The following is a 56628-nucleotide window of genomic DNA, read 5'->3' as shown; positions in this document are numbered from 1 at the left end:
AAGAGACGGCGCCCTCCCAAACGATCCTGCATCTCGTGGCGCGGGACGGCGCGAAAATCGCGCAGGAGACGATCCATGTCGCGCCATCGGGCTCAACGATTATCTGGCCGGATGAAATATTCGGTTCGGAATTGATCGAGAAAGCCGGGGAGGGGGGCTATGTCCTCATCCGCGACATGACATGCCGCCTGTTTGGCTATCACGGCCAGATGAATGGGAAAGCCGGTTTTTCGCTTGATCACATGTTCGGGTTCTGAGATTTTCCCGTAAGTGGCTTGTCACACGGTGCCGAGTTTGATAGTGATCCCGGCATCGCAATTGGGGTGCGTAGCTCAGCGGTAGAGCACTGCCTTCACACGGCAGGGGTCACAGGTTCAATCCCTGTCGCACCCACCAGTTCGATTGATCTCCTAATCTTTGCATTAAGCCGGAATGGCGTCCCGCGCGCGGGTCACGCTTGCATCATGGTTAGACAGGCACCTGCCCGTAAAAGTTTTTAATGGAAACTGATTTGTAAGGCTGAGATGCTTTCCCCTTCGCCAAGTGTGATCGGGAAATCCATGTCATGAGACTATCTCTCAAATTATTTTGCGTCACCATCGCCATGTCCCTCACCGCCAACAACGCCTTGGCAGATGAGTGCCGGGGAGTCGTCATCAAAACCATCCCGGGCAACGATTTCGACGGGAAGAAAGGCACAGTGCTGGAATTGATCCACGCTTATGAGGGCAAGCCGGACGGCACCCCCCCCTGACTTACGGCGGACGCGGGGGCGGGATTTATCCGGCCGATCACGTTAAAATCCTGAATTGCACGCTGCGTAAAATAAACGCGAAGCCCTATTTCGACCTCATCCTCAAAGACACGCCTGAAAATGCACACGGGATTCTGTATCAGTCGATCATGAATAAGCTCGTCGATGCTGGACTGGATTACGCAAATGCGGGCAATGCGGCTTCCAGCTACCTGGATCAGCCCCGCAAAGCATGTAGCCTGATGATCAAAAGAGCCCTCAATGGTGACCCGGCTGCCATCGACGTCATTCGCAAGACCGGAATCTGTCAGCCAAGGTGACGCCCTTGCACCTGAAACAAGCTGGTTCTACGCCTCATCTCCGTCTGCTTTGGCATTCACTGTCGTGGGATGGAAACGGGAATGCTGGCGGGAATAAACCATGTAGATCAAAGCGCCGAGCATGGCATAAGCGAGAAGCAGAATAACGGGAAGCGGATTACCGACAAGCGCGTCCCTCGCAACATCCACCACCAGCGGGACCATCATCACGCCGGACAGCGCGATCCCGAGCATGGGTGTCACGCCCAGCCAATAACCGCGTATCACCACCCCTCCGAGCGGCACTTCAAACGGGCGCGGTGCGTCCGGCGCGTGATTGCGTTGCCAGATGACCGTAAAGCACACCATGGCGAAGGCCAGAGCCGTGCCGATACTCACGATTTCACTGATGACGTCAATCGGCAATGTGGCCGTGCCGACGGCGACGCATATCCCCAGGATGATCGTGCCTGTCCAAGGTGTGCGGAAACGCGGGTGAACATGCGAGAATAACGGCGAAATCAGCCCGTCCCGGCTCATGGCATAGAGAATGCGCGACTGCCCGTAAAGCAGGCCAAGCAGGACGGAACACAGCCCCACCGTGGCGCCAATATTGACGCATAAAGTCAGAAAGGGCGCGTGCATCTTCGGGACGGCAATAGCGAGCGGGTCTGCCACATCGAGTTGACGATAGGGCACGATACCGAGCAGAACCACCGCCACACCCAGATAGATGATGGTGCAGATTGCGAGGCTGCCAATAATGCCGATAGGCACATCGCGCCGCGGATTCCGCGCTTCGCTCGCCGCGGTTGAAACGGCCTCAAACCCGACATAAGCAAAAAAGATCACCGACGCCGCGCGGAACACACCCCCCCAGCCATAGCGAAATCCGCCTTCATTATGCGGCATGAACGGCACCCAGTTATGCGGCGAGATGGCGAACACGCCAAACCCGATAAACAGCAGGAGCACGCCCACTTTTATGCACACCACAATGGCGTTGAGCCGCGCTGTCTCCTGCACCCCGATGACGAGGAAGAAAGTGATAAGGCACACAGCGAGCGCGCCAACGCCATTGATACGCCAGTCAAAACCAATGCGCGTCGCCTCCGCGGTGACATTTGTAATGAGGGTGGAGGTGTAGAACCATGCAGGCACATGAATGTGGAAGGCCCCGGCTAGGCTGGACGCATATCCGGACAGACCCGACGCCACGGCGATACAGGAGATGCCATATTCAAGCAGCAGCAGCCAGCCCGTGACCCAGGCCGCACGTTCCCCCATTGAGACATAGGCGTAGGAATAGGCGGAGCCGGAAACCGGCATACTCGCCGCCAACTCACCATAACAAAGCGCAGTGAAGAGGCACGCCACGGCCGCGACGATGAAGGAGATCAGCACAGCAGGCCCGGCATATTGCGATACCGCCATGCCGGTCATGACATAAATGCCCGCACCCACGGTCGAACCGACACCGAGAAGTGTCAGTTGTGTCGCGGAGAGTGTCTGCTTCAGGGATTGATCCTTGAAGTCACGCTCTATCTGCACAAGTGTTTTGCGGCGGGATGGCATACTCATCACTCAAAGGCAGGAATCGGCGGCACCTTAAGAAAAATTAAATTTTAAATATGACCGAAACGTTTTGATGGCGGAAAAATCGTCATCGTGCCAGTATAAAATAGGCGACACTGCCAAAAATGATACAGTAATAAGCGAAAGGCGCGAGCGCCCAGACATCGTGCTTGCGGAAATAACGTAACAGGAAAAGCGTGCTTAAAAGCGCTGTGATACCTGCCGCAACCGCCGCGATGACCGAAAGTGCGGCCATTTCATGGGTTACTTTAATGTCGCGCAACGCAAAGCCTTCCTTGATCGTTGCCGCGAATACGATGGGTTGTGCCATGAGAAGTGAGAATCGAGTTGCAACCTCATGATTTAATCCGCGCAGAAGGCCGCCAATAATCGTCGACCCTGATCGCGAAAGTCCTGGCAACAAAGCGAGGCACTGCCAGACGCCGATAAAAAGCGCGTCTTTCACCCCGAGGGCTGAAATGACCTCCCTCTTTTGCGGGCGCTGCCGGGCGCGCAGCCCCTCCATCGCTAAAAGGAGGATGCCATTTGCGATCAGTAACAGGGCGACGAGACGCGGATCTGCGAAGATGCGCCAGAAATAATGTTCGAAGAACCCGCCAATGATGACGGCCGGGATCGTCGCCACCACCAGCAGGAAGAGAATGCGCAGCGTCTCAATCTGACGCTGCGCACCATCCCGCCCTGAAGCGCCATGAAGCAGCGACCACCAATCCCGCCAGAAGACGGTAAGCAGCGCAATAAGCGTCCCGAAATGCAGAAAAGTGAGAAAGGGCAGAAAATAGGGGTCATGACGGTCAAACCCCCATCCGAAAAGCGCGGGCACCACCACCACATGCCCCAGGCTGCTCACGGGGAAAAGTTCTGTCACACCTTGGAGGACAGCATAGGCTAACGCGTGGATGACGTTCATGGTCTTCCCAAAACAAATGTTTGCGTGCACAAATTCAATGCCGCAAGCCAGGCATCAAGGCAACCCTGACACCGCGTGCACGTGGGGTTTTATGCCGATATTGCATGAATTTACTGATCATGAGGTCATTATTGTCTCAGAAATCCCGCGGGGGGCGCCGCCCTTGCTAGCCTCGCCGTGCTGATCGTCGCCTTGGGCTTTACCGCTTATATCGGGGCACATCGCCATGTGTTCAGTGGCGCGACGCTTCAATATACTGCGTTGTTCAATTCCGCGAACGGCCTGCGACCGGGTGCGGAGGTGATGGTCTCCGGCGTCACGGTGGGTCAGGTCAATATGATCACCATCGATAAGGATACGGATCTCGCAAAGGTCGTTTTCAGTATCGATAAGAACCTGCCCTTGACCGTCGATGCCTCTGTCGCGATCGTCGCGCCGGACATGACGTCCGATAATGCTTTGATGGTCAATCCCGGTCATGCGTCGGCGCGGTTGAATCCGGCGGAGATGATCACGTCAACCACGGACCAGTTATCACTGGAACAGCAGGTGAGTGACTATATTTTTGGCGGCCATCTGCAGTAAGCGTTGAGAGCCGCCTCAAACGGCGCGCTCCAGGATGATGTGAGCATTGTATGATACGCCCGGCAAAATGAAGGAAATTCAATCCTTAATCGTCGCTTGATGCTTGCCGGAAGCCTCGCTGCCCTGAGCACCCGCGCCCATGCCGCCAGGGTTACGGGACGGGCATCACCCACCTATGGGGCTTTTCTGAATAATGTCAGAAACGCCGCACGCGCGGAGGGCATACGCGATGACGTGATTGATGATGCGTTCTCCGGCCTCAAAACGCCTAATCGCAACGTTATCGCCCGTGACCGTCGTCAGCCGGAGGGCACGCTGACATGGCACGCCTACCAAAAGCTCGTGCTGACGAAAGACACATTCGAGAAAGCGCGCATCAACATGTCCGCGCAGCGCGATGTTCTTAAACCTATTTCCGACAAATATGACGTTGATCCCGAACTCATCATCGCGATCTAGGGGCTTGAGTCTTCCTTCGGCAGGAAGATGGGAAAATTCAATATCTTCGATGCCTTGGCGACATTGGCTTATGAAGGGCGGCGGCACTTTTTCCGCACCGAACTGATCCAGGCCCTGCATATTCTCGACCGGAAGGGGTTTCGCGCCGCCGACATGACAGGCTCCTATGCCGGGGCGATGGGGCAGCCGCAATTCATGCCGAGCGCCTATCTCAGATTTGCCGCGGATGGTGACGAGGATGGCGTCCCTGATATCTGGCACAGCCGGGCGGATGTTTTCGCTTCTATCGCGAATTTTCTGCATCATTATGGCTGGCAGCGTGGCCAACGGTGGGGTTACGCCGTGACGATGACGAAGCCACTGCCGGTGGGCCAGCTGGGGCGACGGCATCGCGCCACTAATCAGCAATGGTCACAAGCTGGCGTCATAGGCGCGAATGGCGCGGCCCTGCCCCCGGATTCGGGTATGGGCGCAATCATTCCGACGGGAGAGGTTACCGTTTCCGGCTTCCCATCCGGTTTTTTGGTCTATAATAATTTCATGACGATCCACCATTATAACCCGGCGGATTTCTATGCGCTTGCAACGGGTCTGAGTGCTGATGAAGCTTCGCGAACATGAGGCTGCGCTGGTCACGCTGGTCATTCTGACGAGCTGTCACGATGCGGAGGCGCCTCCTCAAGCAAGCTTGCATCCGGCACTCGGTAAGGTCTGGAAGGGGCTTGATCGCTGGTTTTACCCCGAAGCCAGAACGGAATATCGCGAGACGGGCATCACCCAAACCTATACGTGGCCGGGAAACACCCGATTGCCGGATGGGGAAATTTGGTCCGCCTCCGCCATGACGGGCGCGCATCAAACATTGCAGCTTCCAGCCTTAGTCTGGGTGGAGAATTTATCCAATGGCCGGGCTGTCAAAATTCGCCTCAATGATCGCGGCCCTGAGGATGGGCGGCGCATCCTTGCCGTCACGCCAGCTGTGGCGCGAATACTGGGCATGGGAAAAGCCCGACGCCCGTGCGGATCACGTTGGTCCGTCAGCAAAATGCCGCTTTGGGTTATGATTCGGCGACCATGCCCGATCTCGGTATTGCGTCACCCGAACGCAGCAAGTCGCAGAAAGCGCTGAGCGTGGCCGAAGCCTTACCGCAGACTTACATTCAGAAACCTGTCTATCCTATTGATTATTATGTTGTTCTTGGATCTTTCTACCAACAGCGTGTCGCTGCGCGCGTCGCGACACGCTGCCAGGCCCTTGTCACGCGGGATGCCGGAGACGGCGTCAATCCCGCATGGCAGGTTGTTTACGGGCCATTCCTCACGGTAGAGAAAACCGACGACGCGCAGAGTCGTGCCCAGAAATGTGGCATCAGTAATCCACGCCTCTTGGTTAGATAGGAAGTCACGTGCCCACTCGACGTTTTCTTCTCGGCAGTTCGGCTGCCGCAGCTGCTCTCATTATCGCGGGCCCCGCAATGGCCCGGAAGGTCCCCTTGCCGGCCAAGGAAACCGTGCCGGACCCGGAGCTCACCACCCCGGCGGAGACTCCGGTCGGGCCAGTCAATGTCAATGCCAGATGGGCCTGCGTGATGGATTTTGAGACGGGCGCGACATTAATGTCCAAATCAGCCGACGCCCATATGCCGCCATCCTCCCTCACGAAAATAATGACGACATACATCGTGTTCGGGATGCTGAAATCCGGCCGCCTGACTCTATCTCAAAATCTCCCGGTCAGTGAAAAAGCCTGGCGTATGCAGGGCTCCAAAATGTTTGTGCCGCTCGGTGAGACGGTTGAGGTGGGCAAACTGATCCAGGGCATGTTGATCCAGTCCGGCAATGATGCGTGCATTGTTCTGGCGGAGGGTATCGCGGCGTCTGAAGAGCAATTTGTCACTCTGATGAATCAGATGGCCAGCCGGATGAAAATGGAGAACACGCATTTCACCAACTGCACCGGATGGCCTGACCCTGACCATTATATGTCAGCGCGTGATACGACGATCCTCGCCATGCATCTCATCCGGGATTACCCGGAATATTATCATTTCTTCTCCGAGAAGGAATTCGCCTTCAATCATATCAAGCAGGGAAACCGGAATACGCTCGTCGATAAGGGCCTTGCGGACGGGCTCAAAACGGGACACACGGATGCAGGCGGCTTCGGCATGTGCGTCAGTTCGGACCGCCACGGGCGGCGCGTCGTCGTCACCCTGAATGGCATGACATCCATGAATGTTCGTGCACGGGAGACGGCGCGCGTGTTGGATTGGACCTTCGCTGAGTTTGAGAATGTGACAATTTTCAGCAAGGGTGACGTGGTGGATCATGCGCCTGTCTGGATGGGGGTTGAGGATAATCTGCCCCTCGTCGCGCCGTCAGATATACACCTGACGCTGCCACGCAATTGGCGCGCGCATGATCACCTCTCCATCACCTATGCGTCACCGCTGATCGCGCCGATATCGGCGGGACAAAGCTGCGGCGCGCTCGTCTTTACAGTCCCGGGCATGAAGGAAATACGCCTGCCCCTGTTGGCTGACCACGCTGTGGCACGCCTTGGCCTGCTTGGGCGTGCCTCGCGGCGCCTTGGCCTTGCAAACGGCACCACGCAGTGAAGAGGCGCGGGGTTTTCATCACCCTGGAAGGCGGGGAGGGGTGCGGTAAATCGACGCAACTCAGCCTCGTCGCGAAATTGCTTGAAAAACAAGGCGTTCCCTTCATCACCACGCGGGAGCCGGGGGGCAGTGCCGGGGGGGAGTTACTACGCAACACCATCTTATTCAGCGATGTCGCCTTTTCCGCGCGGTCGGAAGTCCTCCTCCATATGGCTGCACGGGCCGACCATGTGGATCAGATCATCAGGCCTGCCTGTGAGGCAGGGAAACTCGTCCTCTGTGATCGCTATCATCACTCCACCATCGCCTATCAGGGTTACGGCGCGGATGATGGCGCAGCTGACCTCCTGAAATTCATCGAGGATGCGCGGCGACTCATTGCTTTCGAGCCGGATAAGACGTTCCTTTTCAATGTTCCGCCAAAGGTGGCGGCGCAGCGTCTCGCCAGGCGGAAGGGCCGCACGGATCGTTATGAGGAGAGGGGCGCCGCGTTTCATGACCGCGTTCGGCAAGGCTTCGACAAAATTCAGAAGCAGGAGCCGGAACGGATCGAACCCATTGATGCGGCGGGCGATGCGGATGCGCTAAGCCGTATTTTATTTCGCAAAATCATGGCGTTACGCGAGGGCGCGGCGCAATGATCAAAAACAGGGCGCGCGATATTGTCGGGCATGATGCCGCGATCCAGCAATTTGAGGCCGCCCGACGATCCGGCAGGCTCCATCATGCATGGCTCATCACGGGAACGCCCCAGATCGGCAAAACCACGCTGGCCCTGTTTTTTGCCAGAACCCTGTTAAACGCGACGGACCCCCAAAGCGCGATATCCCGCCGTTTTGAGGCGGGCACGCATGGCGACCTTCTGGTGATTACGCGCTGGGCGAGCACCGGGAAGGGGGGGGAGAGCCAGACCATCGTCGCCGCAGACATCAAGCCCGTGCAACAACTTTTGCATCACACAGCCGCGGAGGGCGGCTGGCGGGTCGTCATCGTCGCGGGGGGTGATCTGCTCAATAATTTCGCGGTCAATGCTTTATTGAAGCTTCTGGAAGAACCTCCTGAAAAAACGGTATTTTTCATCACCGCCGATAATGCGGCGGCCGTCATCCCCACCATCCGGAGTCGCTGCCACAAGCTCTTCCTTCATCCATTACAGGATGCGGACATGCTGGTTTTTCTCGCACGACATCAATTGACGGACCCGGATACGAATCAGCGCCTGATCTCCCAGGCGAAGGGCCGGCCGGGATATGCGCTGGAACTGGCCTCCCGCCATCATGAGGATCTGACGCAGATCGTGGAAGAGCTCGCTTCCGGCGCATCCCACTCCATATCGCCTGCCCAAGCGGAGCGTATCGCGAAAGAGGAGAGGGGTTTTTCCACCTTCTGCGATTTGCTACAGGAGCGCATCCGGGACGCGTCGCTGACTTTCAGTCACAAAGGGGATCAAAGCGCGGCAAACCGGGCAGCGGAAATCTATCAGAAGCTGATATATTTGCGGCATGAGACCGACCGCTTCAATCTCGATAGGACACTGGCAGCTCTCAAAGCCGCTGCGATGATAGGCAGATTATGACGTCGCGATATTATGTTACCACGCCGATTTATTACGTGAATGGCGCGCCTCATATCGGGCACGCTTATACATCTGTTGCGGCCGATATCATCGCGCGCTTTCACCGTCTTGACGGGCGGGAGGTGTTTTTCTTGACCGGCACGGATGAGCACGGTCAGAAAGTTGAACAGGCTGCCGCCCAGGCAGGTCAGTCCACCTTGGAATTTGTCAACGGCATTTCCCGCAATTTCAAGGACATGGCGGATGCCATGGCCATTTCTTATGATCGTTTCATCCGCACGACGGAGGCACGGCATAAAGACGCGGCGCAGGCCCTTTGGCGTCAGGTTGCGGAGAATGACCATATCTACCTTGGCGCCTATGAGGGCTGGTACGCGCTGAGAGATGAATGTTTTTACAGTGAGGATGAGATCACCCTGCTGGAGGATGGCACCCATATCGCCCCCAGCGGTGCGCCTGTCACGTGGGTCAAGGAAGAATCCTATTTTTTCCGCCTTTCTGCCTTTCAGGGCAGATTACTCGCCCTTTATGAGGCGAAACCGCATTTCCTCAGGCCGGCAGGACGCCGGAAGGAAATCATCAGTTTCGTCAAATCGGGCCTGCGGGACCTTTCCATCAGCCGGACAAGCTTCTCCTGGGGTATCCCCGTACCGGATGACCCGAAACATGTCATGTATGTCTGGTTCGACGCGCTGGCAAATTACCTTTCCGCCCTCGGTTATCCCGATATGCAAAGTGAGGGGATGACGTTCTGGCCCGCCAATGCGCATATTGTGGGTAAGGACATCATCCGCTTCCATGCAGTTTTCTGGCCCGCTTTCCTGATGGCCGCGGGGCTGGATCTGCCGGACGCCCTTTTCGCCAATGGCTGGTGGACGATCGAAGGTCAGAAGATGAGTAAATCTCTGGGCAATGTCATTAACCCCCGGGACCTTGCTTCAGAATTTGGCGTCGATGCGGTTCGCTTCTTCATGATGCGGGAAGTGCCTTTCGGGGGTGACTCGGATCTGAGCCGCAAATCCCTGATCAACCGCATCAATGTGGAACTCGCCAACGGGCTCGGCAATCTGGCGCAGCGGACCCTGACGCAGATCAACCGCCATTTCGGTGGGAAATTACCGGAGTGGGGCGAAATGCAGAAAGATGATCGCGATTTATTGGCGCAATCCTCGCTTCTGCCGGACCTCCTGCGGCAGCATGTTGCCCGCTTTGCCCTGACGGATGGGCTGGAGGCCGTCTGGAAAGTGGTGCGCGCCTGTAATGCCTATATTGATCACCAGGCGCCCTGGGTTCTCAAAAAGACAGATCCTGCCCGAATGGGCACGGTTCTGCGCACTCTTTATGAGGCTTTGCGCCACATCGCCATCGTCCTGCAACCGTATATGCCGGGGACAATGGATAAATTACTGACGCAACTCGGCATCTCTCAGAATGCGCGTCAATTATCTGACCTAGCACATGGTGACATTGATGCAGAGCTGCCCGCGCCTCAGGGCCTCTTCCCGAGATTTGTGGAAGAGGGGACGTGACGCCGATGGTTTCCGGGCTTATTGACTCTCATTGCCATCTTGATCGTGTTGACGAACTCACGGAAGTGCTTGACCAGGCTCTGGCCGAACAGCTTTCGGGCATGGTGACAATCGGCACCGAATTTTCAAAGGCGCAAACGCAAATCGACCTGACGCGCCATAGTCAGCCGGACCTTAAAATATGGTGCAGTCTGGGTACTCACCCTGACGCCGTGCAGGACGTGCCCTTTGCTACCGCTGAAGAGATCGCCGAACGCTGCGATCACCCTGCCGTCATCGGGATTGGTGAGACCGGGCTTGATTTTTTCCATGGCGATGAGTCCGCGCGCACGCTTCAGGAAAAGTTTTTTCGCACCCATATTGCCGCCGCCCGCATGACAGGACTGCCGCTGATCATCCACGCGCGCGATGCTGATCATGACGTGACGCGCATTTTGGAAGATGAGACTCGCCGCAATGGGACCTTCCCATTTTTGCTGCATTGCTTCGCGTCGGGCATGAAATTGGCTGAGACAGCGCTCAAGCTGGGTGGGTATATCAGTTTTTCCGGCATCATCACTTTCCGCAAGACTGAAACCTTGCAGGAAATCGCCCGCTCCATCCCGGAAAATCGGCTTTTGGTGGAGACTGACAGCCCCTATCTGGCCCCCGTCCCGAAACGCGGTAAGCCGAACACCCCAGCCTATGTGACCTATACGGCGTCGCGTCTGGCTGAGTTGCGGGGTATCGCGCCGGAGCAACTCGCTGCCCGGACGACCGCGAACTTCTATAGCTTGTTCAAGAAAGCGGCATGAAGATCACCATTCTTGGATGTGGGCCTTCCGGCGGCGTCCCCATGATCGGCGGAGCGAGAGAGGGCGGCATATGGGGCGCATGTAATCCGCAAGATCCGCGAGATACGCGCACGCGCTCCTCTATCGTCATTGAAACGGATGAGGGGACGCGGCTGCTTGTTGATTGCGGCCCGGATTTGCGTGCGCAATTGTTGCGCAACCATATTGCAGATATTGACGCCCTGATCGTCACGCATGAACATGCTGACCATATCGGCGGCTTTGACGATATACGTGGGATCAACCGCGTCATTCAACGCCCATTACCGCTTTATGCGTCCCCAGACGTCCTTAAATCAATGCAAATGCGCTTCTCTTATGCCTTTGAAACATGGTCTGGCGGCGAATTTTTCCGCCCTGTGCCGGCGCCACAACCTGTTTCAGCGCCCGAAACGATTGCCATTAACGGGACTGGCGTCACTTTTTTTGCGCAGCGTCATTATAAGGTGGCGACATTAGGGCTGCGCATCGGAAATTTCGCTTATAGCACGGATGTGGAACATCTGCCTGAAGACGCGATCGAAGCTTTGCGCGGCGTCGAAACCTGGGTTGTCGGGTGCCTCCAGCGTGACCCGCATGTTGCGCATGCCTGTCTTGACGACGTGCTGAGATGGCGTGCGGAAATCAAGCCCTCACGGGTGATCCTGACCCATATGGGCCCGGGCCTGAGTTACGGCTCGCTCGCGCAGGAACTGCCCCCCGGCATGGAACCCGCTTACGATTCAATGACGTTCGACGTCCCCCCCGGGGGGGACGCAAAATGGGGGATCAGGCGAGGGGGCGGAAACTAAGGTTTCTCTAAGCCTCGAAGAGCGGGGGAGAGAAGTTTCGATTTGGAACATTTTAACGGTAGGCGATTTTTGTGATTAGATTTAGATTTTCCTGATCTAGTTGGCATAATATATCTTATCGGGCTGATATCCGCGCGTGTTATGGCGTGGGGCTGGGGCTGGGGCTGGGGCTGGAGACGCGCGAATCATCATGTCGCCCTTCATGCAACAAGGCACGGTGCCTCCTGCCTTCCCTTCCCGAGCGATTCGGTTTAAAAAACGCATAACGTATCCGAAACGACTTCATCAGACACAGGGAAGCCTTCGTGACCGAAAATTTTCCGGACGAGCCCGTCGAAATCTTCTCCCCTTCCCTTCCGGAAAAACGCAGCCCTGCCAAACAGCCCCGCGGCCTGATGGCCATCACATTGTGCGAGGCTTGGGTTGCCTATTGCCTCTATGGTTTCGGCGCCCTCCTTGTGCTTTACGCTGCCGATTACATCTTGCGTCCCGATATCGCGTCAACCGTGATCGGGCTGGGGCCTTTCTCCCAGCTTTTACAATGGATTTTTGGCACAACATCGACGTCGGGGCTCGCGGCTGAGATTTCCAGCGCCTATCTAATGTGCGCCTTTTTATGGCCCATCGCGGCCGGGATCATCATTGACCTGCTCCTCGGCTTTCGAAATGCCTTCATCATCGGCATGGTGCTGATCTGCGCCGGGTTTCTTCTTTTGGCGTCGAGTGCGACTTTTCTCTTCGCGCTGCTGTCTTTGATACTTGGCTTCGGGCTGATCAGGGCCATGCTTCCCGCGCAGCTTGGGCAGCTTTATGATCATGATGATCCACGGCGATCAGATGGCTATCAGATATTCTGCCTCGGCCTGCAATTTACCGGTATTATCGCCCCTCTCGCGGGCGGACTGACGGAGAAATATTACGGATGGGGCCCCGCCTTCCTCGTTTTAAGCCTCGGCGCGCCGCTTGGTGCGCTGTTTTACTGGCTTGGCTGGAAGCACCTCCCAAAAGCCTCGTCCCGTCACCAGAAGGGTGTCCGCATCGCTTTGTCGCGGAATGACAGGAGGGCGCTTCTGATGATCGTGCTGTTTCTACCGGCGCTCGCCGTTAGCAGCGTGCCGAACAGCCAGATGATGAGCGCCTATGAATTATGGGGTGGCCAGCATTTTGCCCTCTCATTATTCGGTTACGTCCTCCCCGTCTCGTCCCTGATCTCACTTGACGGTATTGCGAGTGTCGCGACCGGGTTCATGATCCTTTGGCTCTGGCGCGTCTGGGGGCGTTATCGACGCGTGCCGGAGGAGATGGCGAAAGTCGTTATTGGCGGCATTATCACGCCCCTGGGGCCCCTCGCTCTTATGGCCGGCGCTTATTTCGGGCCGGGCCTGCATGAGGTCAATCTCTGGTGGGCGGTTGCCTTTCATTTCTTCAATGATTTCGGGTTTGGCCTCTCTCAGGCGACCGGCATGGCGCTTGTCGCCAAGCTTGCACCCGGCCCCATCAGGACAAGTGTGATCTCTTTCTACCCTTTCAGCTCTTTCCTCAGCCAGCTTCTCGCAGGGCGCCTCGCCTCACTTTTGGTCGCAATGGGCAGCATCCCCTTCTGGGGACTGCATATGGCCGCCTCGATCGTAGGGGCGGTCATGTTCATCACGATTTATCTGGCATTCCGGGATGTCTTTAGGGAAGACGCATCCATCGATGTGAGTCTAAAGGTGCGGCAACCGTCCTTGCCCTGACCCGATTGATACGCTCCCGGCTTTGCACGCTGGGAGCGCCCAGGGCGGACGTCAGCTCACCCTTAACAATCCACCTCACCGGACCCGACAGCCGCGTCGCGCACCTCATCCTCTGTGTGCGTCGCACCGCCCAGAACCAGCGCAATATCCTGAGGCGTGCCCAGTCTTTCGGTCGCGCGCACCTCAAGAGAGCGCCTGACAATCGGGTAATCATCCACGAGCCGCTTGAAAACATGCGCCGGGATGGAAAGGAGATGCCCGAACTGAACAGCGCGGATCGTCCCCGGAGCTGGCTGATTGGAGAGCAGCATATCCGCACCGATCAGATCCCCGGCGCCAAACTGGATGTCATGTTCTGAAATATGCATTTCCGCGAGGCCGGCGACAACGGCATAAACCGTGCGCACCTTGCGCCCGCGACGTAGTAATTCCTCGCCTGGAGACACAAAGCGCAGTGAAATATTCATGGACAGATTATGTACGACGCCATCCGGCACACCGCGCAAAGCCGGGAGTTCGCGCAATCGTTGGGAAATACCACTTTTCAGGTCAAAGCGCAGCGGTTTACTCAGGCGCTCACGCCGTTTTTCCGTGTCACGATAGAGCTCTCGATGGACCTCCTCCGTGATAAGATTATCGGAAAGAAGTTCATCATACTCCTCCCCCTCAAGACGGAGGGAAATCTGATGAAGGATGCGGCTTTCAAGCGCTTCAGAGTAACCCTGATAATGCACGCGGAGCATCTCCAGTGCATCATCCAACATGCGGCGCTGTCGCCCAAGAACCTCAGAAACGATTTCACTGAGACGAATACCCAATGTCGGCTCCAGCCGATGCTTCATGAAGCGGGAAAGAGAAATCGAGACAAGGTGCGTAATCACCAGCATCTCAAACCGCTCAGACATGCAGGTCATCAAAGGTCGGTCAATATGCAGATATTGATGCAGCATCTGCGCAATCCGAAATCGCCAGGTCGGGCGCAGGCGGCGGCGGCGCGCACGGACATAGCCGTAACGACCTTCAAGCCGCGCGCCCTCCACCATGGCCTCAGCCGAACGCAGGAGTGTTTCCATCACCCGTCGAGAGAGGCCCTGAATACGGAACAGATCAAGCAGAAGTGACCTCTCTTGGTTGGCGATGGTGATCAATGCCAATGTCACGCGTTGCCGGTCACCCAAGGCGGTGTCGAATGTGTTGGCTTCACTTTCCTCCTCCGCGCGCCGATTGATATGGCCGAGAATGGTCCGCTGCGTCCCGCGCGCGAAACCGAGCTCCTCCGCAAGGCCGTGCGTGCGCTCGGCAATATGGCGCAAACCGCTGCTGAGCACCTGATGGCGCAACGCCTTATTGATGGGAGAAAGCTGATCAAGCTCAAAGAAAACGACGAGATAGCGCAACGTCGTCCCATTGAGGAAAAGCGTGATCAGGACGAAGCCTGTGGCAACGACGCCGACAAAATGGGCGACGCTGCCGCTGACACGTTGATTTTCCGTTACGGCCAGCGCCAGAGCCAAAGTGATCGCGCCACGCAGCCCGCCCCAGACCATCGTCGTTTTAAACGGCAGCGGTACCGGGGGTGACACTTTGAGCATTTCCAGCAAGGGCAGCATCCCGAACACCACTGCGCCGCGCGCCAATAATCCGGCGACAGAGGCGATCAGAATCAACACGCAATCCCAGCGCGTCATCCCGATCAGCAAACGCGGTATCAGCATGGAAGCAAGCAGGAAAACCAGTGAGCCTGCCCAGAATAAAAGCTGCTGCCACAACTCATTAAGGAAGCGCCAAACTTGCGGGCGAAAGGTTGAAGGCCCGTAAACAGAGAGTGTTAGCCCGGCTGAAGCCGTCGCCACCACACCTGAAAAACCGAAAAACTCGTCGCAGATGATGTAAACGACGTAGGGCAACGCTAGAGTCAACGTGATTTCAGCGGCGGCCGATGCACCGAGCCCAGTGATGATCATCAGAGTCAGACGCGCAAATGCGACACCGACCATGATGGCACCGGTAAAGGACATGGCAAAATTAACGACGGTCTCACCAAACTGAATGTGGTGATGGGATGCGACGGAGGAGAGCAGAATGGAGAAAATGGAGATCGCCGCCGCATCATTGAGCAGGGCCTCCCCCTCAACAAGGCGTGTCAAACGTGAGGACGCGCCGACATCCCGGAAAATCCCCGCAACGGCGGAAGGGTCCGTCGTCGCGACGATTGAACCGAGCAGAAGACAGATAACGAAGGATTGCCCCGCAAAAGGATAAAGTGAAAAGCCGATTGTCGCTGTTGACACCACCACGGCGAGGACGGCCAGCAGCAGGACGGTCGATGTCTCATGCGCAAGGCGCCGGACATCGATCGCCAGCGCCCCCTGAAAAACGAGGATCGGCAGGAATATCAGCAGAAAAGCTTCACTATTGATCGGGAAATCGAGAATGGCCTCGGCCGCGCCATTGAATATCTCGATCGACGTTGAACGCAGGACGAGATCCGCGAACAACCCGATTAAAATCCCCACAACGGCAAGCAGGACCGTTTCGGACACGCCAAGGCGCTGCGCCAAAGGCTGCACGAAACTAATCAATGCCAAAAGGAGCGCCAGCACCAATATAATGGCTGCCAGACCCGTGACCATCATTCCTTAAATATCTCCCGCTTATCGATTCACTTTATTATCAAACGGTTACGAGCGTGAGAGTTTTAACCCCGTTCCCGTTAAGAATACATGAGCCCCATGACTTCAACCCCTTCCACATCATGCTGAAGGGCGTCCCAACCCTCAAAATAAGGGCGGTTGGGAGATCTTCTGGGACCATCACATCGCCATATGATGCTTATTCGACGGTCACGGATTTTGCGAGATTCCGCGGCTGATCGACATCCGTCCCTTTCAGCAGCGCCACTTCATAAGCGAGGATCTGCACAGGGATGGTGAAGAGGATCGGCGCCACAAAAGCATCGACATCCGGCAACACAACCATCTGCTCCGCAATGCCGGAAAGCCGCGCCGCCCCTTTCTCATCCGTGAAGGCGAGTATGCACCCGCCACGGGCTTTCGCCTCCTGGATGTTGGAGAGGGTCTTATCGAACAATATCGTTGACGGCGCAATGACCACAATCGGCACGTCTTTATCGATGAGAGATATGGGGCCGTGTTTCATTTCCCCGGCAGCATAGGCCTCAGCATGGATATAGGAGATTTCCTTCAGCTTGAGCGCCCCTTCCAGCGCGATGGGAAAGCACACACCTCGCCCGAGATAAAGGACATCGCGCGCCTCGGCCACAATGACCGCCATTTTCTGAATATCCGCGACACGCTGAAAAACCTCCGCAGCACGGGAGGGCAGGTCGAAAAGAGTGGAAACCATCTGTTGAGCCCGCGATGCCTCAATCGTACCGCGCGCCTGACCCATGGCGATTGTCAGCGCGGCGAGGACGGAGAGCTGCGCGGTAAAGGCTTTCGTGCTGGCGACAGAAATTTCCGGCCCCGCAACCATGCCGAGCGTGACGTCGCTGTTACGCCCCATCGTGCTGGTCTCGACATTCAAGATAGAGACGATGCGCTGATCCGACCGGCGCAAAAGACGCAGGGCGGCCAATGTGTCCGCCGTTTCACCGGATTGAGAGATGAGAAGTCCCATGCCCCCCGGCGTCAAAGGCGGCGCACGGTAGCGAAGCTCGGATGCCACATCAATATCGACGGGCATTCGGGCCTCCGCCTCCAGCCAGTAGCGCCCGACAAGGGCCGCGTAATAAGCGGAGCCACATGCGGTCATGGTAACGCGCGGCACCTCGGCCAGAGAAAAACCAAATTCCGGCAGCGCCACGGCCTTACTTACGGGGTCAATCACACGCTGCAATGTCTGACCGATCACAACAGGATGCTCATGAAGCTCCTTTTCCATATAGTGACGGTAGCCATCCTTACCGACAGCGCCAGCAATCAGCGCCATGGGCTGCGCCGGGCGCCTGACCTTCTGCCCCGCTTCATTGAAGATCTGCACGGAGCGCGGTGTCAGCACGACCCAGTCACCATCATCCAGATAAGTGATTTTCTGGGCGAGTGGCGCAAGCGCGATACTGTCGGAACCGAGGAACATTTCGCCCTCACCATATCCAACAGCGAGCGGGGCCCCATGGCGCGCGCCAATAATCAGGCCGTCATGGCGGGCGAAGATAATGGCCAGCGCATAGGCGCCCTGAAGGCGCTGCAAACTCTCCCGCGCGGCCTCCTGCGGTGACGCACCGCGCGACATCATCAGGTCAATGAGCTGCGTGACAACTTCCGTATCCGTTTCAGATGAGAACACGCGCCCTTCCGCAACGAGTTCATCACGCAAGGATTGGTAATTTTCGATAATGCCATTATGCACCACCGCCACCTGCCCCACAGCATGGGGATGTGCGTTCTGCTCGTTCGGTTTCCCGTGGGTCGCCCATCTTGTATGGCCGATCCCGGTCGTCCCCGCGAGGGGCTGCGCCTCAAGCACAGTCTGAAGATGGTCGAGCTTGCCCGGCGCGCGGCGGCGATCAATCCGGCCGTGATCAAGCGTCGCGATGCCCGCGGAGTCATAGCCGCGATATTCAAGCCGTCTCAAAGATTCGAAGATGAGAGGTGAAGCCGTGCGATGGCCTACAACACCACAGATCCCGCACATCAGCTTTTCTCCTTCTTCGCCTTGAGGGCGTTCTGCATCTGCTGACCGCGACCTGGTTTGGTCGCCTGACGCGCGCGCGCAACGGCAAAATCCATGTCCGCCACATTTTCAGTCAGAACGCTTCCCGCCGCCACAAGTGTGGCGTCCCCAATGCGGATCGGGGCCACCATAATGGTATTGGAGCCGATGAAAGCATGATCCCCGATCGACGTCTTATGTTTGAACCTACCATCATAATTGCAGGTGATGGACCCGGCACCGATATTGGTCCCCGCACCAATCTCGGCATCGCCGATATAGGAGAGGTGATTAACCTTGCTCCCTTGGCCGAGTTGAGTCGCTTTCAGTTCGACAAAATTGCCGATATGGGTCTCCGCCGCGCAAACCGTGCCAGGACGGAGGCGTGCGAAAGGGCCGATCCGTGAGTCATCGCCGATGGTGCAGCCCTCAAGGTGTGAAAACGCACGCACATGCACCCCACGCCCCAGACGGACACCGGGCCCGAACACGACATGCGGTTCAATCACGCAATCGGGTGATAATTCTGTGTCCGCAGCGAGGAAGACCGTCTCTGGCGCAACCAACGTGACCCCTTCCGCCATCGCTGCGGCGCGGAGCTGCTCCTGAAGCATGCGTTCCGCTGCCGCCAGCTCGGCACGGGAATTGACCCCCGCCAGCTCCGCCTCCGACCCCTCAATGAATGTGACGCGCCCTTCCCCGGCGGCCTGTTCGACCACATCGGTCAGGTAATATTCCCCTTGCGCATTATCATGCGTCAGGGCATTCAGCCAGCGGCGCATATCAGTCACGGCCGCGCATAACATGCCCGCATTGCAAAGGGGAATGGCGCGCTCATCCTCGGTTGCGTCCTTCCACTCAATAATGCGCTGCACGTCGCCCCCGGAAGTAACGAGGCGGCCATAATGGCCCGGATCCTTCGGGCGCATGGCGAGAAGACGCAACAACACACCTTCAGGGCGTGGCGCGACAAGCTGCCGCATGAGAGGGACGGAGATAAGGGGGTTATCGGCATAGAGAATGGCCACATCGCCACCCCCGAATTCCGCCGCTGCCTGGCGCGCCGCATGACCCGTTCCAGCGCGCTCATTCTGCACAATAATTTTGTGAGGTGCGACGCAGGACGCGATATCGTCCATATCCGGACCGACCACCACAATGATGCGGTCAAATATCTGCTCCGCCTTATCGATCAGCAGTCCGATCATTGGCACGCCGCCAAGGGGATGCATGGCCTTGGGCAGGCTGGATTTCATCCGCGTGCCCAACCCGGCAGCCAGGATGATGACGGTGACTTCATGACCCGTTACGGAGGGGGTTTGCGACATCGTTTCCACAACCTATTGATATCGTTTTCCGGTAACTAAGGATAGGTCAGTGCGTCAATTTTTTACCGGTCACTTATCGTTTCCGAATATTTCCGTCACGCCGGATCGGACCGGTGGCCGGTGTCAGTAACGCCTCTTTCAACGTCAGGACGTTGAATAATGATCCAGCACGGCGATGATTTTGCCCAGTTTGGGATGATGGAACTCAAATCGCACAACGATGAGGGGTGCTGCCAAACCCGCATCGAACCAGGCCGCACCGGGGTACGGGGCTGAAAATAGCGCGCGGTTCGGCGTTTTACGCATGAAGCCGGCAATCTGGCGTCCGATAAAATCACATCGCAGCATTTTCCCGGCATATTTTTGCGGGTTACCTGTCGGGACATCCGCTATGGTGGGGCCTTTGACCTGCATCTCCGTCAGCCGTAGTCCGTCAAAAACATTTGCCGCGCCATTGCAGGTTTGCGTCATCAACATACGATGTTGAAGCATCGCGACCGCTGAAAGCGTGTCGAGCGTGCCCTTGAGCGCCCGCTTCGGCACAGGCTCACGGTCCGCCTCCCTGGGGGTAAGGTCGGTGATCTCCGGCTGTCCGTCCTGATAGGTCAGCAATATATGTCGCTCGGCCCCCCGAGAATAGCCGCCGCTCTCAAAACGACGCGGCAAAACCCAGTCGGTGGAGAACGCACCCTCGGCCGCGCTCTGTATTTTCATTCGTAAAAACAGGCTGATCAGCCCCGACGCGTCCACATCCGTCGAGATATCATAATGAATTGGCGTCAGGCGATATTTGACCAAAACATGCGCCACATTAAAGCCGTGCACATAAATTCGATAGGCGGCTTCAATCTGACGTGACGTCTCCAAAATGGGTGCCGTCGCCGCCGTGGCGCGCGGGCCCGGAGCGCTCACGGCCAGCGCCGAGACGACGAGAAAGGCGCAGTAGCGGCGGCTAGACGTCAAGATTGGCGACTTTTTGGGCATTGCCCACAATGAAGTCGCGGCGCGGCTCCACAACGTCACCCATGAGGGTTGAGAAGACCTGGCCGGCCTCCTCCGCATCCCCGATTTTGACTTGCAGCAAAATGCGCGTTGCAGGGTCGAGCGTTGTATTCCAGAGCTGCTCATTATTCATCTCGCCAAGGCCTTTGAAGCGGTTGATGGTGAGACCTTTACGTCCCTGCACCATGGCGCGTTCAAAAAGTTTAGCGGGGCCATCCGCCTTGATCTCGCCGCCATCCATTTTCAATGTTGCCGGTTCAGCGAAATGACGGGCCACGTCGCGTGCCTCCTGATTCAGCCAGCGTGCTTCAGCCGAACGCATCAGATTGGCATCCAGATGATATACTTCCCCGACACTGCGCACGGAGCGCGCCAAGCGCAGCCCGCCCTTATCAGAAGGCACGACTTTCCAGCCGCGTTCATTCTCTAGCGAGGATTGATCCAGCCTCTCCTGCAGGACCGGAGCGCGCGTCTGCAAAGTGGCGCTGTCGATTGTCAGCAGATCGGCGATAAAGGCCTGCTCCAGGATCCAGACCGGCACTTTGCTCGACATATTCTGTAAAGTCTGCGCGACGCGCCCGATAATACGCATCTCATCCAGAAGCGCCGTGCCTTCCAGAGTACGTCCATTAGCAAAGACAAGTTTCGCCTGCCCCAGCGCCTTATCGAGGAGATAATGCTCCAAAGCCGCATCGTCTTTGAGATAACGCTCATCATTGCCGCGTTTCGCGCGATAGAGGGGCGGCTGGGCGATGTAGAGATATCCCTTCTCAATCAGCTCTGGCATCTGGCGAAAGAAGAATGTCAGCAGCAATGTGCGGATGTGGGAGCCATCAACGTCAGCATCCGTCATGATGACGATTTTATGATATCTCAATTTATCAATAGAAAACCCGCCCTGATCCACGTCGCCACGACCTATACCCGTGCCAAGCGCTGTGACCAGCGTACCGATCTCGGCTGAACCGAGCATACGGTCAAACCGCGCGCGCTCCACATTCAGGATTTTGCCCCGAAGCGGCAAAATTGCCTGGAAGCGCCGATCGCGCCCCTGTTTCGCGGTCCCGCCGGCGGAGTCACCCTCGACGAGGAACAACTCCGCCTTCGAGGCAGCACGCTCCTGACAGTCCGCCAGTTTGCCCGGCAGGGAAGCAACGTCAAGGACACCTTTACGCCGGGTCAGCTCACGCGCGCGCCGCGCCGCCTCACGCGCAGCGGCCGCTTCCGCGACCTTTGAAAGGACCGCCCTGGCTTCTTTCGGGTGGGTTTCAAACCAGAACCCGATCGCATCCGCCGCCGCGACATGCACGACAGGCTGAACCTCAGAGGAAACAAGCTTGTCCTTCGTCTGAGATGAGAATTTTGGATCAGGCACTTTGACGGACAAAACGGCCGTCATGCCTTCCCGCATATCTTCACCCGTCAGGGCGACCGACTCTTTTTTCGACAACCCATCCGCATATTTGCCGACAACGCGCGTCAATGCCTGGCGGAAACCCGCCAGATGGGCACCGCCATCACGCTGCGGAATGTTGTTGGTGAAAGCCAGCATCGTCTCATGAAAACTATCATTCCACGTCATGGCGAACTCAACACGTATCCCGCTTTCCGCATGGTCAATCGCGCCCACAATGGGCTCGGGCAAAAGGGAGGATTTGGAAGCGTCCAGATATTCCACGAAGGATTTCAAACCGCCTTCAAAGAAAAATTCGTGCTCAATCGGTTCCACGTGACGTTCATCCCGGATCGTGATCCGCAGGCCCGAATTGAGGAAGGCAAGCTCACGCACACGGCGTTCAAGGATCGCGAGCTCAAATTCCGTGCGTGCAAAAGTTGCGGCGCTCGGTTTGAAGGTGACAAGCGTGCCACGCGGCGCATCACTCTCTCCGACAACTCTAAGCGCGGCATCCCGCTCACCGTGCTGGAAGCGGATGACATGCTCCTGCCCATTTCGCCAGATGCGCACTTCCATCCATTCCGAAAGCGCATTGACCACCGCCGCGCCGACGCCGTGCAGCCCGCCTGAAACTTTATAGGAGTTCTGGTTGAATTTGCCGCCAGCATGGAGTTTTGTCAGCACGACCTCTGCCGCGCTCACCCCCTCCTCTGTATGGACATCCGTCGGAATACCGCGCCCATCATCCCGCACACTGACGGAACCATCGCCGTTCAGCGTGACCGTGCATTGCGTGGCATAGCCGGCCTGGGCCTCATCAACGGCATTATCGATGATCTCGAACACCATATGATGCAGACCGGAGCCGTCATCCGTGTCACCAATATACATGCCGGGCCGCTTGCGCACGGCGTCAAGTCCACGCAAGACCGAAATTGACGACGCACCGTAATCGCCGTCAAGGCCACTCAAGTCGTCACCTTCTCCGTAGGGGTCCATTGACGGGTTTTGTTCGGACATAGTGATCCTGAGCTCCTGAATTATCTTCTATTGTCTTACACGAAAATCCGCTGCGCGACCACAGGCGCACACCCTGTCTCAGCTCAGCTATCGCCGCGTAAAAATGATGTCGCTTCATGAATGCAACGCGTTATCCCGGACACAGATGCGCGATGCATTGGTGGAAAGTCCCGCGAAATCCCCGACCCCGACATCATGACGGGTACCTGCACCGCCTCCACGACCTTCAGCAAAGCGTGGCGATAGGGGATCATCCAGATGCACGAGGGGCTCATCCAGCAGCAAAGCCGGCGGCGCGCCGTGATGTGCGGCCACGATGGCGGCATGGGAAAGGATGATTCCAACGAGCAATGTTTTCTGCTGCCCGCTGCTTGAAAACTGGGCCGAGCGGCCCGTCACACGGTCACGGATGACGTAATCCGCCCGATGCGCCCCGATGCGCGTGACACGTGACTCCCTATCCTGCATCCGCGACGCGAGGAGGCGCGCGCAGCCCATCTTCTACCTCCAAGGCCGGCCTGTCCTGTAAGGCATCACCGATATCGCAAGTAAGCGCGATTTCCGGCAGGGGGAAGATCGGATCGCTGGGGCTTTGAAGATGAATGGCATCAATAAGCGCAAGGCGCTCCGCCGTGACGGCGACGGCGTGGCGCGCGATACTGTCCTCCACCGCCGAAAGCCAGGCCGCCTCATCAGGCCGTTCTGCCAGAAGGCGGTTACGTTGCTGTACGGCTGTATCATACGCCGCAAGCTCCCGCGCATGAAGCGGATTGTTAGAAAAAACGAGCCTGTCAAAAAAGCGTCGCCCCGCGCGCGCCTTCCGAGAAAAGGCGATCTATCTGCAGTGTCAGCCAGATGACGGGAAAAGCCCGGCGAGATCCGCCTGGGATTTAACGGACTGTCCATCAAGCTGCGCCTGACGACGCCCCAGTCATCCGCCCCGAAACACCCCATTTGCGGCAAAGGCGCCCCGCGCAGCCCGCGGAAAGGAGAGAGATGGCCTCAAGCAGATTGGTTTTACCTGCACCGTTTTGACCGTGAAACACGGTGAAAACGGTGCAGGCGCCCATGTCAGACGCGCATAATTGCGAAACCACGTCAGGACAAGTTTCTGAAGCAATGAACCAATTTGAGCTTTCAGACGCGCATGGGCATGAGAACGAAAAGAACGTTCTCATCCGTTGAGTCAGTCACCAGCACGGGCTCGGCATTATCCGCGAAGGAAAACACAACCTCAGAATCGATTTGATCCGTGATGTCATGCAAGTAACGCGCCTGGAAGCCGATTTCGAGCGGTGTTGCATTATAGGTGACGCTGTTCTCCGTGAGTTCCTCCGTCGCTGTGCCTTGATCCTGGCTTTGCGCGGTCAGGGTTAGAACATTTTCACGCAGGACCAGCTTAACCGGGCGGGAACGCTCGGTGCTGATTGCCGCGACACGCCCGACCGCAGTTGCGAAGTCCGATTTACTGACACGTAAAATGCGGTCATTCCCTTTCGGGATCACGCGCTCATATTCCGGAAATGTGCCGTCAATTAGCTTGCTCGTCAGCTTCATCCCTTCCCGCTCGAAGGAAATGATGGTGTCAGAAAGCTTGATCAGCACATCACTCCCATCCTCATCGAGCAGCTTGCGCAATTCACTGATGGTTTTTCGGGGGATAATCACACCCGGCATACCTGGCGCGCCTCGAGGGGCCGGGATTTCCGTCCGTGCAAGACGATGCCCGTCCGTCGCGACCGCGCGCAAGGCGGGCTTGCCGTCAACATCCGCGATGTGAAGGTAGATACCATTGAGGTAATAGCGTGTTTCCTCCGTCGAGACGGCGAAGCGTGTTCGGTCGATCAGGCGACGCAGGGAGGCGGAGGGGAGTTTGAAATTATGGGAGAGATCCCCCGTCACCATCGTCGGGAAATCTTCAACCGGCAGGACGTTAAGGCTGGTCACGTAACGCCCGGCGCGCAGGGCCAGAGGGGCCGTCCCGCCTGCATGTTCCAGCTCAATCGCGACATCATCGGGGAGCTTGCGGACGATTTCATAAAGCACGCTGGCGGCGACAGTAACAGCGCCATCCTGCGTGCCTTCCGCCTCCAGCACTTCTACCAGCAAAATCTCCATATTTGTAGCTGTCAGATGGATGCGGCCATTACTGTACTCAATCATGACATTGGCGAGGATCGGCACGGTATTCCGCCGCTCAACAACGCTCTGAATGTGTGCGAGCGCTTTGATCAAAGAAGATCTTTCAGCTTGAAATTTCATGAGATCTCGGAACCCCTGGCCACAGTCGAAACACGACAAAATGAGATTAGCAGAGCAAGAAGCGTGGTGAAAGCCTACCCTTCCAACATACGTTTCAAAAGCTCAACATCTTCCGCAAAGGCGACATCACGCTCCATCAATTCCTGAACGCGGGAGACGGCGTGCATCACCGTGGTATGATCACGATTACCGAATTTACGCCCGATTTCCGGCAGGGATCGGCTGGTGAGATGCTTCGCGAGGAACATCGCAACCTGTCGGGGCCGCGCCACGGCCCGCGCGCGCCGGGCTGAGGACATGTCCGTCAGGCGGATATTCCAATGCTCCGCCACTTTTCGCTGGATCTCCTCAATCGTCACGCGCCGGTCATGTGCTTTGAGGATGTCATGCAGCACATCCTGCGTGTTTTCGAGCGTTACAGGACGGCCGAAGAGATTGGCATGAGCGATGAGGCGGTTCAGCGCGCCTTCAAGCTCACGCACATTGGAGGTGATTTTATGCGCGAGAAACTCAAGCACCTTACCCGGCACGACAACGCCGGAAGCCTGCGTCTTGGCCTCCAGAATGGAGATGCGCAGTTCAAACGTCGTTGCATGGATGTCCGCCACCATGCCGCATCCTAGCCTTGTGCGCAGGCGATCCTCCAGCCCGGAAAGATCTGACGGTGATTTATCCGCGCTGACGACAATTTGACGACCCGCATCCACCAAGGCATTGAAAGTATGGAAAAATTCTTCCTGCGTGTTGTCTTTACCGATCAGGAATTGCAGGTCATCGATCATCAGCACATCGACACTACGGAGATGCTCCTTGAACTCCATCGTCGATTGGGAGCGGATCGCCGCGATGAAGCGGTACATGAATTTTTCGGCTGACATATAGGCGACGGAAACACCCCCTGCCTGCGTCAATTCCGAGCCGATGGCGTGCATCAGGTGGGTTTTTCCCAACCCGACCCCACCATAAAGGAAGAGGGGGTTGAAGCCGAGGCTGGAGGGTTTCTCGGCCACGCGCCGCGCGCACGCATAGGCAAATTCATTCGGTTTGCCGACCACGAAGGTGGAGAAGGTGAATCGCGGGTCCAGCGGGGCCGCGAGATCGTGCTGTGCTTCCGGGCCCGGGCCGGAAGGATTTTCCTCGCCCGCCTCAGCGCGATCCCGCGGCGCTGAAGCGGCAAGTGTCGAGTCGGGTACGGGTTCCGCTGTTGTGACGGCGCTTGCCGGACGGACAACCTGTAATTCAACGCGCCGGACGAGCGCATTTTCAGCGCGCCATAAAGCTTCGAGCCGGTCACCATACTGGCCGCGAATCCAGTCCCTCAGAAAGCGCGTCGGCAGGAAAAGCGTGATCTCATCTTCCTCCAGCGGGCCGAGGACGATTTGCAGCAACCACGTTTTATACTCAACATCCCCGATCTCGGCACGCAGGCGCTCACGCACTTTAAGCCATTGTTCCGCAAGCTCTTTCGTTGAGCCTTCGACGCAGTTGAAGGTCTCCGCCTGTACCTTGCCTGGACCCTCTTCCGCCATATGAACCTCGGACATTGCCATGCTGACCCGTTGCACTGTTTTGCATCAGGAACCGGACCCGTGCACGACAATTTTCAGAAAAACAGAAATCTATGAAAGCCGCCGTGGAGGGACAAGCCTCGCGAAAAAAGTTGAATTTTTTCTTAAGGGGTCAAAAATAAAGCGAGCACATCCGGGAAGATGTTGCTCGCTTCTACGGGCATCATAAAGCCCCTTCGCCGGGCTGAAGGCGTTTAGGCGGAGGCCAGCGCCTTGATCCGCGCCGACAGGCGGGACAATTTGCGTGACACTGTATCGAGGGAGACAACACCCTTGCCGACAGCGCGCTGCATCTCCGGCTGCGCCGCACGCAGAGCCTCACGCGCAGCGTCCTTGTCACCGACCAGAATCGCCGTCTCGACTTTTTTCACGAAGGTGCGCACACGGGAGACGCGTGCCACGTTTCGCGCGCGGCGACGCTCATTCTGGCGGATGCGCTTGCGCGCGGATGCGGTGTTAGCCATGTTCTCTTTTCAGCCCTGTCCTGCTATTGGCCGGTTGACCCAGTGACGATTCCCCGAATGCCGTCCTTCCTGTGACGATTTTCGAAACACCGATGTTTCGGTACCAATTTATCCAGTCTCACGGCGCAGGTCAAGTGTTCTCTTACCTAAATCGCGATCTCATCGTGCTTCCTGGCAAAGAGGGCAGTAAAAACTGGAACGTCCCCCCTGCACGGCCCGGCGGATCACGCCTTTGCGCGACTGGCGGGCACATTGGGGGCAGTCCTGCCCGTCGCGGTCATAGACAAGGTGCAGGTCCTTATACCCGCCATTCTCTCCATCAGCGCCAACATAATCCCGTAATGTCGAGGCCCCGCCGCAATCGCCGCCGCCAGCACTTGATGCGTTTCCCTGACGATATGGGAGATATTCTTAGCGGTAAGGTCACGCCCTTTCGTGAATGGATTGACCCGCGCACGGAAGAGTATCTCGCAGACATAAATATTCCCGAGCCCGGCCACGACACGTTGATCCAGCAAAATGGTTTTGATCGCGGAGGATTTTTGAGAAATGGCGGCGGAAAGATAATCCGGGGAAAAATCCGCACCGAGCGGCTCCGGCCCCAAAAGGGCGAGAGACGGCCAACTCCCCTCATCCTCCGTTCACATCAGGTCAATTGCGCTGAAACGACGCGGATCGACGAAGCGCAACTGCAAACCATCGGGAAAATGGAAAATCACATGCGTGTGGCGGGCAAGCGCCGCATCCGTGTCAGCGAGAACAAAGCGACCGGACATGCCAAGATGCACGATGATGCTGTCTCCCCGATCCGACCTCATAATCATGTATTTTCCGCGGCGCATCAGCTTTGTCACGCAGGCACCGGCGAGGCGTGCAGAGAAATGAGGGTCAATCACGCGGCGCAAACCGGCGCGCGGATGACGTCCATGGATTGGATACGCGATTTCAGGACACGTCGCGCAATGCCCCGTAAGATTGTTTCAACTTCAGGAAGTTCCGGCACTTTTTAATGACCCGTCTTGAAAAGAAGAGATGCCGTGAGGGCTTGATGAACCGCACAGCCCGACCCTGAACGAGCGTCGCGATCCGCCGGCCCTGCCAGGGGCTTTCTATATAGCACTGGCATCCGGGCGCGCAACACGATATTAAAGACACTTATGAGAGAGATATCTGCACATGATACGCCCCCGCCCATCGGCACGCTTGATGATGATGTGACGGATTTCGGTTTCCGCAGCGTTCGCAAGGACGAGAAGAAACTCCTTGTGCGCGGTGTGTTTGACAGTGTCGCGAAGCGCTATGATGTCATGAATGACGTGATGTCACTCGGCATTCACCGTATCTGGAAGTCCATTTTCATCCGGTCCCTCCTGCCACGGCCCGATATGACACTGCTTGATCTGGCTGGTGGCACGGGTGATATCTCCTTCGGCTGGCTGCGCCATGGCGGTGGCCCCGCCATATTGACGGACATCAACGAATCGATGCTCTGTGTGGGGGAGGAGCGCGCGGCTGAGCGCGGGCTGACGGGCAGAATGTCGTTCTGCGTCGTGGATGCGGAGGCAATTCCCCTGCCAGATTGCAGCGTGGACCGCGTCGCCATGGCTTTCGGGCTGCGCAATTGCACGCAGAAGGATGCGGTGCTGGCCGAGACATTTCGGGTCTTGAAGCCCGGTGGACGTTTCTGCTGCCTCGAATTTTCCCATGTTGAAGTCGCTGTCCTGTCCACAATTTATGATTTGTGGTCTTTCAAGGTCTTGCCGCGCATGGGTCAGACGATCGCGAAGGATGCGGCAAGCTATCAATATCTCGCAGAAAGCATCCGCACCTTCCCGGATCAGGAGACGCTGGCCGACATGATGCGGGAGGCCGGATTTGAACGCGTAAAATATCAGAATCTGACGGGCGGTATCGCCGCGATTCATACGGGTTGGCACCTGTAAACATGCCGAAACGCATTCTCCTCATCATCACAGGAGGAATCGCCGCCTATAAGGGGCTGACTTTGATCCGCCTGCTCAAAAAAGAGGGCCATCACGTTAGTGTGATACTGACGGAGGGCGCCCTCAAATTTGTGACGCCGCTTTCCGTACAGGCGTTGGCGGGCACGGAACCGCACACCGCGCTTTTTTCCCCGACGGAAGAAGGTCGTATCGGGCACATCGCCCTGAGCCGTGACGCCGATATGATCGTGGTCTATCCCGCGACCGCCAACATCCTTGCCAAAATGCAGCATGGTTTCGCGGATGATCTCGCCTCAACCATCCTCCTCGCCACAGACAAGCCAATCTATGTCGCGCCGGCGATGAATCATCGCATGTGGAACCATCCGGCAACGCAGCAGAATGTCGAGGCCCTGACGGCGCGCGGCGTGCGCTTTATCGGGCCGGAGGAAGGCGACATGGCCTGTGGCGAATATGGCCCGGGCCGCGCCGTTGAACCGGAAAAACTCGTGCAGATCATCCGTGAGACCGGCGCGGATAAGGTTTCGGACATTGCCAGCGGCCTGCGCGTACTTATCACGGCCGGGCCGACCCATGAGGCCATTGACCCGGTCCGCTACATCGCCAATCGCTCATCCGGCAAGCAAGGTTACGCGATTGCGGCCGCCTTCGCGCAATGCGGAGCGCATGTCACGCTGGTGAGTGGTCCGACATCACTCCCTGCCCCTGAAGATGTCGCGCGCATCCATGTGACCACAGCGGAAGAAATGCTTTATGCGTGCCAACATGTTGGCCCGGTCGATATCGCTGTCTGCGTCGCTGCCGTGGTGGATTGGCGCCTCGAAACACCTTCGGCGCATAAGTTGAAAAAGGGTGAGGAAGAGCGTCTGCAACTCGCTTTGGTCAGAAACCCCGATATTTTGGCCGTGATTTCACAACCAGGCCCGTCGCGGTCCTCTCTCGTCATTGGTTTCGCGACGGAAACTGATGATATTCAGGAGAATGCGGCGCAGAAACGCACCCGGAAAAATTGCGACTGGATTGTCGCGAACGGTGTCGATGCGCAGAATGCTCCTTTCGGGCAGGATGATAATACCGTCATGATCATTGATGAAACGCGCACCGAGACCTGGCCCCATCTCCCGAAGGAGGAGGTGGCTGCGCGTCTCGTGCAGCGCGCGGTCAAGGCGGTTCGTGCCAGAACTTCCCATTCAATATGAGATCTTCCATGCCTGTAACTCAAGACATGATAAGCAGCCTCAAGGTGCGCGTCGTGCGGCTGCCACATGCGGCGGGGCTAGGCCTGCCACGTTACGCCAGTGACGGCGCGGCCGGGTTTGATTTTATCGCGGCGATTGAGGCGGATGTTGTCCTCGCGCCGGGCGCGCGCGCATTGATCCCTACGGGCCTTAAACTGGCATTGCCGCGCGGATACGAATTGCAGATTCGCCCGCGTTCCGGCCTTGCGCTCAAAAACGGCATCACTTTGCCGAACACACCCGGCACGATTGATGAGGATTATCGGGGTGAGGTCAAAGTCATCATGATCAATCTCGGCGCGGAGAGTTTTGTTATCTCACGCGGGATGCGGATCGCGCAGGGCATCGTCGCACCCGTGACGCGTCTGGAATGGCAGGAAGTGTCGACTCTCGACGAGACTTTACGTGGCGAAGGGGGCTTCGGGAGCACAGGCGCCGCGCATTGAAACCATGACGTGATGTCAACCGGGAGAACGGTAAAAGCTGATGGAAGCGCACCGATCGAGATTCAAGGCGGATTCGCTTCTCGGATTTTTATGGGCGGTGGCGCTTTTCATCATCTCGTTCTCTTTGCTTGCATGGACGACCCGGCAACAGCCTCCTTACCGCCGGAAAATGCCGTCCCGATAGATGCGGAGGGGCTTGAGGTCTTCTCCGCCTTCCTCGTCACGCTTCTGCGCATGGGTCATGGCGCTTCTTATCAGCCTACCCATCTCCTTCATCCTGACATCATTGACGCGGCGACGCCATATTATGGGTGTGACGCTGTCGGCACTGCTTGACCTCCAGCGTTGTGCGCCCTTTATCGGGTTGATCGCGGTTTTCGCCTTCATCAATTATGATCTCGCGATTATCCTTACCACCGCCACGAGTTTCGCCGTCCAGATCGGCTATGTATCGCGCGTCTCGGCGGCGGAAGCACCCCCCCCCGCCCTGGTCGAACTCTGCCGGGCATTGGGATTGACGCGTTGGCAGATGTTCTGGCGGTGCAAGGCCCCATCCTGACGCCCGGCATTATTGCCGCGTTCGGTGCAGCCATGCCTCTGGCTTGGCTGACCCTGATCGGCGATGAATTCATTCTTTCACACCGGGAAAGTCATGTCATGTCGCTGGGACTGGGCAGCTTGCTGCGGAATGGCTTTGCGGAAGGCCGCGCAACAATCTGGGTTGGCGCTTTGATCGCCACCGCCATCATTGTGCTCTGTTTCGAATGGACGGTGATCAACCCGGCGCGACACTGATCACAGCGCTTCCGGCTTCAAGCCGCCGCACTTACGGAGGAAAGTCGTTTTTACAGTTTCTTCCATCGCAGATTGGCCTCCAGCCTTTTCTTGAAATTTCTGCATCGTCGGGCGCTTTCCCTCGCCAATCGGCGTTTGCGGCGCACGAAAGTGGCACAACACCCTGACCTGACACATCATCTCACGCCGCCCACGCGTGCGAAGCTGCTTCCCGCGATATTGATCGTGATTTTCGGGTTGATGATCGAGTTTAACAGGGTTGCGCTTCCCGCCTTCCATATCCCGCTCGAGATTTTTGCTTCCCTCGCCGAAACGGCGTTCATTGTCCTGCTGGCATCGGCCATCGCGCTGGCGATCTGGCTGCCTCTGAGTGTTTTGATGCGCAGACGGGTCGCGTCGCAACGGCCGGTCCCCCGGCTTCTGAAATTCTGGATGCTCTTCCCCACATTTCTTGTCTTTGCATTTTTATCGGATCTTCTCCCCACATATGATTTCCCGCCTTTGACATTGACGCTTCTGCTCGTTTTTCTCTCAACCCAGGCGGGGATTGCGGTGCATTGTTTTGAGGCCTTTCAGCAATTCCCGACCGATCTGCTGGAGGTTGCGCGTAATCTCAATATGCGCGGTATCTTATGGTGGCGGAAAGTGTTTCTGCCCTGTGTCACACCCTCACTACGTCAGAACCTGGTCCACAGCGTGGTGATGGGGTGGCATAACGCCCTTCTGGCGGAATTGATCGTGGGCCCTCTACGCCCCTGCCCATGCTCCCGCTTTAGGCGTCGATCTGATCCAGGCCGTTACGCGCGGAGATGTGGCCGTGACCTTGATACTCTTCATGCTCGTGACCGCCACCGCGTGGCTCTGTGTCCGCCTGATTGAACAAGACCATTCGGAGGCGGCCTGATGCGCGTACGCTCCATCATATCAGCGTCCTTTTGCCGAATTGAGGATGAAGGTGAGAAAACATCATGACGGAACCGCTTCTCTCCATTCGCGATTGCAGCAAAACCTTTCATAATGAAGGTCAAAGCTGATATCTCCCTCCTGGAAGATATCAGCTTTGACCTCTATCCTGATGAAATTGTGGGCATTGTCGGCCGTGCCGGGTCGGGGAAATCTTCCCTCCTGCGGATCGCGGCGGGGCTGACCCCCCACTGCCAGAAATATTTACTGGAAAGATCAGGCGCTTAACGGGCCGACGCTGCATATCGGCATCGTCTTGCAGTCATTCGCCCTCTTCCCGTGGTTATCCGTCGTGGAGAATGTGATGCTCGGTTTGCGGGCTCAGCGTTTCCCGCCGCCGGAATGTGAGACGCGGGCACAACGCATGATCGACCTCATCGGGTTGGGTGGCTATGAAAACGCGATGCCGCATGAATTATCGAAATCCATGTTGCTGCGCGCCAGTCTTGCGCGCTCCCTCGTGATGGGGCCGGAGGTTCTGCTACTGGATGAGCCTTTTGCGGATCTCGACGTCCTCAGCGCGGAGAATCTCCGCACCGATCTGATTTCCCTCTGGACGGAAAAGCGCCTGCCCACCCACTCAATCCTGATCGTCACGCATAATATTGAGGAGGCCGTCCTCCTCTGTGATTGCATTCTGCTTTTCTCATCCAATCCGGGGCAGATCGAGCATGAGCTTGAAGTGCCTTTTATGCATCCCCGTAATCGGAATGACATGGCCTATCAGGGTTTTGTCGACCATATTTACACGATCCTGACGCGCCGCACGCCGATCGTCTCCGAGGCTGAATTGCCAGCGGAAGAATCGGGGCTCCAGAAAATGGAAGCACCGCCTTCGGTTGTTCTGCCCGCACCGGTCACGCTTCTCGTCGGGTTGCTGGAGGCTGTCGCGGCGGAGCCATTCAATGGGCGCGCGGATTTACCGCCGCTTGCAACAAACCTGCAAATGTCGCTGGATGATCTCTTCGCGATCAGCGACTCTCTCCATCTTCTTGGGCTGGCGGAGCTGGAAGATGGCGACATCATCCTGACTGACCTCGGAAGCCGCTTTGTTTTAAGCGATCATGACGGGCGCAAGGATATGATCGGGATCAGCCTCCTCCATACCGTCCCGCTCATCCGACAGATCCGCGCGGCTCTGGATGAGGCGCCCTCTCACGTTATTGAAAAGAGCACCTTCCTTGAAGCCATGCGGGAGACGATGTCCTCCTCCTACGCCGCACAGACATTACAGACGACCATTAATTGGGGCCGGTATGGGGACCTTTATGATTTCGATGAAGAGACAGATCAGTTCCGACTCATTGACCCGGATTAAAGCGAGACGCGGCCTCAAACATCGTCACGCATGAGAGACATGAATTGCCGTCGCGCTTTTTGCAGTTTTGCGCGACGACCGCATTGCAATAGGCGTTCGAAGGGTTCCGCGCGAAAAAATCATGATGAGAGGCTTCCGCTTCCCAGAAACGGGCGGGGCCGCTGATCTCCGTAACCACATCCGGGCCCCATAATTCGGGAGATTTCGCCTCCTGCAAAGCGGCCTCCGCCGTCACGCGCTGCTCCGGCGTGAGGGCAAAGATGACGGAGCGATACTGCGTGCCGACATCATTCCCCTGTCGATTAAGCTGGGTCGGGTCATGCGTCAGAAAGAAAATCTGAAGAAGCTGACGGTAAGAGATGACATCGGGATCAAAAACGACCTGCAGGACTTCCGCGTGACCCGTTTCACCCGTGCAGACGGATTTGTAGTCAGGGTGCGCCATATGTCCGCCCGCATAACCTGGCAGCACGCTTTCAACACCCTTCAGCTTCTGGAAAATCGCTTCGGTGCACCAGAAACAACCATTCCCGAATAACGCAATTTCAGATCGGCGCATCCACCCCTCCCTCAGCCTCTCTCAATCCAATGCAAGGATAGCGCCATCCGCCCTGCACCTTACAAGAGTTAAATCGGATGTGACTTGCTTCATGGCGGTGACGGTATTATCAGCGTCAAACGTCATCATGATATGCCCTGCCTGGCTGGTTTGATCAATTCAGCGAGGAGACATCGCCGAGGATTCCTCATGCCCGTCTATCGCTCCCGCACCACCACTCATGGCCGCAACATGGCCGGCGCACGTGCCCTGTGGCGCGCGACGGGAATGACGAATGCGGATTTTGACAAGCCGCTGATCGCCATCGCCAATTCCTTTACGCAATTTGTGCCTGGCCATGTTCATCTGCGCGATCTCGGGCAGATCGTGGCGGAAGCCGTGGCGGAAGCCGGGGGCATCGCGCGGGAGTTTAATACGATCGCGATTGATGACGGGATCGCGATGGGCCATGGCGGGATGCTTTACAGCCTGCCATCCCGCGAGCTGATTGCCGATTCCATTGAATATATGGTCAATGCGCATTGTGCCGATGCACTTGTCTGCATCGGTAATTGCGATAAAATCACGCCGGGCATGCTAATGGCCGCCCTGCGACTCAATATCCCCATTATTTTCGTTTCTGGCGGGCCGATGGAAGCCGGCAAGTTGAACCGACCTGGCATTAATCATGCGCTGGACCTCGTTGACTCCATGGTCGCTGCGGCCAACCCCAATGTATCCGACGCGGACTCCGCCGCGATTGAGGAGGCGGCCTGCTCGACCTGTGGCTCCTGCTCCGGTATGTTCACCGCAAATTCCATGAATTGCTTGGCCGAGGCATTGGGTCTTTCCCTTCCCGGTAATGGCAGTCTCCTCGCGACCCATGCGGCACGGCGAGAGCTTTTTGTGCAGGCCGGGCATGTGATCGTCGATCTGGCCAAACGTTATTATGAGCAGGATGATGGTCGCGCTCTACCCCGAACCATCGCGAATAAACAGGCTTTCGAAAATGCGATGAGCCTCGATATCGCCATGGGGGGCTCAACCAATACGGTGCTTCACCTCCTCGCCGCCGCACGGGAGGGGGAAGTTGATTTCCACATGCAGGATATTGATCGCCTCTCCCGCCTCGTGCCCAATATCTGCAAAGTCGCCCCCGCTAAAGCGGATGTGCATATGGAAGATGTCCACCGCGCAGGCGGCGTGCCCGCCATTTTGGGGGAGCTTGATCGCGCGGGGCTGATCCACCGGGAGGCCCTGACCGTCCACGCGCCGACCATGGCGGAAAGTCTTGCGAAGTGGGACATCATTAATGGTCATGAAGCCGCCAAAAAGCGTTTCCTCGCCGCGCCGGGCGGGGTGCGCAGTGCGCAGGCCTTCTCGCAGGCGAGCTCCTATCACAGCCTTGACCTTGACCGGAGTCACGGCGTCATACGTGATCACGCCCATGCTTTTTCCCAGGATGGGGGGCTCGCTGTGCTTTACGGAAATCTGGCGGAAGACGGGGCCATCGTCAAAACGGCAGGTGTTGCGGACCGGCTTTTCACTTTCTCCGGCCCGGCGCGCCTGTTTGATGGTCAGGAAGATGCTGTCTCCGCCATTCTCGGTGGGCGAATTACGCATGGGGATGTGGTGATCATCCGCTATGAAGGGCCGCGCGGCGGGCCGGGTATGCAGGAAATGCTTTACCCGACCAGTTATCTTAAATCCAAGAACCTCGCAGAAACCTGCGCCCTGATCACGGATGGACGGTTTTCGGGGGGGAGTTCGGGCCTGTCAATCGGCCATATCTCGCCCGAAGCGGCTGAAGGGGGGCTGATTGCTTTGCTGGAAGAAGGCGACCAGATCGAAATCGATATTCCGCAGCGCCGGATGAAGGCCCTATTGAGTGACGCAATCATCGCCGAGCGCCGGGCGCGTATGGAGGCGCGCGGTCCCGCGGCCTGGACGGCCGAGCGTTCCCGCCATGTTTCGGGTGCGTTGAAAGCCTATGCTGCCATGACGACGAGTGCCGCGCATGGTGCGGTGCGGGATGTCACCGCCCTCACCCCTTCACCAAGACGCGATTAAAAGCAGGGCACACTTAATGTGAAGGGAGACCATGAGGTCTCTCGCACATGGCGACCTGCCCGCGCGTCAGTTGATCGGGTTCAGGCGGGCCACGGCTTTTTCGAGACGGGCAATATCATTCGCAAAGCTCGCCGCGCGGGCGCGATTTTCCTCAACGACTTCAGGTTTCGCGCGCTCGACGAAAGCCGCATTGGCGAGCTTCTTCTCGACCTTCTCTAGTTCACTGCGCGCTTTTTCAATTTCCTTACCCACGCGATTTTTCTCAGCGGTCACGTCGATCAGACCCTCAAGGGGCATGACCAACGTTGCGCCCTGCAGGACGCTGAGTGCGGCCGAGGCAGGCGGTGCACTATAAAGCATGTCGATCGTCTCAAGCCGTGCCATTCTCTCAACGACGGGGCGCCACGCTTTGATGCGTGCCGAAATTCCCGCATCCGCTTCCTGCAGAAACGCCGCGATCTTCTGGCCCGCCGGCACGTTCATCTCCGCCCGCAAGGCCCGGATTTCTGAGATGAGCGCGATAATCCATCGGACTTCTTCAATAGACGGGTCGCTTTGCGCATTTTCCGTGAATTTCGGCCAGGCTTCAGAGGGCAATGCATTTTGATGGCCGAGATTTTCCCATAGCACACTGGTGACGAATGGAATAACCGGGTGCAATATGGTGAGGATTCTGCTCAGAACGTAAGACGCAACGCCCTGGATCCCCCCCCGCGCATTAGCATCTTCACCTGTAAAGAAGGGCTTCGCAAATTCGAGGAACCAATCGCAGAAAATATTCCAGACAAAGCGATAAGCCTGCCCCGCATATTCATCGAAACGATAATGATCAAGCGCCTGCTGCGCCGCACCTAAGGCCATATCAGCCTCTGTAAGGAGCCACTTTGCCAAAGGGGTCTGCGCCGCAGCGGGGTCAAAAGCCGGGTCAGCCTTGACGCCATTCATTTCGCAGAAACGCGCCGCATTCCATAATTTCGTGATGAAGCTGCGATAATCCTCGACGCGCTTGCGCCCAAAGCGAATATTGCGACCCGGCCCCGCCAGCGCGCAGATCGCCATGCGCGTCGCATCCGCGCCATACTCCGCGATCAGCTCCAGCGGGTCCAGCCCGTTACCTTTGCTTTTTGACATTTTCTGGCCGTGTTCGTCACGCACAAGCCCATGAATGACGACCGTTTCAAAAGGCGCTTTTCCCGTAAAATGCAGCCCCATCATCATCATGCGGGCTACCCAGAAGAAGATGATATCAAAGCCGGTCAGAAGCACGCTGGTCGGGTAATATCGTGCCAGCTCCGCCGTCTGCTCCGGCCAGCCAAGTGTTGAGAAGGGCCATAAAGCGGAGCTGAACCAGGTATCCAGCACATCTTCATCCTGAGTCAAAGCCACGTCACGACCATAATGCGCGCGGGCCTTCCGGCACGCGCCCACGTCGTCATGCGCTACGAAGACCGTGCCATCAGGGCCATACCATGCCGGAATGCGATGCCCCCACCATAATTGGCGACTAATGCACCAGGGCTGGATATCCCGCATCCAGGCAAAGAACGTGTTTTCCCATTGCTGGGGCTCAAACCTGACGGATTTATCCTCGACAGCCTGAATGACGGGTTGTGCCAGCGTCTCAGCATCGCAGAACCATTGCGTCGTCAGGCGTGGCTCCACCACGGCGCCACCTCGCTGGGCATGCGGTATGCTCAGGCGGTGCGGTTCCACTTTGATGAGGAAACCCATTTCCTCCAATTTTGCGACGATCAGCTTGCGCGCTTCGACGCGATCAACGCCCTTCAGCCTCCTGACGAAAGCGGTGTCTGTGACATCCGGTATGTCGCGCAGATCACCCGCGATTTCGTCAAGGGAGACGGCCGCACGCGCATCGAAAATACTCGGCATGGCGAGGTTGTGACGCCGTCCGAGCACGAAATCATTGAAGTCATGCGCCGGGGTGATTTTCACCGCCCCCGTCCCTTTTTCAGGGTCGGAGTACGTGTCCGCGACGATGGTGATCTCGCGCCCGACAAGCGGCAGGATAATGGTCTGGCCGATCATCTCGCGGTAACGCGCATCGTCGGGATGCACCGCGACCGCCATATCAGCGAGCATCGTTTCAGGTCGTGTCGTGGCAACAGTGATCTGCCCGCCATTTTTCAGCGGGTAGGCGATATGCCACATGGAACCGTTGACATCCCGGTTCTCGATCTCAAGATCGGATATCGCCGTGCCGAAGACCGGGTCCCAATTGACGAGCCTCCGATCTCGATAAATCAGTTTCTGCTCATAAAGCGTGACGAAAACCTCCCGCACGGCGCGGGAAAGGCCGTCATCCATCGTGAAGCGCTCACGCGTCCAGTCCGCCGAGGCGCCGAGCTGGCGAAGCTGGGAGACGATCGTGCCACCGTAAGTTTCTTTCCAGTCCCAAACGCGGCGCAGAAACGCCTCGCGGCCGAGCGCCGTGCGGGAGCGTTCCTCCTCTGCAAGCGCTTTCTCAACAACGAGTTGTGTGGCGATGCCGGCATGGTCCGTACCGGCTTGCCAAAGCACATTGCGCCCTTCCATACGCTTTGCACGGATGATGATGTCCTGAAGTGCAAAATTAAGCGCGTGGCCGAAATGGAGAGAACCTGTCACATTCGGCGGCGGAAACATAATGGTGAAGGCTACTCCGTCTTTTGCGGGGTCCGCTCTGAAGAACCCGGCATCCTCCCATTCCTTGTAAAGGCGCGCTTCAAATTTGGGAGGATTAAAGGATTTGTCCAGCATGGCATACCTATAGAGTGGGCGACGTCACAGCGAGCCCATAGCAAAAAAAACCCGTTTATGGCACCCTGCAAACCGGTGTCGGGATGGATAAAGCGTTAATATGGGGTGCGGGCTGATCAGAATTCGGCCTGAAGCACGGGGCCTGACGCCATTAACGGCCTGGCTGCTGGGTGGCGACGTCGCTGATACCCCATAATTTGTGCCGTACGGCCTTGTAATAGGCCTTCTCGTCATACAGGGGCACATTGATTTTAAGGTCAGAGGCTGTCAAGCGTCCGATCGCGGCGGCAACCGTATAGGATGATTTCACGAGCCCGGCGAGATTCTGGATAAGGACCGTCTGGGATTGTAAAAGCGTCTGCTGCTGCAGAACGGCGAATGTCGTCGCTGTACCCACAACGGCCTGCTGCTCAATCCCGTCTAAGGCGACCACGTTGGCATAAATCGCCTCACGGTTACTGGTGAGAGAGTCGCGATAAGCGCGCATCTGCTGCCAGTTTGCCGAGGCAAGCTGCGCGGTGCGACGACGTTCGACATCGGTTGCGCGGCGCGCCGCCAGATATTCTTGCCGAGCCTCGCGCACAGCCGCATATTCCGCGCCACCCTGATAAATCGGGAGGGATAATGTCAGCAAGGCGTATTTATTGTCGATTTCGAAACTGCCATAACCCTGATTTTTGACTCGCTGATAGGCCGCCGTCGCGGAAATCTGCGGCATCAGCGCCAACATCGCGACCGAAAAAGCGTCCCGCTTCGCCGCCTGGGTGAAAAGAGAGTTGATGACGTTCGGGCTGTTTTCCCCAGCCATGCGCACGATTTCAGCTTCGTTTTTTAACGGAATGATCAGAGGTTGCGGCGCTTTAAGGTTTGGTGCGGCGGGGGATGATGCCCACGACCTGAAGATGGTCGCCTGCGCCGCCTGCAAACTGCCCTCCGCATTGCGCAGATTCGCTTCAGCGTAGGACACGGCGGCCTGAGCCTGCGCGACATCCGTCTTGGTGATTTCACCATCGCGGAAACGGATACGCGTCGCCTCAAGCTGTTGTGAGAGGACGCGCTTATTATTCATGTTGATCTGAAGAAGCTGCTCCGCCTGCACCACGCCGATATAAGAATCGACTGTATCGAGAAAAACCTGTTGCTCTGTCGCGATAAGCTGCGCGCGCTCTGCACGGACGGTATTCTCAGCCTGGTGGGTTTTCGCTGTGGTCTTGCCACCTTGATAGATCGGCTGCTGAATGGCCACACCGGCGGAATAACCTGGCGTTGCGTAGGAACGGTTCGACGCTGGTGTGCCAAATGGGGAACCGGGTGACGCAGACTGCGCCCCGTAAGCATTGAAACCCTTATAATAGCTGCCTGCGAGATTGGGCTGAATAGTTGGGCGCCATCCCGCGAGGGCCTCCGGCACCTGCTCATCTGTTGCACGAAGCTTGGCGCGCTCCTGCTGCAAAGTCGGATTTGTGAGGTAGGCCGATGCGAGGGCTTCCTGCAATGTATGGGGAATGAATTTCGGTGAACCCGCGCCATCATATGTCTGCCCCAGCGCGGTCCCTGAGCTGCCATATTGCCAGAAGTCCAACACTAATTGACGTGGTCGGCTTTACCGTACGCACCATGATCCTGTCGTGCCCCTATGTCCGTCACCCAGCATAACCAGCTACAAAGCAACCCACCATAGCGAGACAGGGACCATACTACGCCCGCAACATTAGGAAAACGAAAAAGGCGCCCCCACCACTATCAACGCGTTTTGCCCTTGACGTGTGACGGGAGATAAAGAGATATAAGCGCCACAGCCGAGGTCCGGTGGCAGAATGGCTATGTAGCGGACTGCAAATCCGTCAATGTGGGTTCGATTCCCGCCCGGACCTCCATACTGCACAAAATCCATATATTTCTCAAAGAGTCAGCAGAAAGGTTAGACACTCAGTCACCTCAATCATCGACTCTGTATCAGTTCAGTCAGGCAGCTAGACAATTTAAGTGGTTGATATTATTGCAAAATAATATCCCTGCCCCGACCTTCAAATTGCCCGAAATATGCTAGTCTTTCGACCCCGTATGGATTTGTAACGCTGATCTGAATTTCCGAATAAATCCATGCCTCATTAAAACTGGGTCAAAATTGCTCTGCCATCCGTCCCACTCAACGCTCCAGCGTTGCGCGTAATGCGGCGTTGATGCGTGACTGCCAGCCCGGGCCTTGCTGGCGATAGGTCTCGACGATGTCCGCGTCCAGGCGCAACGTGACCTGAGTTTTTGTTGTCTCCTGACGCGGGCGACCGCGGCGGACGATGCGAGGCCCGTCGCGAATGGTCGCGGCGTCGAAAAAAGCGTCCGTGAGTTCGGGCGCTTCGTCCGGGTCACGCCATTCGGGCTGACCAGAGCTTTGTTTCTTTCTCATGTGCATACCCTATTGAAATAATGCGCCGCGATTGACCCCTGGTGTCCATACGATCACGACAAGACATCCTGACAAATGCCCGGCGGTGATGAAGCGGGGCTCGTCATAATCAAAACGCGTATGTCCAACGGTCTCTGTCCGACCCGATAACACCGACGCGGCATCCCGGAGATCGAGGCCTCGTTTACTTAAAGTCTTCTCTCGCTTCGTGGGATCGAATGTGATGCGCATTATTTAATATATGCTACATTAAAAGCAGAAGTCAATCTTTTTTTGTAACGACAAAAATGAATTGCCACCGGCTGAAGCCATCAATCTCAGGACATGCGGGCGAGTCTGGGTTCCCTTCATCCAACGGCATTAGAGACGATGGGTTGAGCCATTCCCGCCTGAACCTTTACCTCGCCTCAGACGCACCTTCATTTCGTGGATTTGCTGTCCGGCTCCGATAGTCATCCTGTCAGGGCGATAAGACGATTATCGTGGAATGAGAAGAGTTGACTTTGCTCCGACTTCGAAGTACTCTATAGCGAAACGAGGCCATTTCGTAAAAACCACAGTTAAAGCCTCCTCAGAGGCAGATTTTACCGTTTCGGCGCCCGTAAATCGCTCCGATAAGCCGTTCATTTTGAAGTCATGATGCCATCTCGCCACCAACCGACTCTGCGCGTCAGGATCCCGAAATATAGCAGCGCCCTTCATCGGTCGAGGCCATCGCGCTTCCTTACGGGCTATTACTCCAACGCCAAAGTCAATCCAGCCGAGGCCACTCCATGAATGGCCAAACGGCTTGCACCCCCGATGATAAACGTCGGGGAAATGTCAGGCTTCGACGTCGAAAATGCGTTTTCGGAATATGCACCCGGCTCATTCCGCAAAACTTTGCGTCTGAAAAGGGTGTCATAACAGCGTCTGACGTCAACGAGTCCCATCGGCGATTCTGAACTCCGTAATACCCTCCTTTACCCCCATGCCCATTGAAATCATAAGTCGCGCGCGGCGGAAGCCGTTCAGAACTCAGTCTGTGACGCCCGACTGAGCGGCAAGCAGGCGAAGCTTTTCCCGGTGCCCGCATCGTGCCCTCCTCCCAGACGAATCAGGGCAACTATAAAATCCTGGTCTTTTGCAAAAGGAAAATAATCATGGCAATCACAGGCCCGACATCTGGTTATTCGGCGGGTGAACAAACTAATCTCACCCATCTCGATTATGCGCAGGAAATCCGTTTTCGGTGTCGCCCCTTCGGACGGTTTCAGACGCCTGCGCCACGCTGGTGAAACACTCGCCGTGTAGGACATCACTGCGACACCTGACGAAATCAGCGCCATACCGGAGGAGGCTAAAACCGTCCTCACCGGTCGAAGCACAAGTGGATCAATTTCCGGTTTGCTGTCCAATGAGACCTATGATGATTTCACTGCAGCCATCATGGGGATAGATTGGTCGGAAGGCAACAACCTACCAGGCGACGGATGATGCCCATCTCCCGGCATTATTATTGACTTACGAGACCTTCGAATTTTCAACATATGAGGATTATTCCGTCATGTCGAACTGGCCTGTTAACGGGCTGGTCAAAATCGCTCTCGGAGAGTCGACGCTCATCCTGCCTTACACAACCAAAATTATCGGGAAACACGGATCGTCGACCGATACTCTATCATTTTCACGCTAGGCGGGTGGGGCGTTTTTCGAGCAGTTTTTCCGGATCGGGCGATCACGGAAAGGATTATCTGTCCGCAGGGATTTACTTACACCCCTGTCGGAATTGTTAATGGTTCAGTCGGGAAAACCTTCGCCCTCCGCAAAAAAAATCGCGGATCGCCATCATCTATTTTCCGGCAATATGGTCTCGCAAATCCAGCTGAACTTCCAGGCGCAGCAAACGCCGACAATTCAGATGGATTTTATCGGGGCGAATCTTGAGCTGACAGACGTGTCGAACCTGGAATATGTCGCGGCCGCCACAACCACACGCATTATGGAGGCCGGGAATTTCAACGCCTTCTCCATTGACGGAACGTTATATGATGGCGCCGTCCAATCCGCGATCCTCACCCTTACCCGCAATGGCGCCGCGCAGGATCAGGCACTCGGCAGGATGGGCGCCGCGGGCATCCAGTTTGCCGCATTGAAGGTCACGCTGGAAGCGCAGATTTACTTCCGCAATGACGCACTCATCCAACTTTGGCAATCCGGGAAGAAAGTGCAGATATCGTTCAACATTGTCGATGATCAAGGCAAGGGCTACCAGTTCACATTACTCAATGCGCAGCTCTTCAACTTTACAGCGCCGATTGATCAGAAAAACAAGACAATGATCCTGCGCCTGCCCTTCACCGCGCGCCCCTATCCTGGCGGCGGCACAATCGCCGTGCACCGTATCGGATAGACGATATCAGGTTTCGTCCACGACATTCACCCGTGACGGAAGCCTTTCCGCGCGTCGGCATCATTTTGTCATGGATAGCGGCCAGACTGCGCAATTTTTAACGCAGTGACCGCCTTGAGAAGCTCTTCACAAAAACAAGCAAGAAATTCGGCTCTTCAAAAGCCGTGAGAGGTAAATCATGTCCAATTCCGACTCAAATATCTGTGCCCCTGAGGGCCTTATCCTCGATGAATATACTGTATCCGGAGATGGTGGCCGCACGCGTTCAACCATGGCGGATGTCATGAAGAACATTGACGGGTTGGTCAGCGCCGTCGCCTCCATGACTTAGCTCGCCGCTGAAACACAAGAGAAAGCACAGAATGCCGCCACCGAGGCCTATGACGCGATCGAAGCTGCCGGGTCAGCGTTAGAGGAGGTCGACAGGGCCCTCAAATCTTCCGACGTCTATATCCCGAACCATGATGCGATGCCTGGCATGGTGAAAGGCATGGTTCAGGGCGTAACAGGCCGTTTTACACGGCCGATTATAGGCCAGGGTTATCAGCAGACCTGGAATGACCCATCCGGACGCGCCGGTACGTCTCACATCAACATCAAGCCCACCGGCGTCGGAGGGCACTGGTTTTACGACATCGAGACATACACACCCTCGCTCGACACGGATTCATGGGGCGCGGCGCTCTATTCCGGCTGGGGATACGCACATTTTGGCAAACCGAAAACGTCAGCTTCTGTCTGGATCGGCAGGCCGAACTCCGGCAATTGGCAATATCTCAATTACTTCTGCGCGCCGACATCCTTTATCTGGAATAATGATGTCACGCACTCGAAATCCGTCGATGTCGGATGGGTCGCGCGTGGCGGCTCCAGGCAGGCGACAGATGGCACGCTGAGCTTCCGTGGCAGTATGCTTGGACCAGATGTTAATGATTTTACCGATCTGGGAACGGCAGATAACCGCTTCAGGAATATCTACCTGTCCGGCAATGTGCAGATGACGTCGGATATTAAGGTCAAGCGCGTCATTGAAGATCTGCTTGATCTTGATGCCAGCTACCGGGACAAGCTGTTGGCATTTTATGATGCTTTGCACCCAAAGCTTTTCCGCTACAAAGCCGATATTACAGAGGGTACGCGGGAAGCACCTCTTCATGTCGGCGTTGTCGCCCCTCACCATGGAAAAAGGCCATCCGGCAGAACGCCAGTCCATGACGCTTGTCATTCAGCAACCCGTCTATGGCGGGTGTGAAACGACATGGCCTTCAAATGTGCATTGGGTGGAAGGGCGGATACCGTTTATCGACAGCCGCCCCGGGGCAATCAGCGTTGTGACACTGACGCGATTTGATGAATCCAACCTGATATTTGGGAGGTTGGGGTTTTGAGCAAGGATGTCAAAATTCCGACAACGGGATATATTGATCATGACGGCGTTTTGACAAGGAGTCCAGCCGCCATCAATGAATTCAAAACCGTCACGATTGACTGGCCCCGCCGCGTCATGCGTTTTCTGATAGATGGCGATTTCTCCGACCCGAACGCATCCAATATTCCGGTTTCCGTCTCCCTTTATGACGGGACCCTCCCGCTCTTCAGTGCTGTTGGCCTGCGCAATGTGCAGGGCCAATCGAGCCAGGAAGCAATGAAGAAAAACTTCAATCTCAAATTGCGGCGTCCCTCGAACGGTAAAAAACTTTATGTGAAAAATGGGTGACTGGTCGCCCGTCTCAACGATCACGCTTAAAGGTTACGGCACGGATCGGACAATGGTGCGAGAAACCACCACAACCGAGCTGTGGCGACAGATGCATTCCTACCCTGATCGACTATTGGCGCCTATGTCGGCTTATAAATATTGGGACAAGCATGATTTGGGCATGCATTTGACGGCGTCCTTCAGCACCTATGGCCTGCCATGCGAATTATGGTGGAACGGGAAATTCCAACAACTCGTCGTCTGGCGATCACGCACTACGAACGATGATTACTTAATGGACGATGCCAATCGCAACCACATCCTGATGCAGGCCGAGCACATGACCGCTCTCTGGGATCGTGATTTTGACAGCACAGGATGGTCAATCCAGTCCCCCAAGATTGATGATTATGAGGAGCAGGATGACATCTCGCAAAAAGCCCCCGATGTGCAGGCGGCGTGCGAAAGGCTGTTCAGATGGTTCCAGGCCTGTCGCGCCGATGAAACATGGTTGCGAAGGGAGATGCATCAATATCTGCACCTGAAATCATGGCTCGATTATATTTTGCTGGTCAATGTGACCGGGTCCTATGATTCATTTCAGAATAATTTCTTCCTTGGCACGTGGGATGCGAAGAAGTGGAGCATCTGGCCGTTTGATCATGACCGCACTTTCGGGGTGTCCGCATGGCAGGACATCAATCAGGCCGCGCCGAATAAAATCGGGTGGATCACGCAGCGCGGTTACCCCGCCGATCAGGATCCGGGATTTCTGGATATTCTCACGCGCCGCCTCCGTCCCGAACTGCGCGCAAGATGGGCGGAACTGCGCGGAAGCGGGATCATCTCAACTGACAATCTGAAGAAGATCATCCTGCGCCAGATTGCCCTGATCGACCGGGATTCGATGGTGAATGACCTCAAAAACTGGCCGCTTTGGGGTAATAACACGGTTCGGGTGGATATCCCTTATGATGGGCGCTGGACGGTCTCCTACGTCATCAACTGGTTCAAAGGGCGCGTCGCCTGGATGGATCAGCAATGGGGATACCCACAGGAAAAGGATCAACTAAGATGACTCCCCCCTTGACCCGTGGGTGGACGGCGTGCCCATGATGCGTTGCCCATCCCACCCATTGAGATTAGGATTTCACGCTCCTGTCCATCAAGGAAGACAACATCCGTGGCGCCTCCCGCCTGACGCTTTTTTTCCAAACGGAAGAAAGTGAGGTGGCATGACGCAGACGTGTGACGTCACCGGTCCATCCCCGCAAACCCTCCTTGGCCTTGAAGGGCTGGTAGCGCATGGTCCGTTCCCCTGGTCAAAGGGGAAAGAAATTTCAGAAAAATCTGTCGGCATTTACGTCATCATCGCGACACATGCCAATTAAAGACCGGAAATCGTCTATATTGGTCGCGTCAAAAATTTGAGAAGAAGAATTCGGCAGTTTTTACGGCATAAATTCGGCAGAAAAGCCCCCCATCGCGGCGGCCAGGATATTCTCCCTCTCCTTGCAGACGGTGCAGCACTGCATATTTAATACGCGATAACCGATGACCATATTTGCAAAGAGGAAATCCTTTCGAAGGATTTCCATAAAAAATATCATCGTTTGCCCTACGGTAATAAGCGGGGCGGCGATATTCGGGCCACATCTCGGGTGCAACATCATGACGGCCCATCGTGAAGCGCGATACTCTCCGTAGGCGAGTCCAGTTTGCGTCATGATGACGGATCAATTCCGTGCGGCCTGCAAAAAAAATCGCGCGCCGGACGATCCGCATCGATGTTGTCTGAAAATCAAAATCAATTTATAATGAAGCGTCGGTAAAAATATCGATTTCGAGAAATTGGAAGAGACAGTTAATGTCCGCAAATTTATCCGGTTTCATCCTGATCTTCGCCGCACCCCGTCCCCCTTTGCCACAGAAACACGGGCAGAAGGCTGACCGCTCTATGCGCAGAATGGCGACCTCACTGCAGGTTCGGCCCTCGCTCGTACGTTTTTCCTGAATAAAGACACAATCTTAATCGCTTAACAGGTGGAACTTATCCGGCACTCCAGGTCGTATGAAACGTTACGCGCAACTTCTTTTTCAAAAAAACAAGAGAAAGAATAATAATATGCACGAAATTATTTATAATAAATATCGATATGTTTCAGGTTTTAACAACCGGCAGCGTTTCCTCGTTCTCCATTACACTGCCGGGAATTTCGCGAGCTCAATCGCGGCCCTCACCGGTCCTCTCGTCAGTGTGCATTACATCGTACCAGATGAGACAGATCCTTCCTATCGGGCTGCCGGTTACACGGACACAAAAATCTTCAATCTTGTGGATGAAAAAGATCGCGCCTGGCATGCCGGGATCAGCTACTGGCGCGGCCGCAACAACCTCAATGACTCATCCATCGGCATTGAAATTGTCAATCTGGCGTCAGATGATCACGGCGTCTTCACCTTTCCCCCTACCCGGAGAAGCAAATCGCGGCGGTGAAGGAACTCATGCACAGTATTTTGCAGCGTTATTCCGATATTGATCCGCGCAATGTCGTCGCCCACTCTGACGTCGCACCCAGCCGCAAAAGTGACCCGGGATCGAAATTTCCGTGGAAAGAGCTTTATGACGAGGGCATTGGCACATGGTACGACGCGGCGGACAAGCAGAAATTTCTTGATGTGCTCTCCACATCCGGGTTGGAGATGCTGCGACCAAGTTGGTGCATGATCCTCGAACTTTTGAACCGGTTCGGATATGACGTTTCCGGCGCGTCGACGTCAGCCGGCTTCACAAGTTTGATACGCGCCGTACAACTCCATTATCGCCCCGAAAATTATGATGGAGATCTTGATGATGAGACGATTGCGATCATCCTCTCTCTCGCTGAAAAATATCCGGGGTCATAAGCTCAGCTAGCTTATCGGGGCGCACGGCCCTGTGTCGATGCCAGGAACCACCATGCATATGCATGAGAAACATAACGTTCCGAAAAGGCCGTGTCGTCCCCGCCGCCCCGTCAGGTCAAATGCCTGCATAGACGCCATAACGGGTCGAACCATTCTATATGGCGATGCCCCTGTCGCACCGCCATGCTTCGTCGCTGAGGGCTCAGGCGGGACGCCGATTGGCGTAAGCCGCAGCCGCACCGAGGAGGCCCGGCTGGTGATAGGTGATGATTTTAACGGGGATGCGGCTCATCATCGTCTCAAAACGACCCTTTGCAATGAAGCGCTCCGCAAAACCAGAGCGCGGGAGATGGTCCGCAAGACGTAACCCGACCCCACCCGCAATCACGACGCCCTGCGCACCATGGGCCAGGGCGAGATCTCCGGAAATTGAGCCCAGTGAGAGGCAGAAGCGCTCAAGCGCGGCGGCGGCGATATCATCATTGCCGCGGATGGCCTGATCCCATAATTCCCGATTATGGCGTATGGCGGCGGGCGCACCATGCATCTCGGCGATGACTTCATAAAGATTGCTCAGGCCCGGACCTGACACGACACGCTCAGCCGATACGCGCGTGAAACGCCCCCGCAACTCCGTCAGGATGCGGTCTTCCACCCGGTCGAGCGGCGCAAAATCGATATGGCCCCCCTCCGTCTCAATCACGTCGTAACGTCCTAACTGACGCAGGAGGCAGGCCGCACCGAAACCTGTCCCCGGCCCGACAACCGTGATGGACCCTGTCTCCGGCAATGGCACGTTGGAGCCACAGAGATGCTTCAGATGCGCATCATCCACCTGGGCGACGGCATGGGCAACAGCACCGAAATCATTGATCAGCACAAAATCATCAAGCCCGAGACTGTGCTTGAGATTATCAGGCTGAATAACCCAGGGATTATTCGTCATTTTGAGGATATTGCCTTGGATCGGGCACGCAATCGCGATGCCCGCCTGGCGTGGCAGCGGATTTTTCTGGGTCTGCGCGAAAGCCCGCCACGCTAGTGCCAGGCTGGCATGGTCCGCCGTGCGCAATGTGACTTCAGGCGCAAGTTCCATTACCCGTCCGTCAGCAATCTTCGCGACCGCAAAACGCGCGTGGGTTCCGCCGATATCGATCGCAACTACTTCCTGCATCAAACTGCCTTTATCTTTTCCTGTCTTCAGCCCGTGACGGCGCACAACAAGGCGCGTGGTCATGCCAGGCTGAATGTTCGAATTTGTCTATTTACCCTTTAACGAGGGCCCTGTGATACCCGAATCGAACGCAACAACATATGGGCAAGATTTCGTGGCATAACAGCTTCAATCATGCGTAACAGATTGAAGATCTTGGGAAAAGTAACATGTCCACGTCGTTGTTTTAACGCTTTACTGATCACGGAAACAACCTTCTCCGGCTTGGCGAGGAAAGGTTTAAACCCGTTAATGCGGGGGCTCATTCGGGTGTCAATAAACCCAAAAGAAACCAAAGTCACATTTACGTTATATGGGGTCAATGCCGCCCGCAAAGCCCCGGCAAATCGCTCTATCCCCGCTTTTGAAGCGCAATAAGCGGCCGAGAAAGGCAAATCATGCCATGCCGCGACAGAGCCGGTGAAGACGATATGGCCGCGACGGCGTTTAACCATAAGCTCGGCCGCGACACTCGCGAGCCCGGTGTCGGGACCGCGTAATTGACCAACGCCGTCTCAAGAAGAATGTCAGGCGTCTCGACAACCCGCCCCGGCTGACGCATATCCGAAACCCCCGCATTAAGAAAAAGGAGGTCAATCGGCGCCCGTGCCTCAGCTCTCGTGAAAGCATCGAGAGATTCCTGCATATTGCTGAGATCAAGGACGACGATATCGGTTTCGGCACCCGTCGCCGCGCAAATTTTCGCCAGAAATTCGAGACGTTGGAGGTCACGCCCCCATAGGGAAATGCGTTCCGCCTGTGCCGCATAATGTTGCGCAAGCGCCGCGCCAATGCCGCCCGATGCACCAGTTATTAAGACGTGGTCATATAACTGCAAACACTTTGACATTTCGGATGAACGTGACATTGAACAGGCTCTTGATGTTTAAGATGCGGACCGGTTTACACCAGCTTGCTGAAAAGGGAGAAACTTTGTTTGAAAAATCGAGAACGCCGGTTGCCCAGCGTGCAGCGCACCCCGCCGATCACCCTGCGGGAAATTTAAGCGACAGGAGGCAGGCCGTGACGATCCGGTCAGTCACAACCCGCAAGAATCGCGCGTTGTTCATAAAGCTGCCCCGCGTGCTTTACCAGGGGGCGGCATCTTATACCCCACCGCTGGATATTGAGCAGAGGGACCTCCTCGATCCGGGCAAGGCCCCGATCTTCCGCCATGCCTCCGTGCAATATTTTCTCGCCTGGCGGGGTGCGCGGCCTGTGGGGCGCATTGCCGCCATCGTTGATTACGTCGCGACGGCCCATTGGGAGGAGCGGATCGGCCTCTTCGGGGCATTGGATGCTGAAGCGGATGAAAGCGTAATCCGCGCCCTGCTTGACGCGGCCCGCGCCTGGCTTCGGGAAAACGGCATGGTGCAGATGCGCGGCCCCGTCACGCTGAACTGTCATGGAGAATCGGGGGTGATGGTCACCGGGCAGGATGAAGCCCCCCATGATCCCCACGCCATGGCACCCGCTTCACCTGCATCGCATGATGGAGCAGATCGGGCTGAGGAAGGAAATGGACCTCCTGACATTCCGCCTCGACCTGAAGCAGGATTACGATTTTTCTTCCCTGTTTCCGCAGGGGTTTGCACCGGGGACGGGTCGATATGAGGATATCTCGATCTCCCGTCTCTCAAAAAGGCAGATCGCCGCGCAAGTGGGGTTTTACGGGCACTTTATAACGATGCCTGGGCGGGCACTTATAATTTTGTGCCCATGCAGGCGCACGAGATGCGCATCATGATCAAAGCTCTGCGTCCCGTTCTTCGTCCTGAACATTTCGTGCAGATCGATCAGAATGGCGCGCCGGTGGCCATGGCACTCGTCGTGCCCAATATTTTGACCTAGCCCGGGATATAGGCCCGCAACCCTCCCCCTTGGCTAGATGAAGCTTGCAGGGCAGATCATGACCCATCGCTGCGAATCGGCGCGTGTCATTATTCTGGGCGTATCGCATCTCGTGCGAGGCACGATGCTCGGTGCGCTTCTGCTCCCATTGGCAATCTCAGAATTACTGTCCCGCCGCAACCGACTGCCTTATCGATATGTCGAGCTCGGCTGGATTTTGGAGACAAACACGCCCATGCTGAATTTGGTGGAGCGTTTCGTCGCGCAACCCAACAAAATCCACCGTATCTACTCGGAAAGCCTCGCGGGACCACCGCAAAGTTAAAAATGCCGCCAGCCGCGGCGGGCCATTTTGTATGGCGTGCCCGTCTCATCAAGCAATTGCGTCGCAGCGGAGCCGGGTTTGACGGTCCCGATGCGGGTGATCTGCACAGCGGCGCGCTGTGATGCCTCAAGAATCGTGGCGGTGGCGGTTTCGGGGGCGGTGAAAAGCAGTTCATAATCATCCCCGCCCGTCACAAGCGCCTCAAAATATTTCTGCTGTAATGTGGGAGGAAGCTTATCGGGGAGGGGAATATCCGCCGCAGAAAGCGCCATGACGACCTGGCTTTGCAAAGCGATATGGCCGGCATCCTGAAAGAGGCCGTCTGAAATATCGAGGCACGAAGTCGCCACGCCGGGAGGAATCACATGCGGGCGGGGTTCAGGGCAGCGATAACGCGCTGCAAAACCATCATCAAGGTGATCGATTTTGCCGGTCAGCGCCTGAAGGCCCAGCCACGCATTCCCGATTGAACCCGTCACCCAGATGGCATCGCCCGGCCGCGCGCCGCCCCGCGTCAAGAGATGGGCGGCAGGCACTTCCCCGATCATCGTCACTGAAATGACGAGAGGACCATCTGTCCGCGAGGTGTCGCCGCCAATCAGGTCAAGATTATAAGCCTTCTGATCCGCGGCGAGACCCTCGGAAAACCCCTCACGAAACGTTTTTCCGCGTTGAGGCGGCAGGGACAGGTTGAGCAAATATGAGACAGGGCGCGCGCCCATCGCCGCACAGTCGGAGATATTGACGCGTAACGCCTTGCGCGCAATGAGGTCCGGCGGATCATCGGGCAGGAAATGAACATTTTCAACGATTGTATCCGTCGAAATGACCTGTCTTTTTCCGTCGGAAACCGGGTTGAGACAAGCCGCATCATCCGCGAGCCCGAAGGCCTCTGGCCCGGCAAGGGGCGTGAAATACCGCGCGATAAGGTCAAACTCACCGCCTGGATGATCGTCCTCCTCGGTCATCATGATGCCAGGGGTGCACCCTCCGTCTCCTGCGAGTCACGCCCCTGGGTGCGGCCGATCGCGTCCAGCACGCCATGCACGAGTTTTGACTCATCCCCCGAGAAAAACCCATGCGCCACGTCGAGATACTCATTAATGACGATCCGGATCGGCACCCCGGTGCAGATCTCATAAGTGCCGGCACGCATCAGGCAGCGTAGGACCGGGTCAAGACGTGTGAGCGGCCAGGTGGGTAGCAGGGCGCCGGTGATCAACGCGTCAAATCGCGCATCCTCTTTGACGACGCCACGCACAATGCTCTCAAATAATTTGCGATCGGCCATCGGGGCCTGACCTTCCTCAAATGAGCCCGCTTCACTCATTGAGAGGCGATGATCGGTGAATTGCGTGATGACGAGTTCGGCGCACTCACCATTTTGCTCGCATTGATAAAGCGCCTGAATGGCGGCCACGCGGGCGACAGTGCGTGATCTTGTTGGTTCTGGGGCGGACGCGCCAGTCATTTAATCCTGATCCTTCGGTCGATCTGTTTCGGAATCCATAAGTTCGGGCTCCTTAAATGTCTTTTGCTGCATGACCGTCAACAGTTTTGAAAACGCCTCCAACTCCCGGAAATCAAGATAGACGCTCGCAAACCGGACAAACGCCACCTCATCGACAGTCTTGAGGGCGTTCATCGCCGCCTCACCGATCTGGGAGGAGGAAACCTCACCCTCCCCCATTGCCTCAAGCTGACGCACGACCTTATTAACCAGGCGCTCCTGCTGCTCCTCATCAACGGGACGCTTGCGCAGGGCGACACGAATGGATTTACTGAGCTTGTCACGATCAAACGGAACGCGGCGTTTGTCGTTTTTAACAACGACCAGTTCCCGCAACTGAAAACGTTCAACCGTGGTGAAGCGATTGGTGCAGGACGGGCAGATACGCCGCCGCCTGATAGAGGCACCATCATCCGCAGGCCGACTATCTTTAACCTGGGTGTCCATGTGACCGCAGAATGGGCAGCGCATTGCCGGTCCTCGTGCCTGTGATGGGGGTAATATTATACGGTCATGCAGCAGGTTTTGCACGCGTTTTAAACCGTCCGCACCGTTTTGACCTTATGATTTCTTTTCCCTGTTACGCGGATCGTATGGATGAGGGAAGAGACAATGCCGGGTCCGGCGATCTCAACGCGGCGCGCGACCTGAATATTCGCGGATGGTTGCGACTATCGCGCCATAATCCGGAAGTCATGAATATCTATATGGAAATTACAAATGAGGGGAAGGAGGCGTTTCTCATCACCGGGATACGTTCCGGTTCCTGCCCATCTATTTACGGAGTCAATTTCAACCAGGATGACACGGAGCAGGCAGCTAAGATGTTCACGCATTTTACGATCCCACGTAAAATGACCCTCGTCCCCCGTGGGGGGAGTATCACCTCGTCTGCCGTGGCTTTCAGCCTGAGAAGGGCGCGCCGCAATAGGTCACGCTGGATCTCCACTTTCTGATGGGCGGGGAAAAACGTGTCGTGCTGAACATGAATGATAAGGAGTTCTGAACCGACGCCTAGCCCGCCTCGGCTTCCAGCTCTCGTGGAAGGGTGCGTCCGTGCGTACGCAGAATATCCAGGATCTGCTGGCCGTAGCGCGCGATTTTATTATTCCCTAACCCCCTGATGTGCTCAAGCGCTGTCATATCAGGCGGCTTCTCCGCGCAGAGCGCCGCGATGACACTGTCATGAAACACAAGGTAAGGCGGGATGTTTTGACGCCGCGCCTCCTCCTTGCGGAAATTGCGCAGCGCCTCGAATATCGGCGCATCTTCTTCCGCGACCGTCAGCTCTGACAACACACGTTCGGACATGGCGGCACGGCTGGCAGCCTTATGAAGGTCTCGCTCATCCTTCAGCATGACGGCACGCTCACCACGTAATATGGGCCGTACTTTCTGGCCGTTGAGTTTCAGGACCTTATGCTCACCATCCAGCATGATAATGTTGTGCGCGACAAGCTGGCGCAGAAGGCTACGCCACCATTTCTCGGTCTCGTCCTTCCCCGTGCCGAACACTGTTAGGTGCTGATGGGCATGGGCTGCGACGGCCGTGGTGAGGCGACCACGTAAAACGGACACGACTTGCGTCGCGCCAAAGTGCTGTCCCATACGGTAGATGGCGGAAAGCGCTTTCTGCACGGGAATGGACGCATCGAAAAGCTTGAGCGGCCGCTGACAATTATCGCAATGCCCACACTTCCCCTCGAAATCCTCGCCAAAACAGGCAAGTAATTGCTGGGTGCGGCATTTCGTTGTCTCGGCAAAAGCGATCATCACATCAAGGCGGTTGCGCGCAATTGACCGGGCCTCCTCCGGCGCAGCGGACTGGTCGAGCCAATATCGCGCGCGGGCGATATCTTCCATGCCGTAAAGCAGGTAGGTTTGAGAGCGCTTCCCATCACGCCCGGCGCGCCCGATCTGCTGATAATAAGCCTCCGGCGACGCTGGCATATCGAGATGCACGACGCAGCGCACATCGGGCCGGTCAATGCCCATTCCGAAGGCAATCGTGGCGACCACGACGAGTGGTTCCCCGCTTCTGAAACGCGTCAGGACGGCGCGCTTCTCCTGAGATGATAAACCTGCATGGAAAGGTAGTGCGATAAAACCTTGTTTTTGAAGCTTTTTAGCGATCACCTCCGTCTTAATGCGCGTACCGCAATAGACGATGCTTGCATGTTTCTCATGGGCTTTGAGGATGGCAAGCAGGTCAGCGATCTCCGCGTTTTTGGGACGCGCCGCGAGGTGAAGATTGGGGCGGTGAAAGCTCGACACAAATTCCCGTGCGTCACGCATGTCGAGAGATGCGAGGATGTCCTTCTGGGAATTCGGATCCGCCGTCGCGGTCAGGGCAAGACGGGGCACACCGGGGAAATAGCCCGGGAGGCGCGCGAGCTCTCGGTAATCCGGCCGAAAATCATGTCCCCAGACGGAAACGCAATGGGCCTCGTCAATCGCGATGAGGGAAATCTGACGTCTGCTCAGCCATGACGCCACGCCTGACGCCAGAAGACGCTCCGGCGAGATATAAAGGATTTTGATTTCGTCACGTCGCAGCTGGTCCCGCAATTTGCCCAGCTCATCCCCCTCCAACTCGGAATGCAGTGCCGCCGCCTCAATGCCGAGTTGTCGCATCGCCGCCACCTGATCATTCATCAACGCGATCAGCGGGGATATGACAAGTCCCATCCCCTCCCGGCATAATATCGGTAATTGATAGCACAGGCTTTTGCCACTGCCTGTCGGCATAACGACGAGAAGGTCCTGCCCCTTCATGGCGGCAGAGACAACCTCCTCCTGTAATCCTCGGAAACTTCTATAACCGAAAACGGTTTC

62 protein-coding genes, 2 tRNA genes and 1 pseudogene (2 of these 65 running past the window's edge) are annotated in these 56628 nt (G+C 56.6%); 40 read left to right on the top strand and 25 right to left on the bottom strand.

What is annotated here, in order from left to right; all coding sequences use genetic code 11:
* The 4 genes from AAYR33_03550 to AAYR33_03535 all read left to right on the top strand — a co-directional run.
* On the top strand, nt 1–257 hold the 3' end of the coding sequence (locus tag AAYR33_03550; protein XAO72005.1) for a hypothetical protein. 1630 nt of this gene lie to the left of the window's left edge; only the last 257 of its 1887 coding nucleotides appear in the window; its start codon lies off the left edge, out of view; its stop codon occupies nt 255–257.
* Nucleotides 258–321: 64 nt separating this feature from the next.
* A tRNA-Val gene (locus AAYR33_03545) sits at nt 322–396 on the top strand.
* Nucleotides 397–565: 169 nt separating this feature from the next.
* Nucleotides 566–754, top strand: a complete 189-nt coding sequence (locus tag AAYR33_03540; GenBank protein XAO72004.1) for a hypothetical protein — start codon at nt 566–568, stop codon at nt 752–754.
* A gap of 149 nt (nt 755–903) precedes the next feature.
* Nucleotides 904–1074 carry a hypothetical protein gene (locus tag AAYR33_03535; GenBank protein XAO72003.1) on the top strand — a complete coding sequence of 57 codons (171 nt, stop codon included), beginning with the start codon at nt 904–906 and terminating at the stop codon, nt 1072–1074.
* A 27-nt stretch (nt 1075–1101) separates the two neighbouring features.
* Here AAYR33_03535 and AAYR33_03530 read toward each other — a convergent pair whose 3' ends face one another.
* Both AAYR33_03530 and AAYR33_03525 read right to left on the bottom strand, forming a co-directional pair.
* The gene (locus tag AAYR33_03530; protein ID XAO72365.1) at nt 1102–2628 is read right to left on the bottom strand and encodes an amino acid permease; all 1527 of its coding nucleotides are present in this window, start codon (nt 2626–2628) and stop codon (nt 1102–1104) included.
* An 88-nt stretch (nt 2629–2716) separates the two neighbouring features.
* The gene (locus AAYR33_03525) at nt 2717–3559 is read right to left on the bottom strand and encodes an undecaprenyl-diphosphate phosphatase (GenBank protein ID XAO72002.1); all 843 of its coding nucleotides are present in this window, start codon (nt 3557–3559) and stop codon (nt 2717–2719) included.
* A 177-nt stretch (nt 3560–3736) separates the two neighbouring features.
* Between AAYR33_03525 and AAYR33_03520 the strand changes: the two genes are divergently transcribed.
* The 11 genes and pseudogenes from AAYR33_03520 to AAYR33_03470 all read left to right on the top strand — a co-directional run bounded on the left by AAYR33_03520 (nt 3737) and on the right by AAYR33_03470 (nt 13686).
* Entirely contained in the window at nt 3737–4144 is a 408-nt protein-coding gene (locus AAYR33_03520) for an MlaD family protein (protein XAO72001.1), read from the top strand.
* A gap of 99 nt (nt 4145–4243) precedes the next feature.
* Nucleotides 4244–5224 (top strand): annotated as a pseudogene (locus AAYR33_03515) (lytic murein transglycosylase).
* A complete protein-coding gene (locus AAYR33_03510; protein ID XAO72000.1) occupies nt 5205–5732 on the top strand; it encodes an RlpA-like double-psi beta-barrel domain-containing protein in 528 nt (175 codons plus the stop codon). The pseudogene AAYR33_03515 and the gene AAYR33_03510 overlap by 20 nt, the downstream one beginning before the upstream one ends.
* Nucleotides 5678–6001: a hypothetical protein gene (locus AAYR33_03505; GenBank protein XAO72488.1), complete on the top strand. Its 324-nt coding sequence runs from the start codon at nt 5678–5680 to the stop codon at nt 5999–6001. Before AAYR33_03510 ends, AAYR33_03505 begins: the two co-directional genes overlap by 55 nt.
* A gap of 77 nt (nt 6002–6078) precedes the next feature.
* Nucleotides 6079–7221 carry a D-alanyl-D-alanine carboxypeptidase family protein gene (locus tag AAYR33_03500; protein ID XAO72364.1) on the top strand — a complete coding sequence of 381 codons (1143 nt, stop codon included), beginning with the start codon at nt 6079–6081 and terminating at the stop codon, nt 7219–7221.
* Entirely contained in the window at nt 7218–7862 is a 645-nt protein-coding gene (tmk, locus tag AAYR33_03495) for a dTMP kinase (protein XAO71999.1), read from the top strand. Before AAYR33_03500 ends, tmk begins: the two co-directional genes overlap by 4 nt.
* Nucleotides 7859–8797, top strand: coding sequence for a DNA polymerase III subunit delta' (locus tag AAYR33_03490; protein ID XAO71998.1), 939 nt, complete (start codon nt 7859–7861; stop codon nt 8795–8797). Before tmk ends, AAYR33_03490 begins: the two co-directional genes overlap by 4 nt.
* Nucleotides 8794–10326: a methionine--tRNA ligase gene (gene metG / locus AAYR33_03485; protein XAO71997.1), complete on the top strand. Its 1533-nt coding sequence runs from the start codon at nt 8794–8796 to the stop codon at nt 10324–10326. Before AAYR33_03490 ends, metG begins: the two co-directional genes overlap by 4 nt.
* Before the next feature lie 5 nt (nt 10327–10331).
* Nucleotides 10332–11120 (top strand): TatD family hydrolase, encoded by a 789-nt coding sequence (locus AAYR33_03480; GenBank protein ID XAO72363.1) that lies wholly within the window; start codon nt 10332–10334, stop codon nt 11118–11120.
* Nucleotides 11117–11950 carry an MBL fold metallo-hydrolase gene (locus AAYR33_03475; protein XAO71996.1) on the top strand — a complete coding sequence of 278 codons (834 nt, stop codon included), beginning with the start codon at nt 11117–11119 and terminating at the stop codon, nt 11948–11950. Before AAYR33_03480 ends, AAYR33_03475 begins: the two co-directional genes overlap by 4 nt.
* A 305-nt stretch (nt 11951–12255) precedes the next feature.
* Complete coding sequence (locus AAYR33_03470) at nt 12256–13686, top strand: MFS transporter (protein XAO71995.1); 1431 nt, start codon at nt 12256–12258, stop codon at nt 13684–13686.
* Nucleotides 13687–13748: 62 nt separating this feature from the next.
* Here AAYR33_03470 and AAYR33_03465 read toward each other — a convergent pair whose 3' ends face one another.
* The 12 genes from AAYR33_03465 to AAYR33_03410 form a co-directional block, all read right to left on the bottom strand.
* Nucleotides 13749–16322, bottom strand: coding sequence for a cation:proton antiporter (locus AAYR33_03465; GenBank protein XAO71994.1), 2574 nt, complete (start codon nt 16320–16322; stop codon nt 13749–13751).
* Nucleotides 16323–16518: 196 nt separating this feature from the next.
* Nucleotides 16519–18342, bottom strand: a complete 1824-nt coding sequence (glmS, locus tag AAYR33_03460) for a glutamine--fructose-6-phosphate transaminase (isomerizing) (GenBank protein XAO71993.1) — start codon at nt 18340–18342, stop codon at nt 16519–16521.
* Nucleotides 18342–19688 (bottom strand): bifunctional UDP-N-acetylglucosamine diphosphorylase/glucosamine-1-phosphate N-acetyltransferase GlmU, encoded by a 1347-nt coding sequence (gene glmU, locus AAYR33_03455; protein ID XAO71992.1) that lies wholly within the window; start codon nt 19686–19688, stop codon nt 18342–18344. Before glmU ends, glmS begins: the two co-directional genes overlap by 1 nt.
* A 144-nt stretch (nt 19689–19832) precedes the next feature.
* A complete protein-coding gene (locus AAYR33_03450) occupies nt 19833–20651 on the bottom strand; it encodes a DUF3108 domain-containing protein (GenBank protein XAO71991.1) in 819 nt (272 codons plus the stop codon).
* Complete coding sequence (gene gyrB / locus AAYR33_03445) at nt 20641–23085, bottom strand: DNA topoisomerase (ATP-hydrolyzing) subunit B (protein ID XAO72362.1); 2445 nt, start codon at nt 23083–23085, stop codon at nt 20641–20643. The genes AAYR33_03450 and gyrB overlap by 11 nt, the downstream gene beginning before the upstream one ends.
* A 135-nt stretch (nt 23086–23220) precedes the next feature.
* Nucleotides 23221–23604 (bottom strand): hypothetical protein, encoded by a 384-nt coding sequence (locus AAYR33_03440; GenBank protein XAO71990.1) that lies wholly within the window; start codon nt 23602–23604, stop codon nt 23221–23223.
* On the bottom strand, nt 23564–23776 hold the full coding sequence (locus AAYR33_03435; protein XAO71989.1) for a hypothetical protein: 213 nt from the start codon (nt 23774–23776) through the stop codon (nt 23564–23566). Before AAYR33_03435 ends, AAYR33_03440 begins: the two co-directional genes overlap by 41 nt.
* Before the next feature lie 467 nt (nt 23777–24243).
* Nucleotides 24244–25368, bottom strand: a complete 1125-nt coding sequence (gene dnaN / locus AAYR33_03430; protein XAO71988.1) for a DNA polymerase III subunit beta — start codon at nt 25366–25368, stop codon at nt 24244–24246.
* 74 nt (nt 25369–25442) lie between these two features.
* A complete protein-coding gene (gene dnaA, locus AAYR33_03425; GenBank protein XAO71987.1) occupies nt 25443–26897 on the bottom strand; it encodes a chromosomal replication initiator protein DnaA in 1455 nt (484 codons plus the stop codon).
* Nucleotides 26898–27130: 233 nt separating this feature from the next.
* Nucleotides 27131–27400 carry a 30S ribosomal protein S20 gene (gene rpsT / locus AAYR33_03420; protein XAO71986.1) on the bottom strand — a complete coding sequence of 90 codons (270 nt, stop codon included), beginning with the start codon at nt 27398–27400 and terminating at the stop codon, nt 27131–27133.
* 224 nt (nt 27401–27624) lie between these two features.
* Complete coding sequence (locus tag AAYR33_03415; protein XAO71985.1) at nt 27625–28005, bottom strand: hypothetical protein; 381 nt, start codon at nt 28003–28005, stop codon at nt 27625–27627.
* A gap of 36 nt (nt 28006–28041) precedes the next feature.
* Nucleotides 28042–28296, bottom strand: coding sequence for a DNA-formamidopyrimidine glycosylase family protein (locus tag AAYR33_03410; protein XAO71984.1), 255 nt, complete (start codon nt 28294–28296; stop codon nt 28042–28044).
* A 261-nt stretch (nt 28297–28557) separates the two neighbouring features.
* Here AAYR33_03410 and AAYR33_03405 point away from each other — a divergent pair, with 261 nt between their 5' ends.
* The 9 genes from AAYR33_03405 to AAYR33_03365 all read left to right on the top strand — a co-directional run bounded on the left by AAYR33_03405 (nt 28558) and on the right by AAYR33_03365 (nt 34124).
* On the top strand, nt 28558–29343 hold the full coding sequence (locus tag AAYR33_03405) for a class I SAM-dependent methyltransferase (GenBank protein ID XAO71983.1): 786 nt from the start codon (nt 28558–28560) through the stop codon (nt 29341–29343).
* Between the two features lie 2 nt (nt 29344–29345).
* Complete coding sequence (coaBC, locus tag AAYR33_03400; protein ID XAO71982.1) at nt 29346–30563, top strand: bifunctional phosphopantothenoylcysteine decarboxylase/phosphopantothenate--cysteine ligase CoaBC; 1218 nt, start codon at nt 29346–29348, stop codon at nt 30561–30563.
* A gap of 26 nt (nt 30564–30589) precedes the next feature.
* A complete protein-coding gene (dut, locus tag AAYR33_03395; GenBank protein XAO72361.1) occupies nt 30590–31048 on the top strand; it encodes a dUTP diphosphatase in 459 nt (152 codons plus the stop codon).
* Nucleotides 31049–31180: 132 nt separating this feature from the next.
* Entirely contained in the window at nt 31181–31384 is a 204-nt protein-coding gene (locus AAYR33_03390; GenBank protein XAO71981.1) for a hypothetical protein, read from the top strand.
* Entirely contained in the window at nt 31362–31607 is a 246-nt protein-coding gene (locus tag AAYR33_03385; GenBank protein ID XAO71980.1) for an ABC transporter permease subunit, read from the top strand. The genes AAYR33_03390 and AAYR33_03385 overlap by 23 nt, the downstream gene beginning before the upstream one ends.
* Entirely contained in the window at nt 31571–31843 is a 273-nt protein-coding gene (locus tag AAYR33_03380) for a hypothetical protein (GenBank protein ID XAO71979.1), read from the top strand. The genes AAYR33_03385 and AAYR33_03380 overlap by 37 nt, the downstream gene beginning before the upstream one ends.
* Before the next feature lie 90 nt (nt 31844–31933).
* Nucleotides 31934–32722, top strand: a complete 789-nt coding sequence (locus AAYR33_03375; GenBank protein ID XAO71978.1) for a hypothetical protein — start codon at nt 31934–31936, stop codon at nt 32720–32722.
* A gap of 138 nt (nt 32723–32860) precedes the next feature.
* Nucleotides 32861–33034 (top strand): ATP-binding cassette domain-containing protein, encoded by a 174-nt coding sequence (locus AAYR33_03370; GenBank protein ID XAO71977.1) that lies wholly within the window; start codon nt 32861–32863, stop codon nt 33032–33034.
* A gap of 28 nt (nt 33035–33062) precedes the next feature.
* The gene (locus AAYR33_03365; protein ID XAO71976.1) at nt 33063–34124 is read left to right on the top strand and encodes an AAA-associated domain-containing protein; all 1062 of its coding nucleotides are present in this window, start codon (nt 33063–33065) and stop codon (nt 34122–34124) included.
* On the opposite strand, the gene msrA is transcribed toward AAYR33_03365, so the two are convergent.
* Nucleotides 34108–34683, bottom strand: a complete 576-nt coding sequence (gene msrA / locus AAYR33_03360; protein ID XAO71975.1) for a peptide-methionine (S)-S-oxide reductase MsrA — start codon at nt 34681–34683, stop codon at nt 34108–34110. The two genes, AAYR33_03365 and msrA, sit on opposite strands and share 17 nt — an antisense overlap.
* Nucleotides 34684–34872: 189 nt before the next feature.
* On the opposite strand from msrA, the gene ilvD reads away from it, so the two are divergent.
* Nucleotides 34873–36732 (top strand): dihydroxy-acid dehydratase, encoded by a 1860-nt coding sequence (gene ilvD, locus AAYR33_03355; protein ID XAO71974.1) that lies wholly within the window; start codon nt 34873–34875, stop codon nt 36730–36732.
* 66 nt (nt 36733–36798) lie between these two features.
* Here the strand turns inward: ilvD and AAYR33_03350 are convergent, their stop codons facing one another.
* Together AAYR33_03350 and AAYR33_03345 are read right to left on the bottom strand one after the other, a co-directional pair.
* Nucleotides 36799–39489 carry a valine--tRNA ligase gene (locus AAYR33_03350; protein XAO71973.1) on the bottom strand — a complete coding sequence of 897 codons (2691 nt, stop codon included), beginning with the start codon at nt 39487–39489 and terminating at the stop codon, nt 36799–36801.
* A gap of 151 nt (nt 39490–39640) precedes the next feature.
* Entirely contained in the window at nt 39641–41074 is a 1434-nt protein-coding gene (locus AAYR33_03345) for a TolC family protein (GenBank protein ID XAO71972.1), read from the bottom strand.
* Between the two features lie 218 nt (nt 41075–41292).
* Between AAYR33_03345 and AAYR33_03340 the strand changes: the two genes are divergently transcribed.
* Nucleotides 41293–41366, top strand: a tRNA-Cys gene (locus AAYR33_03340).
* 272 nt (nt 41367–41638) lie between these two features.
* On the opposite strand, the gene AAYR33_03335 is transcribed toward AAYR33_03340, so the two are convergent.
* A complete protein-coding gene (locus AAYR33_03335) occupies nt 41639–41896 on the bottom strand; it encodes a BrnA antitoxin family protein (GenBank protein XAO71971.1) in 258 nt (85 codons plus the stop codon).
* Nucleotides 41897–43038: 1142 nt separating this feature from the next.
* On the opposite strand from AAYR33_03335, the gene AAYR33_03330 reads away from it, so the two are divergent.
* The 8 genes from AAYR33_03330 to AAYR33_03295 all read left to right on the top strand — a co-directional run bounded on the left by AAYR33_03330 (nt 43039) and on the right by AAYR33_03295 (nt 47378).
* Nucleotides 43039–43173: a hypothetical protein gene (locus tag AAYR33_03330; GenBank protein XAO71970.1), complete on the top strand. Its 135-nt coding sequence runs from the start codon at nt 43039–43041 to the stop codon at nt 43171–43173.
* Nucleotides 43174–43394: 221 nt separating this feature from the next.
* A complete protein-coding gene (locus tag AAYR33_03325) occupies nt 43395–43571 on the top strand; it encodes a hypothetical protein (GenBank protein ID XAO71969.1) in 177 nt (58 codons plus the stop codon).
* 99 nt (nt 43572–43670) lie between these two features.
* On the top strand, nt 43671–44288 hold the full coding sequence (locus AAYR33_03320) for a phage tail tube protein (protein XAO71968.1): 618 nt from the start codon (nt 43671–43673) through the stop codon (nt 44286–44288).
* 178 nt (nt 44289–44466) lie between these two features.
* Complete coding sequence (locus AAYR33_03315) at nt 44467–44619, top strand: hypothetical protein (protein XAO71967.1); 153 nt, start codon at nt 44467–44469, stop codon at nt 44617–44619.
* Between the two features lie 159 nt (nt 44620–44778).
* Nucleotides 44779–45540 carry a hypothetical protein gene (locus AAYR33_03310; protein ID XAO71966.1) on the top strand — a complete coding sequence of 254 codons (762 nt, stop codon included), beginning with the start codon at nt 44779–44781 and terminating at the stop codon, nt 45538–45540.
* A 132-nt stretch (nt 45541–45672) separates the two neighbouring features.
* Nucleotides 45673–46005, top strand: coding sequence for a hypothetical protein (locus AAYR33_03305; GenBank protein ID XAO71965.1), 333 nt, complete (start codon nt 45673–45675; stop codon nt 46003–46005).
* Nucleotides 45998–47065 carry a CotH kinase family protein gene (locus AAYR33_03300; protein ID XAO71964.1) on the top strand — a complete coding sequence of 356 codons (1068 nt, stop codon included), beginning with the start codon at nt 45998–46000 and terminating at the stop codon, nt 47063–47065. The genes AAYR33_03305 and AAYR33_03300 overlap by 8 nt, the downstream gene beginning before the upstream one ends.
* A gap of 157 nt (nt 47066–47222) precedes the next feature.
* A complete protein-coding gene (locus AAYR33_03295; protein XAO71963.1) occupies nt 47223–47378 on the top strand; it encodes a hypothetical protein in 156 nt (51 codons plus the stop codon).
* A gap of 28 nt (nt 47379–47406) precedes the next feature.
* Here AAYR33_03295 and AAYR33_03290 read toward each other — a convergent pair whose 3' ends face one another.
* Nucleotides 47407–47670: a hypothetical protein gene (locus tag AAYR33_03290; protein ID XAO71962.1), complete on the bottom strand. Its 264-nt coding sequence runs from the start codon at nt 47668–47670 to the stop codon at nt 47407–47409.
* A 442-nt stretch (nt 47671–48112) separates the two neighbouring features.
* On the opposite strand from AAYR33_03290, the gene AAYR33_03285 reads away from it, so the two are divergent.
* Both AAYR33_03285 and AAYR33_03280 read left to right on the top strand, forming a co-directional pair.
* Nucleotides 48113–48484, top strand: coding sequence for an N-acetylmuramoyl-L-alanine amidase (locus AAYR33_03285; protein ID XAO71961.1), 372 nt, complete (start codon nt 48113–48115; stop codon nt 48482–48484).
* Entirely contained in the window at nt 48481–48894 is a 414-nt protein-coding gene (locus AAYR33_03280) for a hypothetical protein (GenBank protein XAO71960.1), read from the top strand. Before AAYR33_03285 ends, AAYR33_03280 begins: the two co-directional genes overlap by 4 nt.
* Nucleotides 48895–49096: 202 nt before the next feature.
* On the opposite strand, the gene glk is transcribed toward AAYR33_03280, so the two are convergent.
* A complete protein-coding gene (glk, locus tag AAYR33_03275; GenBank protein ID XAO72360.1) occupies nt 49097–50068 on the bottom strand; it encodes a glucokinase in 972 nt (323 codons plus the stop codon).
* 391 nt (nt 50069–50459) lie between these two features.
* The gene (locus tag AAYR33_03270) at nt 50460–50945 is read right to left on the bottom strand and encodes an SDR family NAD(P)-dependent oxidoreductase (GenBank protein XAO71959.1); all 486 of its coding nucleotides are present in this window, start codon (nt 50943–50945) and stop codon (nt 50460–50462) included.
* A gap of 95 nt (nt 50946–51040) precedes the next feature.
* Here AAYR33_03270 and AAYR33_03265 point away from each other — a divergent pair, with 95 nt between their 5' ends.
* The 3 genes from AAYR33_03265 (at nt 51041) to AAYR33_03255 (ending at nt 52283) form a co-directional block, all read left to right on the top strand.
* Nucleotides 51041–51721, top strand: a complete 681-nt coding sequence (locus tag AAYR33_03265) for a hypothetical protein (GenBank protein ID XAO71958.1) — start codon at nt 51041–51043, stop codon at nt 51719–51721.
* A 105-nt stretch (nt 51722–51826) separates the two neighbouring features.
* The gene (locus AAYR33_03260) at nt 51827–51958 is read left to right on the top strand and encodes a hypothetical protein (GenBank protein ID XAO71957.1); all 132 of its coding nucleotides are present in this window, start codon (nt 51827–51829) and stop codon (nt 51956–51958) included.
* A 58-nt stretch (nt 51959–52016) separates the two neighbouring features.
* A complete protein-coding gene (locus tag AAYR33_03255; GenBank protein XAO71956.1) occupies nt 52017–52283 on the top strand; it encodes a hypothetical protein in 267 nt (88 codons plus the stop codon).
* Here AAYR33_03255 and thiL read toward each other — a convergent pair.
* Genes thiL through nrdR form a run of 3 tightly spaced genes read right to left on the bottom strand, consistent with a single transcriptional unit; the run spans nt 52280 to nt 54264 of the window.
* A complete protein-coding gene (gene thiL, locus AAYR33_03250) occupies nt 52280–53254 on the bottom strand; it encodes a thiamine-phosphate kinase (GenBank protein XAO71955.1) in 975 nt (324 codons plus the stop codon). The two genes, AAYR33_03255 and thiL, sit on opposite strands and share 4 nt — an antisense overlap.
* Nucleotides 53251–53754, bottom strand: coding sequence for a transcription antitermination factor NusB (nusB, locus tag AAYR33_03245; protein ID XAO71954.1), 504 nt, complete (start codon nt 53752–53754; stop codon nt 53251–53253). Before nusB ends, thiL begins: the two co-directional genes overlap by 4 nt.
* On the bottom strand, nt 53755–54264 hold the full coding sequence (nrdR, locus tag AAYR33_03240; GenBank protein XAO71953.1) for a transcriptional regulator NrdR: 510 nt from the start codon (nt 54262–54264) through the stop codon (nt 53755–53757).
* A 92-nt stretch (nt 54265–54356) separates the two neighbouring features.
* On the opposite strand from nrdR, the gene AAYR33_03235 reads away from it, so the two are divergent.
* The gene (locus tag AAYR33_03235; GenBank protein ID XAO71952.1) at nt 54357–54749 is read left to right on the top strand and encodes a hypothetical protein; all 393 of its coding nucleotides are present in this window, start codon (nt 54357–54359) and stop codon (nt 54747–54749) included.
* A gap of 58 nt (nt 54750–54807) precedes the next feature.
* Here AAYR33_03235 and recQ read toward each other — a convergent pair whose 3' ends face one another.
* A protein-coding gene (gene recQ, locus AAYR33_03230; protein XAO71951.1) for a DNA helicase RecQ crosses the window boundary here: on the bottom strand, nt 54808–56628 show its 3' portion. Its footprint extends 39 nt past the window's final position; 1821 of the gene's 1860 nt are visible here — the last part of the coding sequence; its start codon lies beyond the right edge, outside the window — the gene reads right to left on this strand; it ends in the stop codon at nt 54808–54810.

The sequence above is a fragment of the Acetobacteraceae bacterium genome, assembly GCA_039613835.1.
Lineage (GTDB): Bacteria > Pseudomonadota > Alphaproteobacteria > Acetobacterales > Acetobacteraceae > Sorlinia.
This window is presented reverse-complemented; position numbering and strand designations above follow the sequence as displayed.

What these genes read in the sequence shown, in the direction of transcription:
- AAYR33_03540 (XAO72004.1), top strand. Translation starts at nt 566, where the DNA reads ATGAGACTATCTCTCAAATTATTTTGCGTCACCATCGCCATGTCCCTC.
- AAYR33_03535 (XAO72003.1), top strand. Translation starts at nt 904, where the DNA reads ATGAATAAGCTCGTCGATGCTGGACTGGATTACGCAAATGCGGGCAAT.
- AAYR33_03530 (XAO72365.1), bottom strand. Translation starts at nt 2,628, where the DNA reads ATGCCATCCCGCCGCAAAACACTTGTGCAGATAGAGCGTGACTTCAAG.
- AAYR33_03525 (XAO72002.1), bottom strand. Translation starts at nt 3,559, where the DNA reads ATGAACGTCATCCACGCGTTAGCCTATGCTGTCCTCCAAGGTGTGACA.
- AAYR33_03510 (XAO72000.1), top strand. Translation starts at nt 5,205, where the DNA reads ATGAAGCTTCGCGAACATGAGGCTGCGCTGGTCACGCTGGTCATTCTG.
- AAYR33_03505 (XAO72488.1), top strand. Translation starts at nt 5,678, where the DNA reads ATGCCCGATCTCGGTATTGCGTCACCCGAACGCAGCAAGTCGCAGAAA.
- AAYR33_03500 (XAO72364.1), top strand. Translation starts at nt 6,079, where the DNA reads ATGGCCCGGAAGGTCCCCTTGCCGGCCAAGGAAACCGTGCCGGACCCG.
- AAYR33_03490 (XAO71998.1), top strand. Translation starts at nt 7,859, where the DNA reads ATGATCAAAAACAGGGCGCGCGATATTGTCGGGCATGATGCCGCGATC.
- metG (XAO71997.1), top strand. Translation starts at nt 8,794, where the DNA reads ATGACGTCGCGATATTATGTTACCACGCCGATTTATTACGTGAATGGC.
- AAYR33_03480 (XAO72363.1), top strand. Translation starts at nt 10,332, where the DNA reads ATGGTTTCCGGGCTTATTGACTCTCATTGCCATCTTGATCGTGTTGAC.
- AAYR33_03475 (XAO71996.1), top strand. Translation starts at nt 11,117, where the DNA reads ATGAAGATCACCATTCTTGGATGTGGGCCTTCCGGCGGCGTCCCCATG.
- AAYR33_03465 (XAO71994.1), bottom strand. Translation starts at nt 16,322, where the DNA reads ATGATGGTCACGGGTCTGGCAGCCATTATATTGGTGCTGGCGCTCCTT.
- glmS (XAO71993.1), bottom strand. Translation starts at nt 18,342, where the DNA reads ATGTGCGGGATCTGTGGTGTTGTAGGCCATCGCACGGCTTCACCTCTC.
- glmU (XAO71992.1), bottom strand. Translation starts at nt 19,688, where the DNA reads ATGTCGCAAACCCCCTCCGTAACGGGTCATGAAGTCACCGTCATCATC.
- gyrB (XAO72362.1), bottom strand. Translation starts at nt 23,085, where the DNA reads ATGGACCCCTACGGAGAAGGTGACGACTTGAGTGGCCTTGACGGCGAT.
- AAYR33_03440 (XAO71990.1), bottom strand. Translation starts at nt 23,604, where the DNA reads ATGGGCTGCGCGCGCCTCCTCGCGTCGCGGATGCAGGATAGGGAGTCA.
- dnaN (XAO71988.1), bottom strand. Translation starts at nt 25,368, where the DNA reads ATGAAATTTCAAGCTGAAAGATCTTCTTTGATCAAAGCGCTCGCACAC.
- dnaA (XAO71987.1), bottom strand. Translation starts at nt 26,897, where the DNA reads ATGGCGGAAGAGGGTCCAGGCAAGGTACAGGCGGAGACCTTCAACTGC.
- rpsT (XAO71986.1), bottom strand. Translation starts at nt 27,400, where the DNA reads ATGGCTAACACCGCATCCGCGCGCAAGCGCATCCGCCAGAATGAGCGT.
- AAYR33_03405 (XAO71983.1), top strand. Translation starts at nt 28,558, where the DNA reads ATGAGAGAGATATCTGCACATGATACGCCCCCGCCCATCGGCACGCTT.
- coaBC (XAO71982.1), top strand. Translation starts at nt 29,346, where the DNA reads ATGCCGAAACGCATTCTCCTCATCATCACAGGAGGAATCGCCGCCTAT.
- dut (XAO72361.1), top strand. Translation starts at nt 30,590, where the DNA reads ATGATAAGCAGCCTCAAGGTGCGCGTCGTGCGGCTGCCACATGCGGCG.
- AAYR33_03390 (XAO71981.1), top strand. Translation starts at nt 31,181, where the DNA reads ATGGACGACCCGGCAACAGCCTCCTTACCGCCGGAAAATGCCGTCCCG.
- AAYR33_03370 (XAO71977.1), top strand. Translation starts at nt 32,861, where the DNA reads ATGAAGGTCAAAGCTGATATCTCCCTCCTGGAAGATATCAGCTTTGAC.
- msrA (XAO71975.1), bottom strand. Translation starts at nt 34,683, where the DNA reads ATGCGCCGATCTGAAATTGCGTTATTCGGGAATGGTTGTTTCTGGTGC.
- ilvD (XAO71974.1), top strand. Translation starts at nt 34,873, where the DNA reads ATGCCCGTCTATCGCTCCCGCACCACCACTCATGGCCGCAACATGGCC.
- AAYR33_03350 (XAO71973.1), bottom strand. Translation starts at nt 39,489, where the DNA reads ATGCTGGACAAATCCTTTAATCCTCCCAAATTTGAAGCGCGCCTTTAC.
- AAYR33_03335 (XAO71971.1), bottom strand. Translation starts at nt 41,896, where the DNA reads ATGAGAAAGAAACAAAGCTCTGGTCAGCCCGAATGGCGTGACCCGGAC.
- AAYR33_03330 (XAO71970.1), top strand. Translation starts at nt 43,039, where the DNA reads ATGGCAATCACAGGCCCGACATCTGGTTATTCGGCGGGTGAACAAACT.
- AAYR33_03320 (XAO71968.1), top strand. Translation starts at nt 43,671, where the DNA reads ATGGTTCAGTCGGGAAAACCTTCGCCCTCCGCAAAAAAAATCGCGGAT.
- AAYR33_03315 (XAO71967.1), top strand. Translation starts at nt 44,467, where the DNA reads ATGTCCAATTCCGACTCAAATATCTGTGCCCCTGAGGGCCTTATCCTC.
- AAYR33_03310 (XAO71966.1), top strand. Translation starts at nt 44,779, where the DNA reads ATGGTTCAGGGCGTAACAGGCCGTTTTACACGGCCGATTATAGGCCAG.
- AAYR33_03300 (XAO71964.1), top strand. Translation starts at nt 45,998, where the DNA reads ATGGGTGACTGGTCGCCCGTCTCAACGATCACGCTTAAAGGTTACGGC.
- AAYR33_03295 (XAO71963.1), top strand. Translation starts at nt 47,223, where the DNA reads ATGACGCAGACGTGTGACGTCACCGGTCCATCCCCGCAAACCCTCCTT.
- AAYR33_03290 (XAO71962.1), bottom strand. Translation starts at nt 47,670, where the DNA reads ATGGGCCGTCATGATGTTGCACCCGAGATGTGGCCCGAATATCGCCGC.
- AAYR33_03285 (XAO71961.1), top strand. Translation starts at nt 48,113, where the DNA reads ATGCACGAAATTATTTATAATAAATATCGATATGTTTCAGGTTTTAAC.
- glk (XAO72360.1), bottom strand. Translation starts at nt 50,068, where the DNA reads ATGCAGGAAGTAGTTGCGATCGATATCGGCGGAACCCACGCGCGTTTT.
- AAYR33_03260 (XAO71957.1), top strand. Translation starts at nt 51,827, where the DNA reads ATGCAGGCGCACGAGATGCGCATCATGATCAAAGCTCTGCGTCCCGTT.
- AAYR33_03255 (XAO71956.1), top strand. Translation starts at nt 52,017, where the DNA reads ATGACCCATCGCTGCGAATCGGCGCGTGTCATTATTCTGGGCGTATCG.
- thiL (XAO71955.1), bottom strand. Translation starts at nt 53,254, where the DNA reads ATGATGACCGAGGAGGACGATCATCCAGGCGGTGAGTTTGACCTTATC.
- nusB (XAO71954.1), bottom strand. Translation starts at nt 53,754, where the DNA reads ATGACTGGCGCGTCCGCCCCAGAACCAACAAGATCACGCACTGTCGCC.
- nrdR (XAO71953.1), bottom strand. Translation starts at nt 54,264, where the DNA reads ATGCGCTGCCCATTCTGCGGTCACATGGACACCCAGGTTAAAGATAGT.
- AAYR33_03235 (XAO71952.1), top strand. Translation starts at nt 54,357, where the DNA reads ATGATTTCTTTTCCCTGTTACGCGGATCGTATGGATGAGGGAAGAGAC.